Origin of the sequence: Pseudomonas sp. CG7 (assembly GCF_023701885.1) — a bacterium.
In the GTDB taxonomy this organism is placed as follows: Bacteria; Pseudomonadota; Gammaproteobacteria; order Pseudomonadales; family Pseudomonadaceae; genus Aquipseudomonas; species Aquipseudomonas zanjanensis.
Genome location: NZ_JABAEE010000050.1, coordinates 1 through 44,677, shown reverse-complemented (window position 1 = coordinate 44,677; position 44,677 = coordinate 1). Strand labels below are relative to the sequence as shown.

The 44,677-nt window shown below is 62.8% G+C and carries 39 protein-coding genes; 27 read left to right on the top strand and 12 right to left on the bottom strand.

All coding sequences use genetic code 11. The annotated features are described in order from the left end of the window. The first annotated feature begins 244 nt into the window (after nt 1-244). From HGO40_RS19760 to HGO40_RS19745, 4 genes are all read left to right on the top strand, one after another. Entirely contained in the window at nt 245-1,693 is a 1,449-nt protein-coding gene (locus HGO40_RS19760; RefSeq protein WP_207962179.1) for an APC family permease, read from the top strand. Nucleotides 1,694-1,778: 85 nt separating this feature from the next. Beyond that, the gene (locus HGO40_RS19755; protein ID WP_250964396.1) at nt 1,779-3,200 is read left to right on the top strand and encodes an aldehyde dehydrogenase family protein; all 1,422 of its coding nucleotides are present in this window, start codon (nt 1,779-1,781) and stop codon (nt 3,198-3,200) included. Nucleotides 3,201-3,211: 11 nt separating this feature from the next. Next, nucleotides 3,212-4,561 carry an aminotransferase class III-fold pyridoxal phosphate-dependent enzyme gene (locus HGO40_RS19750; protein ID WP_250964395.1) on the top strand — a complete coding sequence of 450 codons (1,350 nt, stop codon included), beginning with the start codon at nt 3,212-3,214 and terminating at the stop codon, nt 4,559-4,561. A gap of 83 nt (nt 4,562-4,644) precedes the next feature. Next, nucleotides 4,645-5,970 carry an alginate export family protein gene (locus HGO40_RS19745; RefSeq protein ID WP_250964394.1) on the top strand — a complete coding sequence of 442 codons (1,326 nt, stop codon included), beginning with the start codon at nt 4,645-4,647 and terminating at the stop codon, nt 5,968-5,970. Between the two features lie 163 nt (nt 5,971-6,133). Here the strand turns inward: HGO40_RS19745 and HGO40_RS19740 are convergent, their stop codons facing one another. Continuing rightward, entirely contained in the window at nt 6,134-6,886 is a 753-nt protein-coding gene (locus tag HGO40_RS19740) for an IclR family transcriptional regulator (protein WP_250964393.1), read from the bottom strand. Nucleotides 6,887-7,159: 273 nt separating this feature from the next. On the opposite strand from HGO40_RS19740, the gene HGO40_RS19735 reads away from it, so the two are divergent. From HGO40_RS19735 to HGO40_RS19665, 15 genes are all read left to right on the top strand, one after another. Beyond that, the gene (locus tag HGO40_RS19735) at nt 7,160-8,701 is read left to right on the top strand and encodes an acetolactate synthase large subunit (protein WP_250964392.1); all 1,542 of its coding nucleotides are present in this window, start codon (nt 7,160-7,162) and stop codon (nt 8,699-8,701) included. A gap of 10 nt (nt 8,702-8,711) precedes the next feature. Beyond that, nucleotides 8,712-10,202 (top strand): aldehyde dehydrogenase family protein, encoded by a 1,491-nt coding sequence (locus HGO40_RS19730; RefSeq protein WP_250964391.1) that lies wholly within the window; start codon nt 8,712-8,714, stop codon nt 10,200-10,202. A gap of 26 nt (nt 10,203-10,228) precedes the next feature. Further along, the gene (locus HGO40_RS19725) at nt 10,229-11,023 is read left to right on the top strand and encodes an SDR family NAD(P)-dependent oxidoreductase (RefSeq protein WP_186705869.1); all 795 of its coding nucleotides are present in this window, start codon (nt 10,229-10,231) and stop codon (nt 11,021-11,023) included. Nucleotides 11,024-11,035: 12 nt separating this feature from the next. After that, nucleotides 11,036-12,076: a VPS10 domain-containing protein gene (locus tag HGO40_RS19720; protein ID WP_250964390.1), complete on the top strand. Its 1,041-nt coding sequence runs from the start codon at nt 11,036-11,038 to the stop codon at nt 12,074-12,076. 11 nt (nt 12,077-12,087) lie between these two features. Next, the gene (locus HGO40_RS19715) at nt 12,088-12,537 is read left to right on the top strand and encodes a VOC family protein (protein ID WP_250964389.1); all 450 of its coding nucleotides are present in this window, start codon (nt 12,088-12,090) and stop codon (nt 12,535-12,537) included. Between the two features lie 14 nt (nt 12,538-12,551). Beyond that, on the top strand, nt 12,552-13,154 hold the full coding sequence (locus HGO40_RS19710) for an amino acid synthesis family protein (RefSeq protein ID WP_186705872.1): 603 nt from the start codon (nt 12,552-12,554) through the stop codon (nt 13,152-13,154). Between the two features lie 27 nt (nt 13,155-13,181). Further along, nucleotides 13,182-14,045 carry an alpha/beta fold hydrolase gene (locus HGO40_RS19705; protein WP_250964388.1) on the top strand — a complete coding sequence of 288 codons (864 nt, stop codon included), beginning with the start codon at nt 13,182-13,184 and terminating at the stop codon, nt 14,043-14,045. Between the two features lie 2 nt (nt 14,046-14,047). Next, nucleotides 14,048-15,655, top strand: coding sequence for a bifunctional 3-(3-hydroxy-phenyl)propionate/3-hydroxycinnamic acid hydroxylase (locus HGO40_RS19700; RefSeq protein WP_250964387.1), 1,608 nt, complete (start codon nt 14,048-14,050; stop codon nt 15,653-15,655). Continuing rightward, nucleotides 15,652-16,416, top strand: a complete 765-nt coding sequence (locus tag HGO40_RS19695; protein WP_250964386.1) for a 2-keto-4-pentenoate hydratase — start codon at nt 15,652-15,654, stop codon at nt 16,414-16,416. The genes HGO40_RS19700 and HGO40_RS19695 overlap by 4 nt, the downstream gene beginning before the upstream one ends. A 189-nt stretch (nt 16,417-16,605) precedes the next feature. Continuing rightward, nucleotides 16,606-17,547: a helix-turn-helix domain-containing protein gene (locus tag HGO40_RS19690; RefSeq protein WP_250964385.1), complete on the top strand. Its 942-nt coding sequence runs from the start codon at nt 16,606-16,608 to the stop codon at nt 17,545-17,547. A 407-nt stretch (nt 17,548-17,954) separates the two neighbouring features. Further along, complete coding sequence (locus HGO40_RS19685; protein ID WP_250964384.1) at nt 17,955-18,623, top strand: GntR family transcriptional regulator; 669 nt, start codon at nt 17,955-17,957, stop codon at nt 18,621-18,623. 78 nt (nt 18,624-18,701) lie between these two features. Next, nucleotides 18,702-19,508, top strand: coding sequence for an ABC transporter substrate-binding protein (locus HGO40_RS19680; RefSeq protein WP_250964383.1), 807 nt, complete (start codon nt 18,702-18,704; stop codon nt 19,506-19,508). 12 nt (nt 19,509-19,520) lie between these two features. Then, nucleotides 19,521-20,297 (top strand): amino acid ABC transporter permease, encoded by a 777-nt coding sequence (locus HGO40_RS19675; protein WP_250964382.1) that lies wholly within the window; start codon nt 19,521-19,523, stop codon nt 20,295-20,297. Nucleotides 20,298-20,299: 2 nt separating this feature from the next. Then, complete coding sequence (locus tag HGO40_RS19670; RefSeq protein WP_250964381.1) at nt 20,300-21,079, top strand: amino acid ABC transporter ATP-binding protein; 780 nt, start codon at nt 20,300-20,302, stop codon at nt 21,077-21,079. A 42-nt stretch (nt 21,080-21,121) separates the two neighbouring features. Beyond that, nucleotides 21,122-22,732: a gamma-glutamyltransferase family protein gene (locus HGO40_RS19665; protein WP_250964380.1), complete on the top strand. Its 1,611-nt coding sequence runs from the start codon at nt 21,122-21,124 to the stop codon at nt 22,730-22,732. A 20-nt stretch (nt 22,733-22,752) separates the two neighbouring features. On the opposite strand, the gene HGO40_RS19660 is transcribed toward HGO40_RS19665, so the two are convergent. From HGO40_RS19660 to HGO40_RS19650, 3 genes are all read right to left on the bottom strand, one after another. Next, a complete protein-coding gene (locus HGO40_RS19660) occupies nt 22,753-23,769 on the bottom strand; it encodes an NADP-dependent oxidoreductase (RefSeq protein WP_250964379.1) in 1,017 nt (338 codons plus the stop codon). A gap of 88 nt (nt 23,770-23,857) precedes the next feature. Next, nucleotides 23,858-24,646 (bottom strand): SDR family NAD(P)-dependent oxidoreductase, encoded by a 789-nt coding sequence (locus HGO40_RS19655; protein ID WP_250964378.1) that lies wholly within the window; start codon nt 24,644-24,646, stop codon nt 23,858-23,860. A gap of 69 nt (nt 24,647-24,715) precedes the next feature. After that, complete coding sequence (locus tag HGO40_RS19650; protein ID WP_250964377.1) at nt 24,716-25,810, bottom strand: alkene reductase; 1,095 nt, start codon at nt 25,808-25,810, stop codon at nt 24,716-24,718. A 167-nt stretch (nt 25,811-25,977) separates the two neighbouring features. Between HGO40_RS19650 and HGO40_RS19645 the strand changes: the two genes are divergently transcribed. Then, entirely contained in the window at nt 25,978-26,583 is a 606-nt protein-coding gene (locus HGO40_RS19645) for a TetR/AcrR family transcriptional regulator (RefSeq protein ID WP_250964376.1), read from the top strand. Between the two features lie 178 nt (nt 26,584-26,761). Here the strand turns inward: HGO40_RS19645 and HGO40_RS19640 are convergent, their stop codons facing one another. The 6 genes from HGO40_RS19640 to HGO40_RS19615 all read right to left on the bottom strand — a co-directional run bounded on the left by HGO40_RS19640 (nt 26,762) and on the right by HGO40_RS19615 (nt 33,597). Then, the gene (locus HGO40_RS19640) at nt 26,762-27,754 is read right to left on the bottom strand and encodes a LacI family DNA-binding transcriptional regulator (protein WP_186705885.1); all 993 of its coding nucleotides are present in this window, start codon (nt 27,752-27,754) and stop codon (nt 26,762-26,764) included. A gap of 75 nt (nt 27,755-27,829) precedes the next feature. Further along, entirely contained in the window at nt 27,830-29,332 is a 1,503-nt protein-coding gene (locus HGO40_RS19635) for a glycoside hydrolase family 32 protein (protein ID WP_250964375.1), read from the bottom strand. Beyond that, the gene (locus tag HGO40_RS19630; RefSeq protein ID WP_250964374.1) at nt 29,329-30,468 is read right to left on the bottom strand and encodes an ABC transporter ATP-binding protein; all 1,140 of its coding nucleotides are present in this window, start codon (nt 30,466-30,468) and stop codon (nt 29,329-29,331) included. Before HGO40_RS19630 ends, HGO40_RS19635 begins: the two co-directional genes overlap by 4 nt. A 31-nt stretch (nt 30,469-30,499) precedes the next feature. After that, complete coding sequence (locus HGO40_RS19625; RefSeq protein WP_250964373.1) at nt 30,500-31,342, bottom strand: carbohydrate ABC transporter permease; 843 nt, start codon at nt 31,340-31,342, stop codon at nt 30,500-30,502. Next, nucleotides 31,339-32,301 carry a carbohydrate ABC transporter permease gene (locus HGO40_RS19620; RefSeq protein WP_250964372.1) on the bottom strand — a complete coding sequence of 321 codons (963 nt, stop codon included), beginning with the start codon at nt 32,299-32,301 and terminating at the stop codon, nt 31,339-31,341. The genes HGO40_RS19625 and HGO40_RS19620 overlap by 4 nt, the downstream gene beginning before the upstream one ends. Nucleotides 32,302-32,322: 21 nt before the next feature. Further along, nucleotides 32,323-33,597, bottom strand: coding sequence for an ABC transporter substrate-binding protein (locus HGO40_RS19615; protein WP_250964371.1), 1,275 nt, complete (start codon nt 33,595-33,597; stop codon nt 32,323-32,325). 170 nt (nt 33,598-33,767) lie between these two features. On the opposite strand from HGO40_RS19615, the gene HGO40_RS19610 reads away from it, so the two are divergent. Further along, the gene (locus HGO40_RS19610; protein ID WP_250964370.1) at nt 33,768-35,315 is read left to right on the top strand and encodes a carbohydrate porin; all 1,548 of its coding nucleotides are present in this window, start codon (nt 33,768-33,770) and stop codon (nt 35,313-35,315) included. A 520-nt stretch (nt 35,316-35,835) separates the two neighbouring features. Here the strand turns inward: HGO40_RS19610 and kdgR are convergent. Next, nucleotides 35,836-36,618: a DNA-binding transcriptional regulator KdgR gene (kdgR, locus tag HGO40_RS19605; protein WP_250964369.1), complete on the bottom strand. Its 783-nt coding sequence runs from the start codon at nt 36,616-36,618 to the stop codon at nt 35,836-35,838. Nucleotides 36,619-36,772: 154 nt separating this feature from the next. Here kdgR and HGO40_RS19600 point away from each other — a divergent pair, with 154 nt between their 5' ends. The 6 genes from HGO40_RS19600 (at nt 36,773) to uxuA (ending at nt 44,128) form a co-directional block, all read left to right on the top strand. Continuing rightward, the gene (locus HGO40_RS19600) at nt 36,773-37,774 is read left to right on the top strand and encodes a sugar kinase (RefSeq protein ID WP_250964368.1); all 1,002 of its coding nucleotides are present in this window, start codon (nt 36,773-36,775) and stop codon (nt 37,772-37,774) included. 3 nt (nt 37,775-37,777) lie between these two features. Next, nucleotides 37,778-38,989 (top strand): D-mannonate dehydratase ManD, encoded by a 1,212-nt coding sequence (gene manD / locus HGO40_RS19595; RefSeq protein ID WP_186631641.1) that lies wholly within the window; start codon nt 37,778-37,780, stop codon nt 38,987-38,989. Nucleotides 38,990-39,045: 56 nt separating this feature from the next. Next, nucleotides 39,046-40,077 (top strand): Zn-dependent oxidoreductase, encoded by a 1,032-nt coding sequence (locus HGO40_RS19590; RefSeq protein WP_250964367.1) that lies wholly within the window; start codon nt 39,046-39,048, stop codon nt 40,075-40,077. A gap of 78 nt (nt 40,078-40,155) precedes the next feature. Continuing rightward, entirely contained in the window at nt 40,156-41,448 is a 1,293-nt protein-coding gene (locus tag HGO40_RS19585) for an MFS transporter (protein WP_250964366.1), read from the top strand. Nucleotides 41,449-41,465: 17 nt separating this feature from the next. After that, a complete protein-coding gene (locus HGO40_RS19580) occupies nt 41,466-42,923 on the top strand; it encodes a mannitol dehydrogenase family protein (RefSeq protein WP_250964365.1) in 1,458 nt (485 codons plus the stop codon). A gap of 17 nt (nt 42,924-42,940) precedes the next feature. After that, nucleotides 42,941-44,128: a mannonate dehydratase gene (gene uxuA / locus HGO40_RS19575; protein WP_250964364.1), complete on the top strand. Its 1,188-nt coding sequence runs from the start codon at nt 42,941-42,943 to the stop codon at nt 44,126-44,128. Nucleotides 44,129-44,400: 272 nt separating this feature from the next. Here the strand turns inward: uxuA and HGO40_RS19570 are convergent, their stop codons facing one another. After that, nucleotides 44,401-44,646, bottom strand: a complete 246-nt coding sequence (locus HGO40_RS19570) for a fructose-bisphosphate aldolase (protein WP_250964400.1) — start codon at nt 44,644-44,646, stop codon at nt 44,401-44,403. Nucleotides 44,647-44,677: the final 31 nt, after the last annotated feature.

The window sequence follows — 44,677 nt, the reverse complement described above, 5'->3', positions numbered from 1 at the left end:
GTCCAGCGGGAGCAAGCTCCCTCGCCACAGGTTGTTGGGTCCAGCGACATGGTCAGCGTTCCGGCATTGAGTTGACCTGTTTTGGGGCAGCGCTTCGGATGCTGCCGTTTTGGGATAGCGAAGGGTTTTGGTCAGGGCCTAGCATCGAATCCAGCGTGCAAGCAGAGCCATCAGCTTTTGGAAGTCGGCGAAGCTGGCGTCTGCGATCCAGCAACAACTGCCTCATACAATAAGGTCAAGAACAATGAGCGTATCTTTCCCGATCAGCAGCTCGACGGAGTTGAAGCGCGGTGCCCTGGGTGTCGGCTTCATCATCTTCTTCGTGATTTCGGCGGCGAGCCCCCTGAGTGTCATCGCCGGTGGCTTCCCAATTGGCATCATGCTGGGCAACGGCGCCGGCACACCGGCGTTGCTGCTCCTGGCGCTGTTGGTGTTGTTGGCATTTTCGGCGGGCTACACCGCCATGTCCCGGCACATGACCAATGCCGGTGGTTTTTATGCGTTCACCTCCCGCGGCCTGGGTGGCTTGGCCGGTGGCGCAGCGGGTGTGTTGGCGATGTTTGCCTACAACATCCTGCAGGTCGGCCTGTACGGCATGTTCGGCGGCGTGGTCAGCGGCACGATGGCCAGCGTCTTTGGCCTGGACTTGCCATGGTGGACCTATTCGCTCCTGGCGATGGCGAGCATCGCGATTCTCGGCTATCGCAAGATCGACCTGTCGGCCCGAGTGCTATCGGTGGTGGTCATTGCCGAATACCTGGCGATCCTGACGCTGGATTTCGCCATCCTCAAGACCGGTGGCGATAGCGGCATTAACCTCGATTCGTTCGATCGCAGCCATGTGTTCAGCGGTACGCCATCCATCGGCTTGCTGTTCTGCTTCGCGGCGTTCATCGGCTTCGAGGCCACCACCATCTACGGCGAGGAGGCCAGGAATCCGCACCGTACGATTCCCATCGCCACCTATAGCTCGGTGCTGTTGATCGGTGGTTTCTATGCCTTGTCGGTCTGGGCCATGGTGATTGGCGTAGGGGCGGACAAGATCGTGCCGACCTTGCAAGCGCTGCAGGATCCCACCACGTTCATCTACGGTATGTCCGACCACTTTGTCGGCCCGCACCTGACCCAGATCATCCGCGTACTGTTCATGGTCAGCATCTACGCCGGGCTGCTGGCGTTCCACAACGCCGCGGCCCGTTATTTCTATGCCATCGGGCGTGACGGTTTGCTGCACAGCCGCTTGGGCACCACCCATCGCGTGCATCAAAGCCCGCACATGGGCTCGGTCCTGCAAAGCCTGATCGCCGCGGTGGTGGTGCTGATCTTCGCCGCGCTAGATGCGGATCCGATCCTGCAACTGTTCGCCTGGTTTTCCAACCTGGCCACGCTGTGCGTGATCCTGCTCATGGCCCTGACCTCGGCGGCGGTATTGGTTTATTTCCGCGCGCATCCGGAGTTGAAGCTGGGGCTCTGGCGCGGTCGGATTCTTCCGGGCTTCTCGTGCCTGGCCTTGTTGGCGGTCCTGGCCCTTGCAGTGATTCATTTCGACGTGCTGACCGGCGCCAGCCAACTGTTGTCCTACGGACTTTGTGCGGTGATTCCCGTCGCGCTGATCGTCGGCGTGTACCTCGCCGCCCGATTGCGCAAGGCCTCGCCCGAGCGGTTCATGGCGTTGGGCAGCCACAAGCTCTAGGGCACCGCGCGACCCCCTCAATCTACCCAGACAATAAATCCGCTGCCGTTCGGGACGGTCCGGCAGCGCGCGAAAGGAAGGTGTCATGCACGATTATCAAATGCTCATCGATGGAACTCGGGGCGACGGCGAGAACGGCCACTTCGATGTGCTCAATCCAGCCACCGCCACGGTGTTCGCACGGTGTCCGGCCGGTTCCCTGGCCCAACTGGACCTTGCCGTCGAGGCGGCGCAAGCGGCCTTTGTCGAGTGGCGCCACAGCACCCATGAAGATCGCCGCCAGCGCCTGTTGGACATCGCGGCGGACATCGAGCAGGACGCCGAGTCGTTGGCCCAGCTGATTGTCCTGGAGCAGGGAAAACCGCTGGAACTGGCGTTCTCTGAAGTGATGGGGGCGGTGGCCTGGACGCGCTACGCCGCCGAGCAGCAGATCCCTGTGGAATTGGTGGAAGAAACCCCGAGCCAGCGCATTGAGCTGCACCGCAAGCCGTTGGGCGTCGTCGCGTCGATCACGCCCTGGAACTGGCCGTTCATGATCGCCGTCTGGCACATCATGCCAGCGTTGCGGGCCGGCAACTGTGTGATCAGCACACCGTCAAGCCTGACGCCCCTGAGCACCCTGCGCCTGGTGGAGATCATCGCGCGCCATGTGCCTCGCGGCGTGATCAATAGCGTGACCGGCGAACAAGGTTTTGGCAGCGCGATCACGACCCATGCCGGTATCCAGAAAATCGTCTTCACCGGTTCGACCGCCACCGGCCAAAGCGTGATGCGCGGTGCCGCCGGCAACCTCAAGCGCCTGACCTTGGAACTGGGCGGTAACGACGCGGCCATCGTGCTGCCCGGAACCCCGGTGGAGGCGGTGGCCGAAGAGATTTTCCAGGCGGCCTTCCTGAACATGGGCCAGACCTGCGCGGCCCTCAAGCGTTTGTACATCCACCAATCCCAGTACGAAGCCTTTGCCCAGGCCCTGGCCCAGATCGCCCAGCGTCAGGTGGTGGGTGACGGCGTGGCGCCTGGGGTCACGTTTGGCCCGGTGCAGAACCTCGAACAGTTGAAGCTGGTTGAGGAACTGGTGGCCGATGCCCGCGCCCATGGAGCGCGGGTGTTGTGCGGCGGTGCCCGTCTGGACCGCCCGGGCTGTTTCTACCCGCCGACGTTGGTCGCCGATGTGACCGACGGGCAGCGCCTGGTGGACGAGGAACAGTTCGGCCCGGTGTTGCCGCTGATCGCCTACCAGGATGTCGAGGACGTCCTGCGTCGCGCCAATGCCGGCGACATGGGCCTGGGTGGGTCGGTCTGGGGCAGCGACAGCGAGCAGGCCCAGGCACTGGCCAGTCGCCTGGAATGCGGCATGGCCTGGGTCAACTGCCATGCGCAGATCCAGCCGAATACGCCGTTTGGCGGCAGCAAGATGTCCGGGTTCGGCGTCGAGTTCGGCCTTGAAGGGTTGCTGGAGTTCACCGGCCAGCAACTGCTGTACGTACGCAAGCGTGAAACAGAATGAGGACTGCAACCATGTACGAGCACTACAAGACAGCACAGAAGAAATTCTGGCACCCGATGAGTTCTTCGGCGCCCGCCAACCGCTCCAAGACGTTGATCATCGCCCGTGGCGACGGCAACTATATCACCGATATCGAGGGGCATCGCATGCTCGACGGTGTCGGCGGCCTGTGGAACGTGAACGTGGGCCATAACCGGCCTTCGGTGAAGGCGGCCATCGCCGCCCAGATGGACGAACTGGCTTATTACCAGACCTTCGACGGCATTGCTCATCCACGGGTGTTCGACCTGGCCGAGCGGCTGACGTCGATGTTCGCCCAGGAAAACATGGCGCGGGTGCTGTTCAGTTCCGGCGGTTCCGATGCGGTCGAGACGGCCCTGAAAATGGCCCGCCAATACTGGATCGCCAGCGGCGAGCCAGGGCGCACGCGTTTCCTGTCGTTGCGCAATGGCTACCATGGCGTGCACATGGGCGGCACCTCAGTGGGTGGCAACGGCGTGTATCACTACAACCATGGGCCGCTGTTGGCCGGCTGTCATCTGCTCGATACGCCGTGGCTGTACCGCAACCCCTGGGACTGCCGCGATCCAGAGGAGTTGACCGCTCACTGCGTTCGCCAGTTGGAAGACCAGATCGCGCTGCTCGGCCCGCAGACCATTGCCGCGTTGATCGCCGAGCCAGTGCAAGGCGCCGGTGGCGTGATCGTGCCGCCGGCGCATTACTGGAAGCGGCTGCGGGAAGTCTGCGACCGCCACGGCATCCTGTTGATCGCCGATGAGGTGGTCACCGGGTTCGGCCGCACCGGCTGCATGCTCGGCAGCCGGGGCTGGGGCGTCGCGCCCGACGTGCTGTGCCTGGCCAAGGGCATCACCGCCGGTTACATCCCCATGGGCGCCACGGTCTTCAACCAGCGCATCGTCGATGCCATCGAAAACGGTCCGGGTTTCAGCAACGTGATCATGCACGGCTACACCTACAGCGGACACCCGACGGCGTGTGCGGCGGCCCTGGCGGTGCTGGACATCGTCGAGGCCGAGGACTTGCCGGGCAATGCCGGGAAAGTCGGTGCCCAATTGCTGGAGCAATTGCAGCCGCTGACCGAACGTTACGCGGTGGTGCGCGAAGTGCGCGGCAAGGGCTTGATGCTCGCCGTGGACCTGGTGGCGGACAAGGTCACCCGCGAGCCGCTTGACCCCGCCAACGGCCTGGCCTTGCGCATCGCCGAGCAAGCGCGTCGGGCCGGCGTATTGGTGCGCCCGATTGGCAACAAGATCGTGATGTCGCCGCCGCTGACCCTCACCAGTGACGAGGCCGCCCTGATGGTCGGTGCGTTGGACGGTGCGCTCGCCGACTGCCGCTAACCTGTAAGCCGGCGCGGTATGCCGTGCCGGCTCCCTGAATATAAAAACAGCCTTCAAAAGGCGCAGCACAAGGAGCTTCAACCATGCGGAACCTATCGCGTATGGAATTTTTCGGCAGTGGCCTGGCCTGTACGCTGGCGCTTTGCGCCGCGAATCAGGTCCAGGCCTATGAGTTGTATGCCGATGACGACACTCATTTCAACGCCGACCTGCTGGCAGTGTTCGGCCATTTCAACAGTCGCAAGAACTACGACGGCAGGCCCGGCGGTTCAACCTGGCGCGAAGGTTTCATCAAGTATGGCGTCAGCGGCGACCAAGGCCTGGCCGGCCATGGCACCGCCTACGGTGCGTTCAGCCTGGTCAGTTCCGCCACCTGGGGCGATGGCGACGCGGCCGGCAATTCGCTGGGCAGCGAACGCACGACGAAGATCGAAGACGCGTACCTGGGTTGGCGCTCCGCCGACCTGTTCCCCGTGCTGGGGCAGGACGGTGTCGATATCTCCGGCGGGCGGCAGGTGGTCAAGCTGGGCAGGGGCTTTTTGATCAACGATGACGGGCCGAACCTGGGCAAAGGGCCTGCCGACGGTCGCTTGAATCGCGGTGGCGCCTATTACCCGGCGGCCCGGCACGCGTTCGACCAGACCGCCGTGTTGCGCCTGGGTGGGCAGGACGGGCTGCATGGCAGCGTGGTGTGGCTCAAGTCCGACAACCGCGCCCAGGCCGAAACCGAACTGGCCGCCGGCACGCTGGACTACACCGCCAAGGCCGGGACCTTGGGGTTGACCAGGATCCACGGCCTGGATGTGACCGACCGGTGGGCCAGCGATTTCCAGCGGCAACGCAAGGGTATGGACGTCTACAGTCTTCGCGGTGAAGGCGACGCCGGCATTGAAAATGCGAGCCTGGCGTTCGAATACGCTTGGCAAGACAAGGACGCCGGCCCGCAGAACGCCTGGTACGCCGAGGCCGGCTACACCTTTGCCGATCTCGCCTGGGCCCCCAAGCTGACGTACCGCTACACCCGCTATTCACAGAAGTGGGATTCGCTGTTCACCGGGCAGAGCACCGGTTATGGCACCTGGTTCCAGGGCGAAGTCGCGGGTAATTATGCCGGGCCCTTCAACAGCAACACGGGCATTCATCATGTCGGCCTGACAGCCAAGCCGTTGGAGAACCTGACCCTCGGTGCGCTGTACTTCGACTACAACACCGTGCGTAAAGACAACACGCTGAACCTGGATGCCCGCGAGTTGGACCTGTACGTCGAATGGGCGATGAACGAGCATTTGATCGTCACGCCGCTGATCGGCCTCTACAAGCCGGATCGGGACGCAACGACGGGGGGCAATCAAGTGAGCGGCAATGGCACCAACGTCTACAGCCAGGTGACGGTGGCTGTGCCGTTCTGAAGCAAGGGCGTTGGATAAACCCTGTGGCGAGGGAGCTTGCTCCCGCTGGGTCGCGCAGCGGCCCCTCTTTTTTTGGGCCTGCTGCGCAGCCCAGCGGGAGCAAGCTCCCTCGCCACAGGTTCGGTGTTTTTCTTAAGTGATCGGTATGGCGCAACATCCCTTTCTAGCCAACCGCAGGCGGACTCTGCATCCGCTCGGCAATCCGCCGGGTCGTGTCCATCACCATTTCAATCACGGTTTCCTGGCGCAGCAGCTTGAAGCTGTCGGTGCTGCCGACGGCCGACAGGCTGCCCACCACGTCGTCGAGTTCGGGGTTGACGATCGGCGCCGCGATACCGGTGAGCCCCAGGTTGAGTTCGTCGTGGGTCATGCAATAGCCGTCCTTGCGGATCTTTTTCGCGGCCTTGGAAAAGCTTGCCCAGTCATAGCTGCCGTGGGGGTCGTTGGCCAGGTGCTCTTCGAACAGGCGTTGCAGGCGTCGACCCTTCTGGAAAGCGATCAACACCTTGGATTGCGCACCGCGAAAGAACGGCCGCGGCTGGCCGCGGCCGAATGAGAACTGGGAGGTGTCGCTGGGGTCGGCGATGTAGGTGTTGATGATGCGGCCGTCGTAGAAAACGCTGGCAAACACCGCCAGGCCAGTGGCATCGGACAGCTCGTGCATCAACTCGCGGCCGGCCACGAGGATCGGGGCGTACTGCCGCATCATCCAGTCCAGCTCAATGATGCGTGGCCCCAGGCCGTAGCTGCCGGCATCCACCCGAACCAGCAGGCCGGCATCGCACAAATCCTTGACGTAGCGGTACACGGTCGCTCGTGACAGGCCCATGCGCTCGGCGATGGTATCGGGGTCGATCTTCAGCGTGGCCGGGCCGAAAAGGTCCAGCACGCTCAGCATTTTGCTCAGACTGCTCATTTCGCTCCTAAAGGGGGAATGGCGCGTAGGGGGGCGTTGGGTGAGCACTATAGGTAGCCGCGGCGGTGATGAAAAGCCCGCGCATGCCCTCAGGAGCGCGTTGCCACGGTAACCGAATGCTTGAGAAATGCAAACTTATTTCCAGTCGTTTACTCTTCAAAAATATGCATTTATCTCAAAAAATGATTTTAATGCAGAAAAATAGCTTGTTTTGTCGATTTGGCTGTGTGATAAATCTCAGCCACTGCAAACGCTCGATGAAGAGGGCTGGAAATGAATGGTGCGCAACTGATAGTGAAGGCGGCGGTGGCAAGCGGTATCGAATACTGCTTCGCCAACCCCGGAACGACTGAAATCCCCCTGGTGGCAGCCATGGCCAGCGCGCCAGCCCTCAAGCCGGTACTGTCCTTGTTCGAAGGGGTGTGCACCGGTGCGGCGGACGGCTACGGCCGGATTGCCGGCAAGCCGGCGATGACCTTGACGCACCTCGGTCCCGGCTTTGCCAATGGCATCGCCAACCTGCACAACGCCCGTCGCGCCAACACCCCGATCGTCAACGTCATCGGCGATCACGCGTCCTGGCACGTCAATTACGATCCGCCGTTGGCCAGTGATATCCAGGCCTTGGCCGGCAGCGTTTCCACGTGGGTACGTACCTCGCGCACGGCATCGGGCGTTGGTGAAGACTTCCAGGAGGCGGTGCGTGCCGCCTGGCAAGCCAACGGCCAGATCGCCAGCCTGATTCTGCCGATGGACCTGCAAGCCAACACCGTGCAGCACGAGAAGGCCTTCACAGCATTGCAGGCCCCGGTCCGGCGTTTTGCCGGTGACCGGATCGAGGCGGTCGCCCAGGCACTGCGCGATGGCCGGCGCCTGGTGTTTATCGTCGGCGACCAAGGCTTGTCCGTCGCCGGACTCGAAGCGGCGGGGCGCCTGGCCCGACTGCCGGGCGTGCGCCTGTTCGCCGAAACCTTTCCCCGCGTGAGTTACCGCGGTGGTGGCCTGCCGGACCTGGATCGCCTGCCTTACTTCCCTGAAGTGGCCATCGAGATCCTGGATCAATATGACGCGGGGGTCTGCGCCGGCGTCCCCGAACCCATCAGCTATTTCGGCTACGAAGGCATTGCCTCGCGGCTGGCAGAGCGCGAACGCCTGCTGTGCCTGGCTGAGGTGGGGGACGACGTTGCCGGGGCGCTCACTGCGCTGGCCGATGCCCTTGAAGCACCGGCTTATGTGCCCACGCCAAGCGGTATCGAACTGCCGCCCAGCGAAGCCACGTTGACGCCCCAAGCCGGCGGCCAGGTGTTGGCCGCGTCGCTGCCGGACGACTGCATCGTTTCGGTGGAAGGCGGGACGTGCGGCTATCCGTTCTTCACTGCCTCGGCCCATGCCGCACGGCATCGGGTCTTGACCAATACCGGTGGGGCCATCGGCCAGGGCATCCCGGTGGGCTTTGGCGCCGCCATGGCCGAGCGTGGCAACAAGGTGTTCTGCCTGCAATCGGACGGCAGTGCCCAGTACACGATCCAGACCTTGTGGAGCATCGCCCGGGAGCAATTGCCGGTGGTGATCCTGATCGCGGCCAACCATCGCTACGCCATCCTGCAAAACGAACTGCGCCGCTTCGGCATGACCGAGCTGGGCCCCGAGGCCCTGAGCCTGACGGTACTGGACCGTCCTCGCATCGATTGGAAGGCCCTGGCCAAGGGCTACGGCTTGCCGGCCAGCACCGTGCACACCAACGGCGAGTTGCAGCGCGCCCTGGCCAACGCCAAGGCCGATGGCGGTCCTTGCCTGATTGAAATGGCGCTGTGAAGGAGGGGATATGAACCAGATTCAATTGTTACCCGCGGTCGAGAAGTTCCTGTCGTTACCCGGGCGCCTGTTTATCGGCGGCACCTGGCAGGACGCCGCCGATGGTCGCCGGTTTGCCGTGGAAAACCCGGCCACTGAACACACCCTGGCGGAAGTCGCCGAAGGCGGCGAACGCGACGTGGATGCCGCCGTCGCTGCCGCCCGTGCGGCCTTCACCGGAGCTTGGGCGCAGCAGTCGCCGGCCCAGCGCGGCTTGCTGTTGTTTCGCCTGGCGGAACTGCTCGACCAGCATCGCGAAGAGCTGGCGCAACTGATCACCCTGGAAAACGGCAAGCCGATCGGCGCGGCCCGGGGTGAAGCGGCCAGCGCCGCGAATATCATTCGTTACTTCGCCGGTTGGCCGACCAAGATCGAAGGCAGCACGCTGCCGGTGTCGCCCGCCAGTGGCGCACCGATGCTCAACTACACCTTGCGCGAGCCGGTGGGCGTCTGCGCGTTGATCGTGCCGTGGAATTTCCCGCTGACCATGTGCGTGTGGAAGCTCGGTCCGGTGCTGGCGACCGGTTGTGTCGCGGTGCTCAAGCCCGCCGAACAGACGCCCCTGGTTGCCATTCGCCTGGTGCAATTGATCGAGGCCGCCGGTTTCCCGGCCGGGGTGGTCAACCTGCTCACCGGCCTCGGCGCGCGCACTGGCGCACCGCTGGCCCAGCACCCGGACGTGGACAAGATCGCCTTCACCGGTTCGACCCAAGTGGGCCGGCTGATCGCCCAGGCGGCCACCGGCAACATGAAGAAGGTCTCGTTGGAGCTGGGTGGCAAGTCCCCCAACATCATCCTGCCGGACGCCGACATCGTCCGGGCCGCCAAAGGCGCCGCCGATGGGATTTTCTACAACCAGGGCCAGGTCTGCACCGCCGGTTCGCGTCTGTACGTGCACGCCAGCGTCCTCGACCAGGTGCTCGAAGAACTCCAGCGCCACGCCGCCGCCCATGTGTTGGGGCCAGGACTGGATCCGGCCAACAGCATGGGCCCGCTGGTCTCGGCCCGGCAATTGGGCACGGTGCGTGGCTACCTGCAGCGGGGCCAGGAAGAGGGCGCCGAACTGATCTGCGGCGGTGATCGCCCCGACCATTTGGAGCGCGGCCACTTCATCCGCCCCAGCGTGTTTCTCGACCGCGCCGAGCGCGCCTGTGTCGCCCGGGAAGAAATCTTCGGCCCGGTGCTGACCGTCATGAGCTGGACCGAAATCGACGAGCTGGTGCTGCGTGCCAACGACTCGCCTTATGGCCTGGCGGCCGGACTGTGGACCCGTGACTTGCGCTCCGCCCACCGCGTGGCGGCGCAGTTGAAGGCCGGCTCGGTGTGGATCAACTGCTGGAACGTCGTCGACCCGGCCTCGCCTTTTGGTGGCTACAAGCAATCCGGCTGGGGTCGGGAAATGAGTAAGAACGTGATCGATGCCTACACCGAAACCAAAAGTGTCTTCGTCGATCTGGCCTGAGCCGAATAATCACAAGAGGAACTGCTATGGATCTGGAATTGCAAGGCCGCGTGGCGATCGTCACCGGCGGTGGTATGGGTATCGGCAAGGAAGTCGCGCGCTTTCTGTCCCAGGAAGGTTGCAAGGTGGTGATCTGCGCGCGGCGCATGGAATATCTCCAGCAGGCCGCCGAGGAAATCAGCGCAGAGACCGGCAACGAGGTGCTGCCGCTGTTCTGTGACACCAACCAGATGTCGGCGGTGTCCGACATGGTCGAAGCGGCCCACAAGCACTTTGGCCGCATCGATATCCTGGTCAACGGCGCGGCGGCCCCGTCCGGCGTGGTGCGCAACGACATCGAACATGCCGGCGACGATGAATTGCTCTCGGACCTCAACACCAAGGTGATCGGCTATTTCCGTTGCGCCAAGGCGGTGACGCCGCACATGAAGGCCGGCGGTTTCGGTCGCATCATCAACATCGGTGGCCTGACCGGGCGTGGCAGCAAGGTCCTCTCGGGCATGCGCAACCTGGCCATCGCCCACATGACCAAGACCCTCTCCGACCAACTCGGCCCGTCCGGCATCACGGTCAACCTGATCCACCCCGGCGTGGTCGACACCCCGCACATCCAGGAGCTGTACGAGCGCGAAGGAGTCAAGCAGGGCAAGACGCCCGAGCAGGTGGAGCAGGGCTACATCGACGCGACGCCGATCCGACGCACCCTGGCCCCCATCGAAATGGGCTGGCTGATCGGTTTCCTCGCGTCCCCCAAGGCCGGTGCGGTGACCGGGGAATCCATTGGCATCGACGGCGGCTTGACCCGTGGCATCTTCATTTGAGGAGCAGCAGTGATGAGTAACGGAACCCTTTTGGTCGCCACCGTCGGGCAAGCGGTGATCCGCAGCGCCGACGATGGTCGCACCTGGCATCGCCTGGGCCTGGGCCAGGACCTGGAATTCGATGCGATCACCCGGTCCCTGAGTTTTCATCCGGGCACGCCCGAGGTGGTCTACGCCGGCACCGATGTCGGCCTGTGCGTCAGCCTTGACACTGGCGGCCATTGGCAGCGGGTGGATTCGCCGTTCAATGGGCAGACAGTCTGGAAGGTCGCGGTGGATCCCCAGGATGCCCAGCGGATTTTCGTCGGCACCGGCGCGCCGTCGCGCGCCGTGCTGTGGCGCACCCTCGACGGTGGCCAGAGCTGGGACCGTGCCCCGGTGGAAATCCCGGAATTCTGCGACGGCGTCAGTCGTCCACGCTTGCTGGCCTTCGCCTACGACCCGACAGATCGCAACCAGCTCTGGTTCGGCCTGGAAGAGGGCGGGCTGTTCCACAGCCGCGACGGTGGCGACAGCTGGACCCGCGTCGATGATCGCTTGCTGTGGGACTACAACTCGGATGTGCACAACATCGTGGTCCTGCCCAATCACGGGCAAAAGGTCATCGTCGTGGTGTGCGTCAACGCCGTGTACCGCAGCCTCGACGAAGGGCAGACCTGGACTGGCATCGTCGCCCGGGAAACCTTCGGCCTGTACTACGTGCGCGCCATGAATGCGGCGTTGGGCAGCGAGGATACGCTGTACCTGAGCATCTCCGACGGCACCCCAGGCACCACCAGCAAGGTGCTGGTCTCCCGGGATGCCGCCGTCAGTTGGGAAGTGCTGCCACTGCCGCAACAACCCAACTCCTGTGTCTGGGCGATTGCCTTGAACCCTGCCGACCCTCGCCAGATCGTCGCCGGTACCAAGTACGGGCACCTGTTCACCTCCGAGAATGGCGGTGACGGCTGGCAGAAGCAGTGGCGTGAGTTCAGTGAAATCGCTGATGTGCTCTGGACGCCCGCCGTGGCGCAAATCAAGTCCGGGCATCAATCCATCATCAAGAAAAACTGAGGGACCGTGCGATGAAAGTCGAAGTCGTTCGTACTCACCTGTCGTTGTTCGTGCGCGACCCGGAAGTGTCGGCACGCTGGTACGCCGACGTGCTGGGCATGCATGAAAGCGCCCGGGGTGAAAGCTGGATCATGATGGCGTTTGGTGCCAAGCATCACGACATCGCGTTGCTCCGCGCCGAGCCCGGGGCCCACCAGGGTGGCCTGGGATTGCAGCACTACGGGCTGGAGATCGCGGGCGACATGACCACCTTGCGCAAGCTCTACGGCATGTTGCTGAACAAGGGCGTCGAGGTGGTGAAGATCACCGACCACGAGATCGGCAACGGCGTGTATTTCAACGACCCCGATGGCAATCGCATGGAAGTTTTCCTCGAGTCCGAACACGACGATGCGCTCGGCAAGGCCCGCTTCAAGGCCGCTGGCGCCCCCAGCCGGCAATTCGATCTCGACCCACTTTGAATGAGACTGCTCTTATGAAAACCGCGAATTTCGCCAGTTATCACATCCGCAAATGGTACAGCTTCGTCGAGGAAACCCTGGCCAACGAAACCGGCCAGCTGGCCGACGGTGAGCCACTGTTCAAGTACGCCATCGGCGCGGTGATCGCCAACCCTTACGCCGGCCGTTTCAGTGAAAGCCTGGCGGAGTTGATAGAACCGTCGCCCTTGCTGGGCCAGGAGTTTGGTCGGCGCATTCGGGTACTGGCGGGCCAGCGTGAGATCGTCAGTTATGGCAAGGCGTGCCTGGTGGGCAGCCAGGGCGAATACGAGCACGGCAATGCGTTGCTGACCAATCCGGCGGCGGATCCGATCCGTGTCGCGTTGGGCGGCGGCAAGTCCTGGGTGCCTTCCACCGGCAAGCGCGGCGGGCCTGGCGTGACCATCGACGTGCCGCTGGCCCACAAGGACGCGCTGTATGTCCGTTCCCACTACGACAGCATTTCCCTGTCGTTCGGCGATGGTCCGGCGGCCGATGAGTTGATCATCATCTGGGCCTTCGCCACGCGCGGGCGTTTGCATGCCCGCCTGGGTGGTCTGCAGGCGGCTGACGTCAAGGGCAATGACGGCCTGTATTGAGGGGCGCTGATCGTGGGAAGCCAACGAATGTCTGCAAACAGCCAGTTCTTCACCAATCGTTCGGGGATGCGCCTGCACTATTTGTCATGGGGCGACGCGTCAGGCATTCCCGTGCTGCTGCTCCATGGGCTGCGCTCCTATGCCCAGACCTGGGATGGCCTGGCCAATGCATTGGGCGAGCGGTACTGCTGCTATGCCCTTGACCAGCGCGGTCGCGGCTACAGTGACTGGGCGGATGCCTCCAGTTACCGGACCGAGGTCTATGTCAACGATCTTGAAGACCTGGTGGCGCACCTGGGGCTGCAGCGTTTCGTCCTGGTGGGGCATTCTCTGGGCGGCACCAATGCACTGGAGTATGCGCGGCTCCATCCGGGACGACTGCAAGCACTGGTGATCGAGGACATCGGCCCGGGTTCTTCGGTCAGCGGTGACGGCGCCGAGCGGATTCGGCGCGAGATGAGCCAGACACCGCTGTTGTTTCCTGACTGGGAGAGCGCCGCCCAGTTCTGGCTGCAAGCGCGACCTGGTCTCTCTGAGGAGGGACTGGCCTCCAGGCTGATGTATTCGATGAAGGAAACCCTGGCTGGACTCGAATGGCGCCACGACCAGCAAGGTATTGCCCAGGCGCGTCTGAGCATTACCCCGACCGACCTGTGGCCGGCGGTACGGGCGCTGGATTGCCCGACGCTGTTCATTCGTGGCGGCCGTTCCGACTTCCTGCCCCTGGCGACCCTCGAGTCGATAAAACAGGCCAACAAGTGGGTGAGCACAGAGGAAATCGCCGACGCCAGCCATTATGTCCATGATGACCAGAGCGCAATGTTCAACCTTGTCGTCATGGACTATTTGTACGACCAATGCCTACAACCACAACAACAAAGCGGTGAATAGCGATGAAGCAGGAGAAAACCCAAGTAGTCATCGTGGGCGGCGGCCCGAACGGGATCACGGCCGCTCATTACATGGGGCTGTACGGTATCGACTGCATCGTCCTCGAATTGGCTGACGGCGTCCTGCCGTATCCCCGTGCGGTGGGCATGGATGACGAGGCGCTGCGGGTGTTGCAGGGCATCGGCATCGCTGAGCTGGCCGCACGCGACATGATCTGCAACGTGCCCCTGCGTTACTACAATGCGCGGGGCGTGTGTTTTGCCGAGGTCAAGCCGAGCACGGCGAACTATGGCTGGCCCATGCGCAACATCTTCATGCAACAGTTGCTGGAAACGACGCTGCGCGAGCAGTTGGGCAAACACGCCAGTATCGAGTTGCGCCAGGGCCATGAAATGCTCGATCTGGAGCAGGACGCCGAGGGCGTGACCTTGCAGGTGCGCGATGCCCAAGGGGAGCTGTATCAGTTGCAGGCGCAGTACGTGATCGGCGCCGATGGCGGACGTTCCAGCGTGCGCAAGAAACTCGGCATCGAACTGCTGGGGCTGACCCATCCACGCAAATGGGTGGTGATCGACACGGCCAACGACAGCCTCGATGCACCCTATACGGCCTTGCATGCCGACCCTCAGCGGCCGTTTGTCTGCATCTACCTGCCGTATCAGCAACGGCGCTGGGAGTTCATGCTCCTGGAGGGCGAAGACGAGGGCAGAATGTGCGAAGAGGCGACGATTCGGGACTTGATCCGCGGGCATATTGGCGAGGCGGTCGATCAACTTGAAATCATCCGGATCCGCGCCTACACCCATAACTCCCGGGTCGCGGCGCGCTTTGTCCAGGGCCGTGTGGCATTGGTGGGGGATGCGGCGCATATTTCCCCGCCCTGGGCCGGGCAGGGGCTCAACTCAGGCCTGCGTGATGTCGCCAACGTCAGCTGGAAGCTCGCCGCGAGTCTCCAGGGGCGGGCGGCGCCGGCGATTCTGGCCAGTTACGACCAGGAGCGCCGCGGGCACGCGACCGCTCTCATCGCGTTGGCCGACAACATGGGCGCGGGCCTGGGGCTGACCAACCCGTTGATGGCCGGGGTGCGGGACTGGTTGTTCCAGGCCGTCAACAGCGTCGACAACCTGCGTTCGCATTTGCTGGAATTCAAATTCAAACCCAAGGCGACCATCACCAAAGGCCTGGTGTATCACGAGCGTGCCGAGTTGCATGAGGATGATCTGGTTGGACAGTTGTTCATCCAACCGTCCATCGAAGATGCCCAGGGTCAGCGTCGGCGCCTGGACGAGGTACTGGGGCATTCGTATGCGGTGCTGGGGTATCGGGTCAATCCGAGCGAACAACTCAGCGAGCAGACTGCTGCTTATTGGGCGCGTTGGGACACGCGTTTCATCCAAATCAATCGCTCGCGCAGTGGCGTGGGGCGCAATCAACCCTTGTCTGCCAGCGGTGCCATTTGCGTCGAAGACGTCGATAACCGCCTGGGGGAATGGTTTGCCAAGGTGCGAGATTGCGTCGTGGTGGTGCGGCCGGATCGGTTCGTTGCGGCGATCACCACCCCCGAGCGACTCGAAGGCGTGTTGCACAAACTGGCGGAGCAACTGTCATGAGGCGCGAAGAGGATCTGCTGGTCCGGCTTCACGATGCCGGGCAGGCCATACACGCCTTGCCTTCGTTGGAACCCGAGGCCGTCGATTTGCCGACGGGCTACACCTTGCAGCGCGAGGCACTGCGTCGGCGCCAGGCCGGCGGTGAGCGGCTGAGCGGATGGAAAGTGGCCTTCGCCGGCCGCGCCGCCCAGGAGCGTTTCGGGATCGATGAGCCAGTATTGGGGGCGCTGACCGATGCCATGGTCGTGGAACCTGGACAGACGGTGTCCCTCGCACGGCTGATCCAGCCGAAGTTGGAAATCGAGCTGGCGTTTGTCCTGGCGCGCACGCTGGTGCCCGGGTTCTATAGCGACGAGGACATTCTCGCCGCCATTTCCGAGGTCGCGCCGGCGTTCGAGATCGCCGACTGTCGTTGGCAAGGCTGGCGGTTCGGCGTCGGCGCGTTTCTGGCCGACAATGCTGCCGCGGCGCTGTATTGCCTGGGGTCGCGGGTCAGGTTTCATCCGGGGCAACTGGCCCACGTGAACTATCGCCTGGAATGTGACGGGGTGTCCTGTGGCGAGGGCAATGCCCAGGCGCGGGAGGACACGCCCCAGGCCAACCTGTGCTGGCTGGTCCGGCGCTTGTTGGCCGACGGGCAGTGCGTTGAAGCGGGGCAGGTGGTGCTGTCCGGGGCTTTATTGGCGCCTCTGGACATCAAGGCTGCCGAGTACCGGTTGCACATGCTTGGCATGGAACTGGCTTTGGTTTTCCGGCAATAAGAACGGTTCACCAGTCCGTGGCGAGGGAGCTTGCTCCCGCTGGGCTGCGCAGCAGACCCATTTTTGTGAGCGCTTCGCCCTGGAGCGCCAGCCCGGTCAAGCGGGAGCAAGCTCCCTCGCCACAGGTTTATCGACTTCTTTGGATATCAGCTTCAGGTTTAAGCACAGCGCCACCGAGGAACAATGATCATGTTCGCCGAAGTCCGTACCTTCAATGATCCTCAGCAACACGCCGGTTCGATCCTGGGCTGGCAACAAGTCTATGACCAGCTCGGGCGCGGTTGCCTGTCCAGCGAGCTGCGGCAGGTGTGCGCCGAGCGTTTCCAGATTTTCCAGGAGGTGCTGGATAAACGCGTCGTGCAGCGCGGTTGCGCGCCAAAAGGACGCTTGTGCATTGCCATGTCCCTGGGGGGGGCGCCGGTGGTGCAGGGGCACCAGGTGGGCGCCCACAGCGTCGTGCTGTTGCGCGATGGCGAAGATTTTGTCCTGCACGCCCCGGAAGGCACGCATTTCTTCGCGGCCAACGTCGACACGGTGCGGTTTGCCAAGCTCGCGGCCTACGAACTGTCGGGCGAACAGCTCAAGCGCTTGAAAAGCGTGTCCCAGGTCAGTGTGGATGAGGTGGTGCTGCGCCGGGTGCAACAGCGGATCCACCCACTGTTTCGTCACCTTTTGGAACAGACCGATGCGGTCAATCCCGCCGCGGAGAAAATCCTCGAAGACGTGTTGCTCAACGCCTTCCTCGACCTGTTCAGCCACGCCTCGGACGAGGTGCGCGGCCGGCGCGGCAATTTTGCCGTCAGTGCCTACCTGGTCAAGCGTTGCCAGGAACTGGTGGTGGCCAGCGCCGATGTGCCCTTGAGCATCCTCGATTTGTGCGAGCAATTGCGGGTCAGCCGCAGGACCCTGCAGAACAGTTTCCAGGCCGTCACCGGCATGCGTCCGGTGGAGTACCTGCGCAACCTGCGGCTCAATGCGGTGCGCCGCCGATTGATCACGACCCGTGCGGCCGCGCTGAACGTCAGTGAAATCGCGGTGGCGATGGGGTTTTTCCACCTGAGCCATTTTGCCGTCCATTACCGGGCGCTGTTTGGCGAGTCACCCTCGGACACGCCCAGGGCTCCGGCTTGATGGGCTCCAAATGCGCAGGCGAAATCTGTGGCGAGGGGATTTATCCCCGCTGGGCTGCGCAGCAGCCCTGAACCCAGCCACCGCAATGTGCCAGGTTGGCTGCATCCAGCCTTTTTTTGGGGCTGCTGTGCAGCCCAGCGGGGATAAATCCCCTCGCCACAATTAATCCAACCAGCCTTGAGTGAACGGTATTGCGGTGTTACCGAAGCGCCTTCCTGCACCGATAAAAGGCAGCCGCTGAGCTGTTTGGTAGCACACCCGTGCGACCTTGGGCCAGCGACGGGCAGTCGTTCTCCTCGGCAACTTCCTTCAAATCAAACCCTTGCACGATAACGCGTGTGGTTGGCATGCATTCTGCTTTTATGAATCTATGGATAATTGGATACAAAAATGCAGAAGGTGCTGCCATGCAATTTGCTCCGACGTACGCTGAACGCCCGCCCATGACGGCCGAGGAGGAGGCCTACAACTTCCTGCTCGATGCCATTTGTGGCGGGCGGTTACGCAAGGGCGACCGGCTGATTGCCGAGGACATCGCCAACGAGATCGGCATGAGCCGCATGCCGGTGCGCGAAGCCTTTCGCCGTCTGGATGCCCAGGGCCTGGTGACGCTGCGGCCCAATCGCGGGGCGGTGGTCAGCGGCCTCGACATCAATGAATTGCATGAAGTCTTCGAAATGCGCAGTGCCCTCGAAGGCCTGGCGGTGCGTGTCGCGACGGCGAAGATTGGTGAGCGCCAGTTGGCCGCGCTGGAGCGCTTGCTGGACGAGATGGACGATTACCGCGAGGAGAGCGCCGAGTGGGTCAGCCGCCATCGCGCCTTCCATGAATACCTGTGCAGCCTCAGCGGTCGCCCGCGATTGCTCAAGCAGATCAGCGCACTTTATTCCCTGATCGAAGCGCCCATGCGCCTCTGGCTGCAGCACGTGGAAAAGCCCTTGAGCGCGCGCCAGGAGCACATGCTGATCCTCGATGCCCTGCGTGGGGGCGATGCCGAGAAGGCCGAGGCGGTGGTGCGTGCGCACATCGAAGGCACCGTTCCTGAATTGATCGAGTTCCTGCAATCGAAAAAATAACGAGAGCAGGGGATTAGAACCCTGCCCGTGTTTTGACTTTGAGTACTGCCGTCATTTACTGAACTGGAGTGTCTGGTCATGCATAAGCCTCGCCTGTTGGTTGCCGCTTTATCCTTGGGTTTCTGTGCGCAATGGGCGGTTGCCGCGCCCGTTGTCCCGGAGCGTTTGCTCAAGGCCGAAAAACTCGTCTACTGCTCGGGCATGGATTCGCCGCCGCTGGTGTCCTTCGACGAGGCGCAGAAACCCAAGGGATTGACCGTGGACCTGGGGCTGGAAATCGCCAAGCGCCTGGGTGACAAAAAGGTGGAGTGGCGGGTGATTCCGTTTTCCGGATTGCTCCCGGCGCTGTTGGCCCAACAGTGCGACATGATCGTCGACCAGCTGTTCGACAAGCCCGAGCGCCGCGAGGTGATCGACATCGTCAACTACATGTATTCCAGCCAGGCGGTGGTGGTGCCCAAGGGCAATCCAAAGGGCCTCAAGACGCTGCCGGATCTCTCCGGACACAAGGTCGCGGTGCTCAACGGTTCCACCATCAAGACCTTACTCGACGCCGAGAACGCAACCCTGGCCAAGGCCGGCAAGCCGCCCATGAAACTGGTGGTCTACAACTCCGACACCGCTGCCTTCCAGGCCCTGCGCATCAGCCAGGTCGACGCCTACGGCACCACCGTGGAAACCGCCGGTTACTACGCCACCATGGCCCCCGACCTGTTCGAGGAAGGCGTGCCGGCCTTCAGCCGGATTCTCACCGGCCTGGGTATTCGCAAGGACGATCCGCAACTGACCGCCGCCGTGCAGCAGGTGATCGGCGATATGCGCAGCGATGGCAGCTACAGCCAACTGCTCGGCAAATGGCATGTCTCCAGTGACACCCTTGATTAAGGTGAACCGTCGATGAATTTCAATTGGGATGTGTTCTGGCAGTACCTGCTCCAGCCCAGTGGGGTGTACCTCACCGGGCTCTGGCTGACCTGCCTGATCAGTGTGCTGGCGATGTTGCTGGGCTGCATGCTGGGGCTGGCGGCGGCGCTGTTGCGGTTGTCGAAGAACCCGTTGCTGCATGTGCCGGTGCGCTTTTACGTGTGGCTGATGCGCGGCACGCCGTTGCTGGTGCAGATCGTCTTTCTCTACACCGCGCTGGCCGCTGGCGGGATTTTCCGCTTCGAAGACATCGACCTGTTTGGGCTGGTGATTCCCGGCAATATCCAGGCGGCGATCATCGCCCTGGGCCTCAACGAGGGCGCCTACATGGCCGAGATCATCCGCGCCGGCATCGGTGCGGTGGACAAGGGTCAATACGAGGCCGGACGTTCCCTGGGAATGACCTTCGCCAAACTGATGCGGCGCATTGTCCTGCCCCAGGCGTTCCGGGTCATCGTTCCGCCGTTGGGCAACGAGTTCAACGTGATGCTCAAGAACACCACGCTGGTCAGCGTGATCGGCGTCCAGGAATTGTTGCTCAGTACCCAAATGGTCACCTCGGCGACGTTCCGGGTGTTCGAGTTGTACCTGGTGGTGGCGATCTACTTCCTGTTGCTGACGACGTTGTGGGGCTTTTTCCAGCGCTGGCTGGAGGCCCGTTTCGGTCAATCGGACCGACCTTCGTCGCCACCGCCGGCGTCGACGCGGATGTTCGGTCGCAGCACTTTGAACCTGCTGAGGGCACGTTGACCATGGCGCATAAAAGCGAAGAGTTGATCATCGAGGCGCTGGACGTTCACAAGTCCTTCGGCGAGTTGCAGATTCTCAAGGGCATCTCGTTGCAAGTGCGGCGCGGCGAAGTGGTGGTGCTGATCGGTGCGTCGGGCTCGGGCAAGACCACGTTCATCCGTTGCATCAACCTGCTGGAATACATCCAGGGCGGACGCATCCGCGTCAATGGCCAGCCCATGGGCTATCGCGAACGGGCCGATGGCAGCCTGGTGCGCGAGTCGGAGCGCAACATCGCCCGGCAGCGGCGGGACATCGGCATGGTGTTCCAGCGCTTCAACCTGTTTCCCCACATGACCGCCTTGGAAAACATCATCGAGGCGCCGATCCAGGTGCTTGGAGTGACTCGCGCCGCCGCGCTGGAACAGGCCCGTGGGTTGCTGGAGCGGGTCGGCCTGGCGGACAAGGCCGATCACTACCCATCGATGCTCTCCGGCGGCCAGCAACAGCGGGTGGCGATTGCCCGGGCCCTGGCCATGAAACCCCAGGCCATGCTGTTCGATGAACCCACCAGCGCCCTCGACCCGGAAACCGTCGGCGAGGTGCTGCAGGTGATGAAGGAGTTGGCCGAGGAGGGCATGACCATGGTCGTGGTGACCCATGAAATGGGCTTTGCCCGGGAAGTGGCGGACCGTGTGGTGGTGCTCGACCAGGGCGAGCTGATCGAGCAAGGGCCGCCGGAGCAGATTTTCTGTCATCCGATTCATCCGCGCACCCGGGCGTTTCTCAGCCGCGTGTTGTGATATTCCCCGGCCACCGAATTCCTGTATTGAAGAGTTTTTGCCATGCTTAAATTTTCAGCCCACGAGTACCCTTATCCGTCGCAGCGCCAGAGCGTTTTCGCCCGTCGGGGCATGGTCGCCGCGTCCCAACCCCTGGCGGCCCAGGCGGGCATCGAGATCATGCAAAAAGGCGGCAACGCCATCGACGCCGCCATCGCCACGGCGGCGGCGCTGACGGTGGTGGAGCCCACGGGCTGCGGGATCGGTGGTGACGCCTTCGCGCTGGTCTGGTGCAAGGGCCAACTGCATGGCCTCAACGGCAACGGCCATGCGCCGGCGGCCTTGAGCATCGAGGCGGTCAAGGCCGCTGGCCATGAAAAAATGCCGGTCTATGGCTGGACACCCGTGACGGTCCCGGGCTGCCCATCTGCCTGGGCCGAGCTGTCCCGACGCTTTGGCAAGCTGCCCTTCGCCGAGCTGCTGCAACCGGCCATCAGCCTGGCCCGGGACGGCTTTGCGCTGTCGCCGGTGGTTGCCCATCAATGGCAGATCGCTGTGAACGAGTTCGCACCCCATCGGGACGCCGTGCTGGACGCCTGGTTCGAGACGTTCCTGATCGACGGCCGGGCGCCACGGGCCGGGGAGATCTTTCGCAACCCGGCCCAGGCGCGCACGCTCCAGGAGCTGGCCGACACCGCCTGCGAAAGCCTTTATCGCGGTGCCTTGGCTGAGCGCCTGGACGCTCACTCCCGGGCCGGCGGCGGCTACCTGCGCGCCTCGGACCTCAAGGATTATCGCGCCCAGTGGGTCGACCCTATACACGTCAATTACCGAGGCGTGGATGTCTGGGAAATCCCGCCGAGCGGGCAGGGCCTGGTGGCCTTGATGGCCCTGAAGATTCTGGAAGGCTTCGACTTTGATCAGCGCGACAGCCAACAGACCTGGCATCGTCAATTGGAAGCGATGAAATTGGCCTACAGCGACGGCCTGCACTACATCACCGACCCCCTGCACATGCGCGTGGCGGTGACTGACCTGCTCAGCGATGACTACAGCGCCCATCGCAGAGGGCAGATTGGCGAGCAGGCCCAACCGCCCGCGCCCGGCGACCCCCACGCCAGCGGCACGGTGTACCTGGCGACCGCGGATGGCGAGGGCAACATGGTCTCGTTCATCCAGAGCAACTACCACGGGTTCGGCTCCGGCGTGGTGCTGCCCGACAGCGGCATCGCCTTGCAGAACCGTGGGCAGGAATTCAGCCTCGACCCGAGCCACGCCAACTGCCTGGCCCCAGGCAAGAAGACCTTCCACACCATCATTCCCGGATTCCTTACCCGCGATGGCGAGGCCCTTGGCCCCTTCGGCGTGATGGGCGGCTACATGCAGCCCCAGGGACATGTGCAGATGGTCATGAACCTGGTGGATTTCGGCCTGAACCCGCAAGCGGCCCTCGACGCTCCGCGCTGGCAATGGCTGGGCGACATGAAGGTCGGGATCGAGCACGGGGCTTCACGGGACCTGGCCAATGCCCTGGCGCGCAGGGGGCATGAGGTTCAGATCGCCAGTGACCTGACCGACTATGGTCGCGGCCAGATCATCCTGCGCGACCCAGTCAGCGGTGTGCTGTGCGGTGGGACCGAACCCCGGGCGGATTCGCATATTGCGGTGTGGTGATGAACGTGGGCAAACGGGTTTCACTCATCGGCCATTCCTGAGTGGACATTGATGACGACCTTGCCCTTGGCGCGTCCTTGTTCGACGTAGCTCAAGGCATCGGCCGTCACCTCGAAAGGGAAGGCTCGGTCAATCACCGGCTTGAGGCTACCTGACTCGACGAGCGTGCTGATCTCGCGCAGTTGAGCGCCACTGGCGCGCATGAACACGAAGGCGTAATTCACACCTTTTCGGCGGGCCTTGCGGCGGATGCCACTGCTCAACAGGCCCATGATCAGCCGCAGCGGCCAGGAAAATCCCTGGGCCTGGGCGAACTGCGGGGAGGGTGGTCCGGAGATGGAAATGAGCTGGCCGCCGGGCTTGAGGATCTTCAGCGACTTCTCCAGTTCATCGGCGCCCAGGCTGTTCAATACGACGTCATAGTCCTGCAGGACGCTGAAGAAATCCTGCTGCTTGTAATCGATGACAACGTCAGCTCCCAGCGCTTTGACCCAAGGCACATTGGTGGTGCTGGTGGTGGTCGCAACGAAGGCACCGAGGTGTTTGGCAAGCTGGATGGCGAGGGTGCCGACGCACCCTGAACCGGCTTGGATAAAGACCTTTTGCCCTTTCTTCAATCCCGCGGTTTCCACCAATACCTGCCAGGCCGTCAGGGCGACCAAGGGCAGGGCGGCGGCGTCTTCCATGTTGAGGTTTGCCGGTTTCAGGGCCAGGGCATTTTCGTTCACTGCAATTTGCTCGGCAAAGGTGCCGATGTGCCCATCCGGGGCGCGGGCATAGACTTCATCGCCCGGCTTGAACTGATGGACACGGGATCCCACGCGCACCACGACTCCGGCCACGTCATGCCCCAAGGCCAACGGAAACGGATAGGGCAAGATCAGTTTGAATTCGCCTTTGCGGATCTTCGAATCCAGGAGGTTGACGCTGGCGGCGTGGACGCGGACCAGAACGTCGTGGTCAGCCACTTCAGGGGCCGGTACCTCGCCGATACGGCCACTGTGCTTGCCGTAGCGGTCGATTAGAAATGCCTTCATGGTGCTTGGTTCTCATAAGGGTCAGCAGGCTGGCCAGCCATCGAGGCATCCGGCGCGTTCCTTCGCGCCGGCGCCCGCTTGACGTCGATCACGCCAGGTCTTGATAGCGCTCGGCGACCTGGGACTGCTTGATTTGCCCGAGCAGGCCTTGGCGCGCCGCCTGCAAGGCATCCCAGCGCGCCTCTTCCTGCAAGGGTGGGATGGTGACCGGCTCGCGACGATCGAAACCGACCAGCGCGGCATCGACCAGGTCAGCGACTTCCATGATTTCGTTCAAGGTGTTGATGTCGATGCCCGCGCGTTCCCAGATCTCGGTGCGAGTGGCCGCAGGCAGGACAGCTTGAACGTAGACGCCTTTCGGGGAGAGTTCCAGGCTGAGGCCTTGGGAGAGAAACAACACGAACGCCTTGGTCGCGCCGTAGACGGACATGCCGAACTCCGGTGCCAGGCCCACGACGGAGCCGATGTTGATGATCGCACCGTCACCCGCCTGGACCAGGCGTGGGGCGATGGCGCTGGCCAGCCGGACCAGCGCGGTGGTGTTGAGCGACACGAGGTGCGCGACGCTGTCGGTCGACTGTTCGATGAAGCTGCCGGACTGGGCGGCACCGGCGTTATTGACTAGGATGCCGATGCTGGCGTCGTCCCGTAGGCGAGCTTCGACGGTGGTCAGGTCGCTGATCTGGGTGAGGTCGGCCTGGAGAATGTCGACGGCAACGTTGTGCTCGCTGCGCAGCTTGGCGGCCAGCGCTTCCAAGCGCGCGCTGTCGCGGGCCACCAGGATCAGGTCATGTCCGCGTTGGGCAAAGCGCTGGGCATAGACAGCGCCGATGCCGGTGGAGGCGCCAGTGATGAGAACGGTTGTGCGAGTGTCCATGGGTAATTCTCTTTTTCAGGGGAAGTTAGCGCGCTGTTTTCCAGGTGCGCCGATGGGTTCTGGTCAGGATTACCGCGCGCTGGATTCAGCGAGCGTCGGGTAGTCGATGTAGCCCGCCGCACCGCCGCCGTAGAGCGTGGCGGGATTGAAGGCCGACAATGGCGAGCCGGTCTTGAGCCGCTCGACCAAGTCCGGGTTGCCGATGAACGGCCGGCCGAAAGCGATCAGGTCAGCCTGGTCTTCAACGAGACGCGCGGTGGCCAGGTCCAGGTCGTAGCCGTTGTTGGCGATGTAGGTGTTCCTGAAGCGCTGGCGCAATGAGCCAAAGTCGAAGGGGGCAACGTCGCGCGGCCCACCTGTCGCGCCTTCAACCACGTGCAGATAAACGATGTCCAAGGCGTTGAGCTGATCGACCAGGTAGTCGAACTGGGCCTGGGGCGCGCTGCTGGACACGCCATTGGCCGGCGAGACGGGCGAGAGGCGCAGGCCGGTGCGTTCGGCCCCGATTTCTTCCACGACGGCTGCGGTCACTTCCAGCAGCAGGCGAGCACGATTTTCAATCGAGCCGCCATAGGCATCGGTGCGCACGTTGGCGCCGTCCTTGAGGAACTGGTCCAGCAGATAACCGTTCGCGCCGTGGATCTCTACGCCATCAAATCCCGCCGCGATGGCGTTCGCCGCCGCCTGGCGAAAATCGTTGACGATCCCCGGTAACTCATCGATGTCCAACGCTCGCGGTTCGGAAACGTCCTCGAAACGGTTGTTGACGAACACCTTGGTCGCCGGACGCAAGGCGGAGGGGGCGACTGGGGCGGCGCCGTTTTCTTGCAGGTCGACGTGGGAAACCCGGCCGACATGCCACAGTTGCAGGAATATCCGCCCACCTTTGGTATGCACGGCATCGGTGACTTTGCGCCAGCCGTCGATCTGCGCCGGCGTGTAGATCCCAGGCGTGTCCTGATAGCCCTGGCCTTGCCGGGAAATCTGTGACGCCTCGGAGATCAGCAGGCCGGCGGACGCACGGTGGCTGTAGTAAGTGGCCGCGAACTCGCTCGGTACAAAACCTTGCCCCGCGCGGTTACGTGTCAGCGGTGCCAGGACCACTCGATTGGACAGTGTGAGATTACCCAACGTGTAGGGCGTGAACAGGTTCTGGTCGGTCATGGTGTCTTGTTTCCGTATGTTTGGAGAAGCGTTGTGGGCAGCTTGCCGACGCGAGCGGGGCTTTTCATTAGGATGATGACCGAAATCTAAACTGTCAACGAATTTGATTATGCTCGACATCTATGTATGATGTGAGCATGATTTCGAGCAGCACGAGGGAGTGAAAAATGCGCGTAACCAAGGCCCAGGCCCAGGCCAATCGGGAGCACATCGTCGAGACGGCCTCTGTCCTGTTTCGTGAGCGAGGCTTTGACGGCGTGGGTGTGGCGGATCTGATGGCGGCCGCCGGGTTCACCCATGGCGGTTTCTACAAACATTTCGGTTCCAAGGCCGACCTGATGGCCGAAGCGGCCGCGAACGGCCTGGCGCAATCGCTGACCAACAATGTGGGTATCGGCGTGCCTGAGTTCGTCAATGTCTATGTGTCCAGGGAGCACCGTGACGCCCCCGGCGGCGGTTGCACCATGGCGGCGCTGTGCGGGGATGCTGCCCGTCAACCGCCCGAGCTGAAGGCGACCTTTGCCAACGGCATCGAAAACACGCTGGCGGCGCTCGAAAGCCAGTACGACACCGGGCAAGAGGCGCCGCAGCTAGAGGTGAGGGCGAAGATGCTCGACATGTTGGCCCATGCCGTCGGCGCGATCATGTTGTCGCGGTCCTGCCCGGACGATTCCGCCCTGGCCGATGAAATCCTCGAGGTGTGCCGCGCCCGGATCATCGCGTCGTTGCCGCCAGCACCCGCGCAGCAGCCTGCCGTGGACACCGAATCATAAGCACCCGAGATCAATGTGGGAGCCGAGCTTGCTCGCGATGACGGCGGCACATACAACTTCAATGCAGCCTGACCCACCGCTATCGCGAGCAAGCTCAGCTCCCACAGGGATTGGAGTGATCATGATGCTGTTCACTTAAGCAAAAAGGTGCATCTCTGGCCACAGGTTGCCGACGGCCTTATAGCGATGCCCTGACCACCAGCGGGCAATCCACCGGTTGAGGGCCCGATACCTCAAGGGTCTCGATCAGGTGCCGGGCCGCCTGGCGACCGATCTCGTAGTAAGGCAGTTGCACCGTGGTCAATGGCGGCATGAACAGTTCGGCGATGCCGATCATGTTGTCATAGCCGAGCACCGCGACATCGCCGGGAATTTTCAAACCGCGGCCCAACAGCCATTGATAGGCACAAAAGGCGATGCGGTCGTTGCCGCAGACCAGGATATCGAATTGCGGACGGCCGTCGACGATATGCCGGTCGAGAATCGCGGCGGTTTCACCGTAGGCATCGTGATCGGAAAGATCGTATTGCAGGAGTGCATCCGGCGCCAGCCCGAAGGCCTGGCAGGCGCGTTGCAGGCCTTGCTGACGCAGGCGCCAGGCCACACTTTTCCTGGGCAAATTGATGCACAGCGGGCGCCGGTAGCCTTGGCTCAACGCATGATGCACGGCGCGATATTGCCCGGCTTCATCATCCGGCACATAGCTGACCAACTGGTGGTCATCGGCCAGGCAATTGGCGAGCACCAGCGGTTTGCGCTTGAGTCGCTCGGGAATGCTCACCTGGCGCAAGCCCATGGCGCTGAAGATCAAGCCATCGGGACGGTGCGACAGCATCAGGTCGATGTTCTGGTCGGTGGGCGGGTTGCTCAGCAGGTTGAGGATGAACACATTCCAGCCCGCCTGCTGCGCGGTCTGCTCGATGGACAGCAGCAACTCGACGGCGAACGGCGTGGTCGCGGTGTCCAGTGCGAACACCCCGATGGTGCGTGCTTGCAGGTTGTCGCCGCGCATCCGGCGCGCCGACAGGCTCGGTACGAATTGCAGTTCATCGATGGCGCGACGGACCCGCTCGAGGGTTTCGGGGCTCAGTTTTTCCGGCGTGTTGAGCGCTCGCGAAACCGTCATCAGGGATACGCCGGCCAGCTGTGCAACGTCTTTCACGGAAGTCATGCGAAGTGCGGCCAGTCAGGTTGACGCCGAATCATGCCACAGCGCCCGCGCTTCTCGCGACTCGGATGACGTGACTCATAGCCAACCCGAGCCCAGCGGCCAGGCGTTGGCAATGGCGACGCGCCCGCCAGTGCCATTGGCCAACAATTTCACCCCGAGGCTGTCGGGCCGGGGATAGAGGCGACTGCTGAGGCTGAAACGGCCATTGTCCTCGAACACCTCGATGGACGAGCGATCGAGAAACACCCGCAGGTGCAGTTGTGTGTGTGTCGGCGCTATCGGCACGCTGCGCTGGCCGCTCACTTGCGCACCCGAGCGGCTGCGATCGAGCACCAAGCGTTGCAGGGTCGCGTCGTAGTAAAGCAGCGTCTGTTCCCGCTCATCGGCACTGCAGCGCAAGGCGATGCCCAGTTGGCCTTCGCTGCAACCGAGCAGATCCAGGTGCACATGGATTTCCAACCGGTCGCCTGTCACCTGCGGCACCCAGCGGCTGCCCGACTCGCCCCATGGCGCGACGCTCGGCAACGGCGCCTGGCGCAGCGCCGTCAGCTCTCGCGCCGGAAACACGCCAAGGCGATCGCCCTGCAATTCCAGCTCGCGGGGCAAACCGAGCATGCCGCACCAGTGATGGGCCTGGCTCGGCATCGGGCTTTCCCACATATCCAGCCAGGCCCATACCAGGCGCCGACCGTCGGCGGCCACCAGCGTTTGCGCGGCGTAGAAGTCGTGACCGTTATCCAGCTCGATGAACGGCCCGCCGCTGAAGTGCCAGTCGCTGTCGAGCTGGCCAATGCGATAACCGGTCTGGTACTTGTTGAGCCGTTCATAACCTTCGGGCTTCATGCCTTGCGGGGAATACAGCAGCACATCGCGTCCGTCCAGGCGAAACAGATCCGGGCATTCCCACATGTAGCCATCGTCCTCATTGCCGCTGGACACGTAGGCGAGAAATTCCCAGGTGTGCAGATCGGCGGAGCGGTACAGCGGCAGCAGCGGCGTGTCGCCCAGGCGTGCGCCAGCAATCAGGTACCAATAGCCGTCTTCCTGCCAGACCTTGGGGTCGCGAAAATGCATGATTGCCGCTTGCGGGGCGTGCTCGATGACGGCGCCATGCTTGACGAACCGGACGCCGTCGACACTGGTGGCCAGGCACTGGACCTGGCGGATGAAGCGTTCGTCACCGACGTCTCCCAACCAGGTGTGCCCGGTGTAGATTAGCGCCAGGGTGTCGCCACATACCACCGCGCTACCGGAAAAACAGCCGTCGCGGTCGAAGTCGTCGCCGGGTGCCAGGGCAATGGGCAGGTGCTGCCAATGGACCAGGTCGGCGCTCTTGGCATGGCCCCAGTACATCGGGCCCCATTTGGCGTCGAAGGGGTGGTGTTGGTAGAACACGTGGTACTCGCCACGAAAGAACACCACCCCGTTAGGGTCGTTCATCCAACCCGTTGGCGGGGCCAGGTGATAGTCGGGTCGATAGTCATGGATCAGGTGAGGCAGGTTATCGATCAGGGCCTGCTGGGCCCTTTCGAGAGAGGCTGGCATTGGGTTGTTCATGTTCTTCAAGGACAAGGTCATAGGGCGCCCGCAGATGCCGGGCGTGGAGCGACGCCAGCAGGCAGGCTGTCGATGGTGCGGCGCTTCAACGCCGTGCCGTGGGCGTCGAATACATGCAGGTTGTCGATATCCAGTTGCAGCTCGACCCGGTCACCCACCCGCCATCCGGCGTTGACCTCGCAACGACAGACCATGGGCTCGTCCTGGCCAGTGTCGAGGTGCACATAGGTTTCACTGCCCAGGTATTCGACCGCGCTCACCACGAGGCCGGTCGCTCCCTGTGCCGCCTTGAGGGAGAGATGTTCCGGGCGAATCCCCAGGCTCAGTTGCATATTCGCCGCCAGGCCCGAGCTGTCGACGGGCAGCGACGTCATGCCCAGCACCAGGCTTTCCACCTGGCTGGTTTCGCCCGGCGTATGCAGGAACGCGGCAATGAAATTCATCCGGGGTGACCCGAGGAAGCCGGCGACAAAACGGCTGGCCGGACGCTCGTAGAGTTCCCGTGGCGAGCCGACCTGCTCGATGCGACCGCCATTGAGCACGACAATCTTGTCGGCTAAAGTCATCGCTTCGACTTGGTCGTGGGTCACGTAGATCATCGTCGAACCCAGTCGCCCATGCAGCCGGGCGATTTCGTTGCGCATCTGCACGCGCAGGGAGGCGTCGAGATTGGAAAGCGGCTCGTCGAACAACAGAATGTCCGGCTCCCGCGCCATGGCCCGGCCCATGGCCACGCGCTGGCGCTGGCCGCCCGACAGTTCCCTTGGCTTGCGTTGCAGCAGCTTGTCCAACTGCAGGATTTGCGCGGTTTTCAACACCCGCTCGCGCAGGCTGGTCTTTTCCGTCTTGGCCAACTTGAGGCCAAAGCTGATGTTGTCGTAGACGCTCATGTGCGGGTACAGCGCATAGGACTGGAACACCATGCCGACGCCACGCTCGCGCGGCTCCAGGTCGTTGACCCGGCGACCGTCGATCAGCAGGGCGCCGCCACAGATCGAATCCCGCCCGGCGATCAGGCGCAGCAGGGGCGACTTTCCGCAGCCCGAAGGGCCGACGAAGACCACGCACTCACCGGCCGAGATTTCCAGGCTGACGTCACGAAGAATGCGCGCGCCGCCCAATTGTTTGTTCACGTTGTCCAGCTTCAACTTGATCACGATGCGGTTCCTTTCTTATTTGTGTTGGGCCTCAACCCTTTAACGCACCGGCAGTGAGGCCGGAAACGATGCGGCGCTGGAAGATCAGCACCAGAATCACCAAGGGCACCGTGCCCAGCCCCGACGCCGCCCTCAACAGGCCCCAGGGCAACTCATGGGGGCTGCCGCCGGAAATCAGTGCGATGGCCACCGGGACCGTGCGTTGCGAGTCGGGCAGGGTGAAGGTCAGGGCAAACAGGAACTCGTTCCACGCGGCGATGAAAGCCAAGAGGCCAGTGGTGACCAGTGCCGGCCAGAGCAGCGGCAACAGCACGCGGGTCAGGGTGATCCAGGGTGAGGCACCGTCCATGATCGCGGCCTCTTCCAGCTCATGGGGCAGTTGCCCCATGAAGGTGGTCAACACCCAGACGGTGAAGGGCAGGGTGAAAATCGTGTAGCTCAGGATCAACGCCCAAGAGGTGTTGTACAGGCCCAGGAAACGGATCACCTCGAACAGTCCCGACAGCACCGCGACTTGAGGAAACATCGAAACGCCCAAGACCATCATCAACACCGGACCGCGCCCGCGAAACTTCACCCGACCCAAGGCATAAGCGGCGGTCAGGCTGAGGAACACCGCCAGGCTGACCACGCACAGCGCCACCACCAGCGAGTTGCCGATGGCCCGCAGGAACGAGGCCTGGTTGAGCACGGCGGCATAGGTGGATAAGTCGGGATTGTTGATCCAGTAGCTCACCTGGAACAGGGCACTGGACGGCTTCAGGGACGTGACGATGGCGTAGTAGAACGGGAAGACCGCATACACCAGCAAGATTCCGATCATGCACCAGAACCCGAGGCGCAACAGGGCTTTTTTCAGCAACCGCAGGCTCATGAGCGCACCTCCAGCTGACGGCGTCCGAGGTACAGATAAGCCATGGCGATCACCGCGACGACCAGGAACAGCAAGGTCGAGGCGGCGCTGCCGTAACCGACGTCCTGGAATTCCACCAGGTGCTGGCGGGCATACACCGACATGCTCATGGTGCTCGACGAGTTCGAGGTCAACACATAGATAACGTCGAAGACCCGCAGGGAATCGAGGATGCGAAAGATCGCTGCCACCAACAACGCCGGCATCAACAGCGGCAGGGTGACCCGCCAGAACACTTTCACCGGGTGAATGCCATCGACCCGGGCGGCTTCGTAGCAATCGTTGGGCAGCATTTGCAAAGCCGCCAACATCAGCAGGGTAACGAACGGCACGGTCTTCCAGACGTCGACGATGATCACCGCCCACATCGACAGGTCCGCGTCGGCGGTCCAGGCCAGGGGCGCGTCGATCAGGCCGAGGCCGAGCATCAGGTGATTGATGATGCCGAACTGGTCGTTGAGCATCCATGACCAGATTTTCGCCGAGACGATGGTCGGGATCGCCCAGGGAATCAGGATCAACGCCCGCACCAACGCGCGTCCGTTGAACTGGACGTTCAGCAGCAGCGCCACCAGCAGCCCCAGGACCATTTCCAATCCCACCGACACCACGGTGAAATGCAAGGTGTTGCGCACCGCATTCCACCACTGTGGATCGACCAGGATGCCTGACCAGGCGGAACCGCTATAAAACAGGTAGTTGCTCAAGCCGACAAAGGTCGCGTCGCCGGTGTCGGCCAGGCTGGCGTCGGTCAGGCTGAACCAGAACGTGCGCAATAGCGGCCAGGCGGCCACCAGGGCCAGGCACAGCAGCATCGGGGCCAGGAACAGCCAGGCGGCGCGAACGCGACGGCGTTGTACCGGCGTTTCCCGGGTGAGCAGGTACTCGTCGTCAGGGGCGAGTGTGGTGGAGGCAGACATGGTGATTTCCTTCCTTGTGGCTTACCAGTTCCGGCGTTTGATTCGTGTGAGTTCGCTTTCCAGCTCGGCCAGGGCCTGATCCACCGGCCGCTCGCCCGCCAGCACGCCATGCACTTGATCGAAGAACGCGTTGGAGACCCGTGGATAGCGGTCGGCGGTGATCGAGGCGGGGCGCATGACCCCATCGTTGAGAATGCTGTGCAGTTGGCTGTAGTAAGGCATGGCCGCGAGCAACTCGGGATCCTGGTAGAGCGACTCGATCACTGGGTTATAGGCGCCTACCAGGGCGCGGTGTTTCTGCTGTTGGGCGCTGCTCAGGTAGCTCACCAGTTCGGCGGCGAGCTTGGGGTTGGCGCTGTAGCGCGACACCGCCAGGCCCCAGCCGCCGAGTGTGGAGGCGTGGGTGCCCGTCGCGCCGCCGCGGGGCAGGGGCGCGACGCCGACCTTGTCCTTCACGGCGCTGTCCTGGCTTTGCACCAGGGCCCAGACATAGGGCCAGTTACGCATGAACAGTGCATTGCCCGACTGGAACACACCGCGTCCTTCTTCCTCGGTGTAATTGAGCACGCCACGGGGGGCGATGTCGCCGACCCAGCTTTTGGCCAAGGTCAACGCCGCCCTTGAGGCCTGGCTGTTGACCACGATGTCGCCTTGGGCGTTGACCAGTCCGCCTTGCGGTTGACTGCTGATCCACTCCAAGGCATTGCACGTCAGGCCTTCATAGGCGCGTCCCTGGAACACATAACCCCAGGCGTTGGCGTTCCCGGCATCGCGCTCGGCTTGCTGGACAGCCCTGGCGGTCGTGGTCATTTCTTCCCAGGTCTGGGGCACGGGCTTGTTGTATTTCTCGAGCAAGTCCTTGCGGTAATACAGCAGCCCCGAGTCGGTGAACCACGGCATGGTGACCAGGCGCCCGTTCACCGTGGCGTTGTCCACCTGGGCCTGGAAATACCCTTGGGTGGCGTCGGCAGGCAGCACTTCGCGCAGGTCCATCAAGTGTTTGGCCAGCATGCCCGGCCACACCATGTCGATCTGGATGATGTCGATATCGCTGGATTGTGCGCTGAGGATCTGCTGGTAGAACGACAGCCGCTCGGTCGCCGAGTTAGGCGTGGACACTACCTCGACGCTGTTGCCGGTCTGCTTCGACCAGGCCTCGACAGCCTCCTTGCACAGTTGCAATTCCGCGCCCACGGCCCCGCAGGAAATCGTCAGGTTGGCGGCCATCGACAGGGTTGGAAAGCCGACGCAAAGGCCGAGCAACGCCGCTGGAAGGAGCGATTTGAGCTGTTTCATAAAGCCCTCTTTATTTTTGTTTTTAGAAAAGTTAACGTTAACATCGCCAAATGTAGCAGTGTATTTGCGCTGAGGCATCCTTTTTTTCCTTCGGTTAGACAATTCATGACCTGGGCGAAAAAGGCCGTTCGCGGCAACAGAACAATAAAAACAAAACAGGGAAAATCCACATGCAGAAAGCATCAAGCTGGCTACTCGCAAGCGTGCTCGGCGTCTCGGCGACCACTTCTCAGGCCGCGACGCTGGAAGAGCGCATGGCCGCGTTCGAGGCCCGTGCCAGCGCAGCCGAAAAACGTGCCGCCGCCGCCGAACAGCAAACCCAGGCACTCGCCAGGGAATTGCAGCAAATCAAACTCGCCACGCCACCGGATGTCGCCGCCGTTGCGACGCCAACGGTCGATGCCCGCCTGGCAAAACTCGAGGCCAGTCAGCAAGGCACGGAAAAGCCGGGCAGTGGCGCACACCTCACCGACGGCTTCAGCTTCAAGGGCTACGCCCGTTCCGGCTTGCTGATCAACGATGGGTTGGGCGGCGGTCGTGGCGGTCCGTACACCACCCCGGCCGGTTCTGTCGGCGGCGCCGTCGGGCGACTCGGTAACGAGGACGACACCTACATGCGCATCGACTTGTCGAAAGAGCTGTATGCGCAGAACGGCACCCGCTCCAAATTCACGGTGTCCATCGCCGATGGCGTGGAGAGTTCCAACGACTGGACCGCCGAGGAAAGCAACCTGAACGTGCGCCAGGTGTTCACCGAACTCGATCACCTGGCGGCATTCAAGGGCAGTTCGATGTTCGAAAACTCCACCTTGTGGGCCGGCAAGCGTTTCGACAGGGACAACTTCGACATTCACTGGCTGGACTCGGACGTGGTCTATCTGGCCGGCACTGGCGGCGGCATCTATGACATACAGATGACTAAGGACTGGCGCTCGAACTACTCGTTGATCGGTCGTAACTACGGGGATTTCAGCGAGGGCGGCGTCAATGCCGATGTGGAAAGCTACATCCTGACCTCCAATCAGTTTTTCGACGGCGGGCAGTGGCAGTGGATGTTCAACGCCATCGGCTCGAAGAAAAACGACGTCGGCACCCGCGTCAACGAAGCAGGGCTGACGCCGGCCGATTCCGGCTTGCACAGCATGGTCGCCAATCACCAGAAAAACTTCTTCGGCCGCGAAGGCTTCTTCAAGACGGCGCTGCTCTATGGTCAGGGGTTGGGGGCGGAGGTCAAGAATGTCGGCGCCGACGGCGAACTGATCGACGACGCCCGTGCCCTGCGTCTGGCGCTGTACGGCGAGACGCCGCTGGCGCCCAACTGGCGCATCGGCCCGAGCCTGCTGGCCGAGCAAAGCAAGGACCGTTACGTCAAGGGCGACGACTACCGCTGGATGACCCTCAACGTGCGGTTGGCCAACGAGATCAACAGCAATTTCGAGATGGCCTACGAGATGAGTTGGCAAACCATGCAGCTCGACCCCAAGGGCTACCTGCAACGTAATGCGGTCGACGGCAACTTCTGGAAATTCACCGTTGCCCCGACTTTCAAGCCCGACTTGGGCGATCTGCTCACCCGCCCTGAGCTGCGCCTGTTCGCCAGCGTCATGAACTGGTCGTCGGACCTGGACAGGTACAGCACCACGGACGCCTTCGGCAAGACCGACTTCAACGCCGGCGGCACCTGGCAGTACGGCATCCAGATGGAAACCTGGTTCTGAGGCCAGTCAGTTGGGACCTGTGGGAGCGAGCCTGCTCGCGAAAGCGGAGGGCCAGCTTGCACTGATGTTGGATGTGCTGACGCCTTCGCGAGCAAGCCCGCTCCCACAGGTTTTGCGGTACACATGAATTTTGAGCCTGCTGAAGATCCATTGTGGGAGCGAGCCTGCTCGCGATAGCGGAGGGTCAGCTTGCAGTGATGTTGGATGTGCTGACGCCTTCGCGAGCAAGCTCGCTCCCACAGGTTTTGCGGTACACATGAATTTTGAGCCTGCTGAAGATCCATTGTGGGAGCGAGCTTGCTCGCGATAGCGGTGGGTCAGCCTGGGCAGATATTGGATGGGCCGTCGTCATCGCGAGCAGGCTCGCTCCCACAGGTGTTGCGGTATACATGAATTTTGTGCCTGCTGAAGATCCATTGTGGGAGCGAGCCTGCTCGCGATAGCGGTGGGTCAGCTTGCAGTGATGTTGGATGTGCTGACGCTTTCGCGAGCAGGCTCGCTCCCACATGGGGTTTTGCTGTTACCCCGCATGCCAACCCAACTGACGTGAAATCTGTTGGGTGGCTTGCATCAGTTGCTTGACGTAGTCCTGCTTCAACTCTTCCCGGAAGCGAAAGCACGGGAATGAAACGCTCATCCCGCCGATCACGTGGCCGAAACGGTCGCGGATTGGCGCGGCCAGGCAACGCATGTTGTCTTCGAATTCTTCATGGTCCTCGGCATAGCCTTGCTGGCGAACGGTCTCCAGTTCCAGCAGATACGCCTCGACGCTGGTCAGGGTGTTGGCGGTGCGGCGCTCGAAGCTTTCCAGCGCCAGGTGGGCGAGCAGTTCGTCTTCTTCGAGCCAGGCCATCAGCACCTTGCCGATGCCGGTGCAGTACAACGGCGCCCGCCGGCCGATCCGCGAGTACATGCGCAGGTTGTACTTGGAGTCGATCTTGTGCACGTAGACGATGCTGCCTTCGTCGAGAATCCCCAGGTGCACGGTCTCGCCCGTCAGCTCGTTGATCCTGCGCATTCCGGGCTCCGCTTCTCGGACGATGTCCAGGTGGGGCAGGGCCTGGGCACCCAATTCGAACAGCCGGACGCTGAGGCGATAACGATCCTCGGCGTCCTGCACCACATACCCACGGGCCTTGAGCGACTGGAGGAAGCGATAGACCGTGGCCTTGGACATGTCCAGCTTGGTGGCGATTTCCGACACGCCGCTTTCTTCCGGATGCTCGGCCAGTGCCTCGAGCACGGCCATGGTCCGGCCCACCGCCGACACCAGATCGTTGTTTGGAATGACGCTGTTGTCCATGAAGGCTCCAACGTGAAAGTAAAACCCAAGGATATACGCTAGCAGAACAAAACGCTGTTTCATTTTTCCTTGACGAGGGCGGAAATCTGACTAGACTCGGGCCTTGAGATAAAAATGAAACGCCGTTTTAAAAATAAAGAAAAGGCGCGTAATGATGGATTTGACGCATAACCATGGCTCCGAGACCCGCTTCACTCGCCCGCTGAAGGTGGTGCTGGTGGGGGAATGCATGATCGAGATGCGCGGTGAGCCGGGCGCCGCGATCACGCAGACGTTCGGTGGCGATACGCTCAACACCGCGGTCTACCTGGCCCGATTGAATCCCCGTGGCGCTGTGGCCGTGGACTACATGACGGCCGTGGGCAACGATGCGTTCAGCGTCGCCATGGGCCGCTCCTGGCTGGCCGAAGGGATCGGTGACGCCCATGTCCGCGTGATCGAAGATGCGCTGCCCGGGCTGTATTTCATCCAGACCGATCCACACGGCGAGCGGCGTTTCCACTACTGGCGCGGGGAAGCGGCGGCGCGACGCATGTTCGAAGGCCCCGAGGCCGACACCATGCTCGAGGCACTGGCCGACTACGACTACGCCTACCTGAGCGGCATCAGCCTGGCGATCCTCACGCCAGCAGGGCGCCAACGCTTGATCGACGCCGTGCACCTGGCCCGCCGGGCCGGCACGCGCATCGTCTTCGACAACAACTACCGTCCCCACCTTTGGCCCGATCCTGAAACCGCCCGGCAGGCCTACCGCGACCTGTTGCACCTGACCGACCTGGCCCTGGTCACCTGGGAAGATGACGCGGCACTGTTCGGCTATCGCGACCCGGAGGCCTTGTTCAGTGCCTATGCAGAGGTGGGCGTGCGCGAAGTCGCCCTCAAGCGTGGCGCCGCCAGTTGCTTGGTCCAGTGCCCGCCGGGGCGTTTCGACGTGCCCGCGCAAACCGTTTCCCATGTCGTCGACACCACCGCTGCCGGTGATTCGTTCAGCGCCGCCTACCTGGCCTGCCGCCTGCGCGGCGGCGATCCGGAGCAGGCCGCCCGCTGGGGTCATCGCCTGGCGGCCCAGGTCGTCCAATACCGGGGTGCGCTGATTCCCCACGCAGCGATGCCGAACATGGGCGCGTCCTCACTTCCTTCTGTTGCACAGGTCTGATTTATGAAAATCGTTGAAGCGCGCGTCATCGTCACCTGTCCGGGCCGCAACCTGGTCACTTTGAAGATCGTCACCGATGAAGGCATTTACGGCATCGGCGATGCCACCTTGAATGGCCGCGAACTGGCGGTGGTCGCTTACCTGGAAGAGCACGTCCTGCCCGCGTTGATCGGCCGCGATGCCCACCGCATCGAGGACATCTGGCAGTACCTGTATCGCGGCGCTTACTGGCGTCGGGGGCCGGTGACCATGACCGCTATCGCGGCCGTCGACGTGGCGCTGTGGGACATTAAGGCCAAGGCCGCGAATATGCCCTTGTACCAACTGCTCGGCGGCAAGAGCCGCGAGCGGGTGATGGTCTATGGGCACGCCACCGGCAAGGACATCGAAGGCTGCCTGGACGAAGTCGCCCGCCACGTCGAGCTGGGCTACAAAGCCGTGCGTGTGCAATGCGGCGTGCCCGGCATTGCCACCACCTACGGGGTCGCCAAGCGCAGCGGCGAGCGTTATGAACCGGCCGACAGCGACCTGCCCGCCGAACACGTGTGGGACACCGCCAAATACCTCAACTACGTGCCCAAGCTGTTCGCCGCCGTGCGCGAGCGCTTTGGTGATGACCTGCACATTCTTCACGACGTGCACCACCGCCTGACCCCCATCGAGGCCGGGCGCCTGGGCAAAGCCGTGGAACCGTACAACCTGTTCTGGCTGGAAGACTGCACGCCAGCGGAGAACCAGCAGAGCTTCCGGCTGATTCGCCAGCACACCACCACGCCGCTGGCCGTGGGCGAGGTGTTCAATTCCATCCATGACTGCCGCGAGTTGATCCAGGAGCAGTTGATCGACTACATCCGCACGACCCTGGTGCATGCCGGCGGCATTACCCATGTGCGGCGTATTGCCGATTTCGCCGCGCTGTTCCAGGTGCGCACGGGCTTTCACGGCGCCACCGACCTGTCGCCGGTGTGCATGGGCGCGGCCCTGCATTTCGATACCTGGGTGCCCAACTTCGGCATCCAGGAACACATGCCTCACGAAGAACGTATCGATGAAGTGTTCCCCCATGCCTATCGCTTCGAGGACGGCCACTTCACTCCGGGCGAAACACCGGGGCATGGCGTCGACATCGATGAAGACCTTGCCCGCCAATACCCCTACAAACGCGCCAGCCTGCCGGTCAACCGTCTCGAAGACGGCACGCTCTGGCATTGGTAAAGCAGTTCCAACCCTTTGAGGAAACGGGGCGAAAACGTCCCGCCAGGAGTGACCCGATGAAAGCGTTCCAGGTAAGAGCACCCTTCGAGTTCGGGCTGGCCCAGGTCGACCGACCCGAGGTCGCCCAAGGCGAGGTCCAGGTCGATGTGGCGTATGCCGGCATCTGTGGCTCGGACATGCACATCATTCATGGGCAGAACGCATTCGTGCGTTTCCCCCGGGTCACCGGTCATGAGTTCTCCGGGGTGATCCGGCAAGTCGGTGAAGGCGTCGAGCACCTGCAGGTGGGCGACCGGGTGTGCATCGATCCGGTGATCAGTTGCGGCACCTGTTACCCCTGCCGCATTGGCCGGCCCAACGTCTGCACGCGGCTGCAAGTGATCGGCGTGCACCGCGACGGTGGCTTCAGCGAACAGGTCTGCGTACCGGCCGAGAACGCCCATCGCCTGCCCGATTCGATGTCCCTCAGCCACGGCGCCTTGGTCGAACCTTATTCCATTGCCCTGAACGTGCTTGATCGGATGCAGCCGCAACCGGGCGACAGCGTGTTGATCTACGGTGCCGGGGTGATCGGCCTGACCCTGGTGCAGATGGCCAAGGCGTTGGGATTGACCGACATCACCGTCACCGATGTCATCGACAGCCGCCTGGAGACGGCGCGAGCGCTGGGCGCCAGCCGGACCCTCAACGGCCAGCAAGTCGATGTCGAAGCGCTGATGCTTGAGCACACTCAAGGCGAAGGCGTGCCGTTGATTGTCGATGCCGCCTGCATACCGGTACTGATGCCGCAGATGGTGCGCCTGGCCTCGCCGGCCGGGCGTATCGGATTGCTGGGCTTCAATGCCACGCCCAGTGATCTGGTGCAGTTGGAAATGATCAAGAAGGAACTGACCCTGGTGGGCTCACGGCTCAACAATCGCAAATTCCCGCAGGTGATCGAACTGATCGCCAGTGGCAAGTTGCAGGTCCAGGACCTGATCAGCCATCGCGTCACCTTCGACGAAATGCCCGGCGCCATCGACCTGATCGAACAGCACCCCGAGCAAACCCGAAAAGTGCTGGTGGAGCTGACGAACGCCCATCACTGAGCCGTCGCTACCACCGGTTTCACCGTGCCTGTCATGGGCACCCTCACCGAATAAACACAACAAGCGGGAGGTTCCACCATGTTTGGTCAAGGACGTAGCTTAATCATCATCATGCAGTTCCTGGCCGGGGTCATCAATTACCTCGACCGGTCGGCATTGTCTGTGGCGGCGCCTTTCATCCAGAAGGACTACGGTCTGAGCACGGGTGAGATGGGCATGATCTTCAGCAGCTTCTTCGTCGGCTATGCCGCCTTCAACTTCATCGGTGGCTGGGCCGCCGACCGTTACGGCGCCAAGACCACGTTGCTGTTGGCCATGGTCTTGTGGTCGCTGTTCAGCGGCCTTACGGTGCTGACGGTGGGCTTCGCTTCACTGGTGCTTATCCGGATTTTGTTCGGCATGGGCGAAGGACCGTTGAGCGTCACCACCAGCAAGATGGTGAACAACTGGTACACCCCCAAGCGCAGGGCGCGGGCCATCGGCGCATCGATGTCCGGTACGCCGCTGGGTGGCGCGATTTCCGGCCCGGTGGTGGGTTTCATTGCCGTCACCTACGGCTGGAAGGTGTCGTTCATTATCATCATGCTCGTCGGCCTGATCTGGGCGGCCGTGTGGTACAAGTTCGTCAAGGAGCGGCCAGAAGGAGAGGGCGCCGACGATATTCTCCAGGCCGAGGGCCAAAGCGAGCTGGCGGCACAACCGGTGTTCCCGCTGCGGTTCTACCTCAAGCAGCCCACGGTGCTGTTCACCTCCCTGGCGTTCTTTTCCTATAACTACACCTTGTTCTTTTTCCTGACCTGGTTCCCCAGCTACCTGACCATGGCCCACGGCCTGAACGTCAAGGACATGAGCATCGCCACGGTCATTCCCTGGGTGCTGGGTTTCCTCGGCCTGGCCCTGGGCGGCTTCATCTCCGACTTCGTGTTCAAGAAAACCGGAAAAATGATGTTCTCCCGCAAAGTGGTGCTGGTGACATGCCTGCTGGCCTGCGCCGTTTGCATCGCCTGTGCCGGGATGGGCAGTACCTTGTATCCGGCGGTGATTCTGGTCGCCTTGGCCGTGTTCTTCCTGTACCTCACCGGCGCCATCTACTGGGCGATCATCCAGGACACCGTCCCGGCGGCGCGAGTGGGTGGCGTCAGTGGTTTCATGCACTTCCTGGCGAACACTTCGGGCATTGTCGGCCCGACCCTGACGGGCTTCCTGGTGCAGTTCACCGGTTCGTTCACCAGTGCCTTCCTGCTGGCGGGGCTGTTGACCGTGATCGGTGCCGTGTGTGTGGCGCGCTACGTTAAACCGCTGTCGGTGGCGGATACCGGCCACGCGGCGGCGCAAAGCCCGCAAGCCGCTTCGGCCTTGGGCCGTTCCTGAACAGAAGGAGTGAGTCGATGCCTGTTGTGAACCGTGTACCTAGCACCGGCACTGCAACGCAGATCGGTATCGTGCACTTGGGCCTGGGGGCGTTTCATCGCGCGCACCAGGCGGTCTACCTGCAACGCCACCTCAATCGCCATGGCGAAAGCGATTGGGGCGTGTGCAGCGCCAACCTGCGCTCCAATCGCATTTTGGTCGAGCAGTTGCGCACACAGGACGGTCGCTACCACGTGGCCGAGTACCGCGACCGCGAGCAGGTGACGCTGCGCGAGATCGGGGTGTTGCGCCAGGCCTTGTTCGTGGGCGAGGGCGGCCAGGAACTGGAGCAGTTGCTGCAACGCATGGCCGCGCCGCAAACGCGGATTGTCACGCTCACCGTCACCGAAAAAGGCTACTGCCTGAGCCCGTCATCCGGGCAGATGCGCCCCGAAGACCCGCCGATTGCCCATGACATCGCCCATCCACACACGCCGCGCTCGGCCCCCGGCATTGTCCTGGAAGCCCTGCGCCGCCGTCGCGCCGCAGGCGTCCCGGCCTTCACGGTGTTGTGCTGTGACAACATGCCCGACAACGGCCAGCGCACCCGCCAGGCGGTGAGCGCATTGGCGGCGTTGCAGGATGAGGCGCTGGCGCAGTGGATCGAGCAACAGGTGGCCTTTCCCAGTTGCATGGTCGACCGCATCGTGCCGGCCATGGACGACGAATCCTTCCGCCGGCTGGAACAGCAACTCGACTGTCACGACCGTGCGGCAGTGGTCAGCGAAAGCTTCAGTCAATGGGTGGTCGAGGACCACTTTCCCCTCGGCCGCCCGGACTGGGAAGTGGAAGGCGTGCAGATGGTGGAAGATGTGCGTCCGTTTGAAACGATGAAGCTGCGCATGCTCAATGGCAGCCATTCATTGCTGGCCTACGTGGGGCTGCTGGCCGGCCATGAGTCGGTCTTCGAGGCCGTCAGCGACGTGAGGCTGGCGCGCCTCATCGGGCGCTACATGGCCGAGGAAGCCACGCCGACCCTGGACATGCCGGCCGGCATCGATCTTTCGGTCTATGCCAACGACCTTCTGGCGCGCTTTGCCAACGACAGCCTGCAACATCGCTTGCGCCAGATCGCCATGGACGGCTCGCAGAAACTGCCGCAACGCTGGCTACTCGGCGCGCAGCAATTGCTCGACCAAGGGCGCGGCATCGACTGCACCGCCTTGGGCATCGCGGCATGGATCCACTACTGCACGCAGCCGTTACCCGGTCGTCCGGCCCATGTGGTTGACGACCCGCTGAGCGCAACCTTTGCCGACCTTGCTGGACGCTTCGAGGGCGCCTCGCGGGTGAATGCCGTTCTCGATCTGCAGGAAGTCTTCCCGCCGCCGCTCTCGGCTCGCCCAGCATTTCGCGACGCCGTGCACCGCGCCTACGACGCCTTGACGCGCGATGGCGTGGATAGCCTGTTGCACACCCTTGCCGCATCCAACTGATAAAAAGGAGAAGAAACATGGAACAGACATGGCGTTGGTTTGGCCCCAAGGACCCGATCTCCCTGGCGGACATTCGCCAGACCGGAGCGACCGGTATCGTCACCGCGCTGCACGAAATCCCCAATGGCCAAGTGTGGCCGGTGGACGCCATCGCGGCGCGCAAGGAGATGATCGACACGGCCGGCTTGAGCTGGTCGGTGGTGGAAAGCATTCCGGTGCACGAAGACATCAAGCGCGGCTGCGGGCGACGCGACGAGTACATCGCCAACTACCAGCAAAGCGTGCGCAACCTGGCGAGCTGCGGCATCGATATCGTCTGCTACAACTTCATGCCGGTGCTGGACTGGACCCGTACCGACTTGTCCTTTGAGCTGGCGGATGGCGGCTGGGCCTTGCGTTTCGATCAGACCGCGTTTGCCGCCTTCGACCTGTACATCCTCCAGCGCCCGGGGGCGCAGGCCGAATACAGCGCCGAGGATATCCAGCAGGCCAAGGCCTATTTCGAACAGCTAACGCCAGCCCGGCGCGAAACCCTGGTCAACACCCTGATCGCGGGCTTGCCCGGCGCCGAGGAGCACTACAGCCTGGACAACTTCCGGGACTTGCTGCGCACCTACGCCGACATCGACGAGGCCACGTTGCGCGAACACCTGGGATATTTCCTGCGCGCGGTGATCCCGGTTGCCGAGGAGGTGGGCGTGCGCATGGCGATCCACCCGGACGACCCGCCCCGGACACTGCTCGGCTTGCCGCGCATCCTCTCCACCGCCGAAGACGCCCAATGGCTGCTGGACGCCGCGCCCAGCCCGGCCAATGGCCTGACGTTCTGCACCGGCTCCTATGGCGTGCGTGAAGACAACGACTTGGTGGCGATGGCCAAGCACTTTGCGCCGCGCATTTACTTCACCCACCTGCGCTCAACCCGCCGGGAAAGCGACCCACGCAGCTTCCATGAGGCTCATCACCTGGACGGCGACGTCGACATGGTCGGGGTCATCAGTGCCTTGGTGGCCGAAGAGCGCCGACGTGAACGCGAAGGCGGCCCGCGCTTGCCGTTGCGCCCGGACCATGGGCATCAACTGCTCGACGACCAGCACCGCAAAAGCAACCCCGGCTACTCCCTGATCGGCCGCCTTAAAGGCCTGGCGGAAATCCGCGGGGTTGAACTGGCCGTGCGCCGGCAGCTGGACCGAGTAGCACACTAATCCTGTGGCGAGGGAGCTTGCTCCCGCTGGGCTGCGCAGCAGCCCTAAAACCCGGCACCTCGGTGCATCAGGTCGATCGCATTCAGGCGGTTTGGGGTCGCTACGCAACCCAGCGGGAGCAAGCTCCCTCGCCACGGGAGGTAAACTCCTGAGAAATGCTCGGGCTACCGCAATACCCTGTGGGAGCGAGCTTGCTCGCTATAGCGTCGGATCAGTTGTATCGATGTGGACTGACCCACCGCCATCGCGAGCAAGCTCGCTCCCATAATGGCTCAGCCTTCGAGCCCGCGCCGCTCGATCACGCCGAACACATCCGCGACATCCTGCACCAGGATCCGCGCGACATTGGTGATGGTGTTGAGGTCGCTGGCCGCTGAATCACGCAGGCTGCTGCAAGCCACCAAGGTCAGGTAGTCGAGCGTGGCGTGCAGGCGCTCGCTGGCACAGGCATGGAGTTCGGGGAGTGGGGCTTGGGTGTCGATCAGCAGGACGGGATGGGTGGTGGCGGTTTGGGTCAGGGGCTGTCGCTTAGACCCATCTCCGCGCCCA

Bases quoted from the DNA above. Each gene is read 5' to 3' on its own strand.
- HGO40_RS19690 (WP_250964385.1), top strand. From the start codon at position 16,606: ATGTTCGCCGAAGTCCGTACCTTCAATGATCCTCAGCAACACGCCGGT.
- HGO40_RS19715 (WP_250964389.1), top strand. From the start codon at position 12,088: ATGAAAGTCGAAGTCGTTCGTACTCACCTGTCGTTGTTCGTGCGCGAC.
- HGO40_RS19580 (WP_250964365.1), top strand. From the start codon at position 41,466: ATGCCTGTTGTGAACCGTGTACCTAGCACCGGCACTGCAACGCAGATC.
- HGO40_RS19735 (WP_250964392.1), top strand. From the start codon at position 7,160: ATGAATGGTGCGCAACTGATAGTGAAGGCGGCGGTGGCAAGCGGTATC.
- HGO40_RS19675 (WP_250964382.1), top strand. From the start codon at position 19,521: ATGAATTTCAATTGGGATGTGTTCTGGCAGTACCTGCTCCAGCCCAGT.
- HGO40_RS19650 (WP_250964377.1), bottom strand. From the start codon at position 25,810: ATGACCGACCAGAACCTGTTCACGCCCTACACGTTGGGTAATCTCACA.
- HGO40_RS19750 (WP_250964395.1), top strand. From the start codon at position 3,212: ATGTACGAGCACTACAAGACAGCACAGAAGAAATTCTGGCACCCGATG.
- HGO40_RS19600 (WP_250964368.1), top strand. From the start codon at position 36,773: ATGGATTTGACGCATAACCATGGCTCCGAGACCCGCTTCACTCGCCCG.
- HGO40_RS19705 (WP_250964388.1), top strand. From the start codon at position 13,182: ATGTCTGCAAACAGCCAGTTCTTCACCAATCGTTCGGGGATGCGCCTG.
- kdgR (WP_250964369.1), bottom strand. From the start codon at position 36,618: ATGGACAACAGCGTCATTCCAAACAACGATCTGGTGTCGGCGGTGGGC.
- uxuA (WP_250964364.1), top strand. From the start codon at position 42,941: ATGGAACAGACATGGCGTTGGTTTGGCCCCAAGGACCCGATCTCCCTG.
- HGO40_RS19760 (WP_207962179.1), top strand. From the start codon at position 245: ATGAGCGTATCTTTCCCGATCAGCAGCTCGACGGAGTTGAAGCGCGGT.
- HGO40_RS19625 (WP_250964373.1), bottom strand. From the start codon at position 31,342: ATGAGCCTGCGGTTGCTGAAAAAAGCCCTGTTGCGCCTCGGGTTCTGG.
- HGO40_RS19610 (WP_250964370.1), top strand. From the start codon at position 33,768: ATGCAGAAAGCATCAAGCTGGCTACTCGCAAGCGTGCTCGGCGTCTCG.
- HGO40_RS19590 (WP_250964367.1), top strand. From the start codon at position 39,046: ATGAAAGCGTTCCAGGTAAGAGCACCCTTCGAGTTCGGGCTGGCCCAG.
- HGO40_RS19730 (WP_250964391.1), top strand. From the start codon at position 8,712: ATGAACCAGATTCAATTGTTACCCGCGGTCGAGAAGTTCCTGTCGTTA.
- HGO40_RS19585 (WP_250964366.1), top strand. From the start codon at position 40,156: ATGTTTGGTCAAGGACGTAGCTTAATCATCATCATGCAGTTCCTGGCC.
- HGO40_RS19665 (WP_250964380.1), top strand. From the start codon at position 21,122: ATGCTTAAATTTTCAGCCCACGAGTACCCTTATCCGTCGCAGCGCCAG.
- HGO40_RS19755 (WP_250964396.1), top strand. From the start codon at position 1,779: ATGCACGATTATCAAATGCTCATCGATGGAACTCGGGGCGACGGCGAG.
- HGO40_RS19710 (WP_186705872.1), top strand. From the start codon at position 12,552: ATGAAAACCGCGAATTTCGCCAGTTATCACATCCGCAAATGGTACAGC.
- HGO40_RS19655 (WP_250964378.1), bottom strand. From the start codon at position 24,646: ATGGACACTCGCACAACCGTTCTCATCACTGGCGCCTCCACCGGCATC.
- HGO40_RS19700 (WP_250964387.1), top strand. From the start codon at position 14,048: ATGAAGCAGGAGAAAACCCAAGTAGTCATCGTGGGCGGCGGCCCGAAC.
- HGO40_RS19740 (WP_250964393.1), bottom strand. From the start codon at position 6,886: ATGAGCAGTCTGAGCAAAATGCTGAGCGTGCTGGACCTTTTCGGCCCG.
- HGO40_RS19635 (WP_250964375.1), bottom strand. From the start codon at position 29,332: ATGACCTTGTCCTTGAAGAACATGAACAACCCAATGCCAGCCTCTCTC.
- HGO40_RS19615 (WP_250964371.1), bottom strand. From the start codon at position 33,597: ATGAAACAGCTCAAATCGCTCCTTCCAGCGGCGTTGCTCGGCCTTTGC.
- manD (WP_186631641.1), top strand. From the start codon at position 37,778: ATGAAAATCGTTGAAGCGCGCGTCATCGTCACCTGTCCGGGCCGCAAC.
- HGO40_RS19725 (WP_186705869.1), top strand. From the start codon at position 10,229: ATGGATCTGGAATTGCAAGGCCGCGTGGCGATCGTCACCGGCGGTGGT.
- HGO40_RS19745 (WP_250964394.1), top strand. From the start codon at position 4,645: ATGCGGAACCTATCGCGTATGGAATTTTTCGGCAGTGGCCTGGCCTGT.
- HGO40_RS19660 (WP_250964379.1), bottom strand. From the start codon at position 23,769: ATGAAGGCATTTCTAATCGACCGCTACGGCAAGCACAGTGGCCGTATC.
- HGO40_RS19670 (WP_250964381.1), top strand. From the start codon at position 20,300: ATGGCGCATAAAAGCGAAGAGTTGATCATCGAGGCGCTGGACGTTCAC.
- HGO40_RS19720 (WP_250964390.1), top strand. From the start codon at position 11,036: ATGAGTAACGGAACCCTTTTGGTCGCCACCGTCGGGCAAGCGGTGATC.
- HGO40_RS19680 (WP_250964383.1), top strand. From the start codon at position 18,702: ATGCATAAGCCTCGCCTGTTGGTTGCCGCTTTATCCTTGGGTTTCTGT.
- HGO40_RS19640 (WP_186705885.1), bottom strand. From the start codon at position 27,754: ATGACTTCCGTGAAAGACGTTGCACAGCTGGCCGGCGTATCCCTGATG.
- HGO40_RS19620 (WP_250964372.1), bottom strand. From the start codon at position 32,301: ATGTCTGCCTCCACCACACTCGCCCCTGACGACGAGTACCTGCTCACC.
- HGO40_RS19645 (WP_250964376.1), top strand. From the start codon at position 25,978: ATGCGCGTAACCAAGGCCCAGGCCCAGGCCAATCGGGAGCACATCGTC.
- HGO40_RS19695 (WP_250964386.1), top strand. From the start codon at position 15,652: ATGAGGCGCGAAGAGGATCTGCTGGTCCGGCTTCACGATGCCGGGCAG.
- HGO40_RS19685 (WP_250964384.1), top strand. From the start codon at position 17,955: ATGCAATTTGCTCCGACGTACGCTGAACGCCCGCCCATGACGGCCGAG.